Raw genomic sequence first — 57,485 nt, 5'->3', positions numbered from 1 at the left:
GCCGAGCAGGAGCAGGCTGACCCAGAGGCCGCGCACGTAGGCCCGCTCGTACTCGAAGCAGAGGATGAAGCTGAGCAGGTAGAGCGAGAGGGGGAGCATCCACAGGAACGGGATGACGGCGACCTCGAGCGAGATCTGGCTGGTGATCGCGAGCAGGAGCACCGAGGCGACCATGGCCAGGACGAACCACAGGAGCTGGCGCGCGGGGCTCGGGGGCGCGGCGGGTCGCCTGTCCGCGGGGACAGGTGATGGCGGCTCCGCGGGGACAGGTGATGTGCGGCTGTCCGCGAGGACAGGTGCGCGGCCGGCGAGGATGGCCGTGCCGGCGCAGCCGAGGGCGAACAGCAGGAAGCCGCCCGACCACAGCCAGCCCTGGCCGGCGACCGGGAGCAGGGGCTCGAGGGCGAAGGGGTAGCTGAGCAGGCCGAGCAGCGAGCCGAGGTTGGAGAGGGCGTAGAGGCGGTAGGGCGAGGCGCCGGGGAAGACGCGGGCGTACCAGCTCTGCAGCAGCGGGCCGGTGGCGGACAGGACCAGGTAGGGCGGGCCGATGGTGAACAGCAGGAGGCCGAGGATCGCCAGCGCGGGGGACTCGCCCTCGCCGGGCTTCCAGGCGTCGGAGGGGGTGATCGGTGAGGGCCAGAGGGCGACGCGGGCGAGCAGGAGGGCGAGGGCGAGGGCGAGGGCGGCGAGGTGGATGTTGCGCTGGCGGGTCGGCGAGGCGCCGGCGCTCAGGAGGTGGGCGTAGCCGTAGCCGAGCAGGAGGAGCAGCTGGAAGAACAGCATGCAGGTGGTCCACACGGCCGGGGCGCCGCCGAACCACGGGAGGACCTGCTTGCCGAGGATGAACTGGACCTGAAACAGGAGGCAGGCGCCGAGGCCGATCGTGGCGGCGAAGAGGAGCGCGGCGAGCGGGCGGGGCGGGGTCGGGGACGCCAAGGCGGCGCAGTGTAACGCGCGCCGGGGACCGGCAAAATTGTCGACGTGGACCGGGGTGCGCCCGAGGTGATGGCTCAGGCGATGCCGGGGCAGCGGGTCTTGAGCATGGGGGTGCGCCTGAAGGGGGGTCGGTCAGGCGATGCCGGGGCAGCGGGTCTTGAGCTTGCTGCAGACCGGGCCGGCGACCGGGGCGACCGGGTCCTCGCCGGCGGCGTCGCAGGAGGCGTCGCGGATCGCGGCGGCGGTGGCCTCGTTCTGCTCGCTGAGACAGGCCTCGATGTCGGCGACGCTGGCCTCGCAGGTGGCGAGGAAGGTGAGCGGGCAGCCGTCGTCGGTGCCGATGTCCTTCGCCGGGGCGTCGAGGCACATCGGCACGAACAGCTCGCAGCTGGCGACCGGGTCCTTGGCGGTGGCCGAGAAGGCGATGCCCTGGGCGACGCAGCTGGCGTGCTCGCGCTCGGCGTCGCTGTTGTGGGCGGCGAGGTTGTCGACGCGGGCCTGGCAGAGGGTGTCGGCCTCGCTGGCGGTCAATTCGCTGCCCAGCTTGTCGGCGGGGAGGCCGGAGTCGACCGCGCCAGGGCCGCTGTCGCCGCAGGCGAGGCAGGCGAGGCAGGTGACGAATGTACATGCGAGGGTGAAGCGGAGGGTCGGGCTGCGCATGGCGGGCGATCATGCGGAAGATCAGCGCGCGGGGCAAGATCGTGGCGGGGTGGGCCCGGGCGAGGGCGCGTGCCTGCTGCAAGGGACATGTCGGAAGGGACAGGCGAGGGTTGGACGCGGCGGCGGCGGACGTGTTAGCAATCTGCGCCGATGGACGCGGCGAGCGGCGGGTCTGAGGGCGGGTCCGGGGGCGGCTGGGCGGGCCGGCTGACGCGTGGGCCGGGGCTGCTGGTGGTGCTCGGGGTGGTGCTGCTGGTGGCGACGCGGGCGTGGCACCCGATCGCGGGGCTCGGCAACGCGGACATCGCGGGGATCCTGTACGAGGCGGACGTCATCTGCGACGGTGGGGTGCCGTACCTCGACACGCTCGACATGAAGTCGCCGGGGAGCTGGTTCTTGTTCGCGGCGATCTTCGCGGGGCTCGGGCGCTCGATGGCGGCGGTGCAGCTGGCGTACACGGGCTGGATGTTGCTGGCGGCGCCGGCGATCTGGCTGGCGGCGCGGGCCCTGTACGGGCGCGGGCTGGCGGCGGGGGCCGCCGTGCTGCTGTATCTCGGGGCGGTCGGGTGGTTCGACCTCAACTATTCGGCGTGGATGACGACGCCGTACGCGTGGGCCTTCGCGTGCCTGTTGCTGGGGCTGCGCGGGCGCTGGTGGTGGCACCTGCTCGGGGGGCTGTTCGCGGCGGTGGCGGTGGCGATCAAGACGCAGGCCTTCGTGCTGGCGCCGTGCTTCGCGCTGGTCTGGTGGTGGGCGCGGCGGCGCGGGCAGCCGGGGGCGACGCTGTCGGCGTGGCCGCTGTGGGCCGCGGGGGCGCTGCTGGGGCTCGCGCCGCTGCTGCTGTGGTACCAGCAGCAGGGCGGGCTGGGGCTCGTGATCGCGGGGCTGTTCCCCTTCGAGTCGGCCGGCCAATACACGGCGGTGGTGCGGCACGAGACGTGGTGGGGCTGGCGCGCGTGGAAGATCCCGCTGCAGCTGGTCGCCGTGTTTCCGCTGCACGCGGCGCTGTCGCTGGCGGCGCTGCTCGGGGCGTGGCGCGGGCGTGGAGAGGGCGGGGCGGGGGCGCTGCCGGTGCTCCCGCAGCTGGTGCTGCTGGCGATGAGCGTGGTCGGCTGCGGGGTCGGGGGGCTGCGATTCTATGTGCATTACCTGCCGCAGTACCTGCCGGCGCTGGCGCTGCTGGCCGCGCATCCGCGGGCCTGGGAGTATCTGCGGCGGGCGTGGGCGCCGGGGTCATGGCGGGTGCGCTGGCTGCCGGCCGGACTGGCGGCGCTGTGCGGGGTGGTGACGCTGGTGCTGGTGGTGCAGATCCCGCTGGGGATGGCGGCGCGGGTGGATCACCGCGGCAACCCGCGCGCGCGGGCGGTGGGCGAGTATATCGCGGCCCGCACGACGGCGAATGAGACCGTGCAGGTGTGGGGTTGGGCCGGGTGGTCGGTGTATTTCTGGGCTCACCGCCGCGCGCCATCGCCGGTGTTCAAGGTGCTGGGGCAGGCGACGGAGTACAACCAAAACGGGCTGTTCACCCGCTCGCTATCGACGGACTTTCGCCCGGGTCCGGCGGCAGACATGATGTTGGCGGCGTTCCGCGCGGCGCCGCCGGCGTTCTTCGTGCGCAGCGCGAGCTTCTTTCCCGGGGTGAAGGCAGATCCGCTCGAACAATGGCCGGAGATGCGCGAGATCGTGGCGGAGCAGTATGTGCTGCGCAAGCGCTTCGGGAAGCTGCGGGTGTATGAGCTGCGCTCGCGGGTGCCGGCGGATGAGCTGGCGGCGCTGGTGAAGGGGGCGCCGGCGCAAGCGAAGGTGAAGGCCAGGCCGCGGCCGAAGCAGCGGCGGCGCTGAGCGGGCCTGGCACGGACGGCGAGACCGCGCGTGTTTTGGCGATCGCGCTCGACCCTGCACAGGATGGGGTCGGCGTGGTGGTCGTGCTGCGGCCGCGTGGATGGTAGCTTCGTCGTAGCGAGGGGGTGGGGCCGATGGAGAAGCGTGGATTTCGTAGTGTTCGCTATGTCGCCGCGGAGCGGGATGTGGAGGAGCTGGGGGCGGTCGAGCCGATGCTGTCGTTTGCCACCTCGGACGGCGGCGACGAGGAGGTCGGCGACCTCGCGCGGCAATACCTCGACCGCGTGCTCGAGCTGGAGGGCGGGGCCGGGCTGAGCTTCGGCGTCGATGCCGAGCCGGCGCCCGAGCTGACGCGCAGCAGCGTGCAGGCCTCGCCGCTGAGCAATTCCAGCGTGGTCCGCTTCGCCCAGGCGAGCGGATCGATCCCGATCTTCGGCTCGCATATGCTGGTGGAGGTCGGCGCCGACGGGAAGCTGGTCGGCGTCGAGGCGGAGCTCGCCGCGGTGCAGGGGACCTCGCCGACGCCGACGCTGGCGGCCGACGAGGCCGCGGCCCGGATCGCCGCGCTGGCGGAGGTCGATCCGGCCGCGCTGCAGGGCGCCGGGGCGCCGAGCCTGACCTACTATCACGACGACGAGGTCGACCGCTGGCACCTCGTGTGGTTCTTTCACGACCTGGCGGTGGCGCCCGCGGGCGGGGCCAATCATGAGGGGCACGCGGAGCACGCGAGGCGCGGCCACGGCGGCTCACCGCGACATCGGGTGGTGCGCTTCAATTACCTCGTCGATGCCCACGACGGCGAGGTGGTGTTTCACTATAGCAGCGCCCCGCGAGCGCGGGGCAAGGCGCACGAGCAGGCGGCGATCCCGAGCAAATGTCAGGGCCTGGACGCGCTCGGCGAGCCGCAGGAGTTCTTCGGGCAGGCGGTGGCGGAGGGCTATGAGCTCAGCGATCCGATGCGACGGATGCGGACCTTCGACATCGCGGGTGGGGATATCAGCGCAAGCCCGATCCGCCTGCCGAAGCAGCCGATCCGCCACGCCGGGGCGGACTTTGGCGGCGATTACCAGGCGGCCGTGTCGGCGCACGTGAATGTGGGCCGGGTGCTGGATTTCTATCGATCGATCTTGATGCGCGACAGCGTCGACGACAAGGGGATGGAGATCATCTCGGTGGTCAACTGCATCTCGAGCGACGACGAGGATCCGCCCGACTGGAGTAACGCGACGTGGTGGGACGGCCGGATGTGGTACGGGCAGATGCACGACGCCGGGGGGCAGGTGCGCAGCTTCGCGGCGTTCCTCGACGTGATCGCCCACGAGCTGACGCACGGGGTCATCGAGCACACGGCCGACCTGATCTACAAGGGCGAGTCTGGCGCGCTCAACGAGTCGCTGTGCGATATCTTCGCCATGATCATCGGCAACTGGTACCGCGTCGGGGCGGACTCGGACCCGGCGCATTGGAGCTGGGAGTTCGGCCCGGGGCTGGGCGGGTCGGGCAAGCCGATCCGCGATCTGAGCGACCCCGGGCGGACCGGCGATCCCGATCACATGTCGCGTTATCTCAAGACTCGCGAGGACGAGGGCGGGGTCCACACGAACAGCAACATTCATAACAAGGCCGCATATTTCCTGATCACCGGGGTCGACGGCGCGGGCAAGGCGGTGATCAGCCCGCGCGAGGCGGCGATTCTCTATTACATGTGCCTGCTCCGCCTGCCGCAGCGGGCGACCTTCGCCCGGACCCTGCGCGGCCTGGTCGACGTGGCGCGCAGCTACTTCGCGGCGGCCGAGCGCGAGCGCAAGGTCGCGGCGATCGAGGCGGCCTACGGGCGGGTCGGGATCTCGCTGGTCGAGTGACGAGCCGGGAGAGCGAACAGGCGTAGGAACCAGTCCGCGCATTGGTGAGCGACGGGCTCCGCGGCGACCCGTATTCGCTCACCTGTCGTCGACCCGGATGCCGCCACGAGGCGGCCCGGGCCGCCAGTCAAATGTCGTTGATCTGTCCGTCGGGCGCGACCGCGGGCTTGGGAGCAGCCTTCGGGGCCTCGGAGCTCTCGGCTGGCTCCGAGGCCGCGGGGTCCTCGGCGGCGACCGGGTCTTTGGGGTCTTTGGGGTCTTTGGGGTCGACGGGGTTCGTCATGGCTTCACTCCTTTGGTTCACGGCGCGTCTCGACTTGCAGGATGCGGGAGCCGGCGTAGCTCCGTCAATTCGCGGATCAGCGCCCTTTGGCGCGCGCGCCGAGAGCCGTCGCGCGGTTGCGGAAGGCGCAGCGGACATTCGCGGATCGCTCGGCGCGGACGCTGCGCGGGGGCGTACAATGCCGGCGGAGGGCTTCCATGAGGCACGTGTGGTTTGTGCTGATGCTGGTGGCGGTCGGTGGCTGTCCCAAGGGACAGGAGAGCGCGGCGCCGACGGCGACGCCGGGGGCCAGCTATGTGGTCACCCGCGAGACGCCGTTCTATGACAGCGGCTGCAAGCAGGAGCGCGCCAACGACGGCAAGCTGGCCAAGGGGACCCGGTTTACGCTGGTCGGCGAGCGCGAGGGCTGCTGGAACGTGAAGCTCGCGGGGGAAGACGAGGTGTACATCGTGCCGGATCGGGTCGCGCCTGCGTCGTGATGCGGGCCGGGGCGGTCGTGCCGGACCGGGTCGCGCCGGTGCAGTGAGGCGGGGCCGCGTCGATGACCCCCGGGAGCACACAGGCGCGGGATCGGTGGGGTGGGCTTCACGTGTGGGCGTGGGACCCCTACAATAGATGACGGTGTTGGGAACTAAATTCGCGGGCGCGCGTGTCATGCAGGGTGGACCCGGGGGCCGAGGGACGAGCTGTCCTTCGGGGCAGGTGAGCCTGTACGAATGGACAGGGCCCCAGGGACAGGACCCGAAGGCCAGGTTCGAGGAGTGACGAGGATGGGGCGACGGACCAGCTCGCGGGCGATCGTGGGGGTGCTCGGGCTGCTCGGGGTGCTCGCGCTGCTGTGGTGGTGGCGTGGGCCAGGCGCGGAGGCGGAGGCGGAGCAGAGGCGGGGGCGGAGGCCACGGCGGCGGTGGCGGGGCCGCGGGACCGGCTGGAGCTGCCGGCGTTGCCGGTGGGGCTGGGGCTGGCGGCGGTGTCGGGGACGGTGCGCGACGAGCAGGGCCGGCCCGTGGCGGAGGCGAAGGTGTGCGCGCTGCTCGAGCTGCCGTGGCAGGCCGGGGGCGCGGAGGAGCTGCGCTGTGCCAGCAGCGGGCGCGACGGGCACTACCGGATCGGCGAGCTGCTGCCGGTGAGCCACCGGGTCAGCGGGATGGCGCGGGGCTTCGTGCCGATGTTTCACACGCGCGGCGAGGGCGAGGCGCAGCGCAGCACGGTCGCGCTGCGGGCGGGGCAGGAGACGCGGGGGATCGACATCACGCTGCAAGGCGGCGCGGTCGAGATCACGGGGGTGGTGCGCGACCTGAGCGGTGGGCCAGTCGAGGGGGCGCAGGTGTCGGGTGGTGGCCAGAGCGTGGGGACCGGGGTGGCGATCGCGGCGTCGGGGCCGGAGGGCGAGTTCTCGCTGTGGGTGCAGCCGGGGGAGACGCGGGTGTGGACCAAGGCGGAGGGCTACGTGCCGGCGCAGGAGGGCGGGGTGGCGCCCGGGCATCGCTTCGAGCTGAACCTGGTGCCGGAGTCGGTGCTGATCGGGAAGGTGGTGCGCGCGGGGGATGGCTCGCCGATCGCGGGGGCGATGGTGTGGGCGTCGGAGGGCGGGCAGCAGGTGATCAGCGACGCGAACGGGGCGTTTCGCATCGACGAGCTGCTGCCCGGGCCGTACAAGGCCCGCGCCGAGGCGGATGATGCATACGGACTTGCGAAGGAGCAGGTGATCCTCGGCTTCGGCGAGACCTCCGCGCCGGTGGTGATCGAGGCGCATCCGGCGTTCATGGTGGCTGGGACGGTGGTGGTGGCGGGTGGCGGCGGTTGCGATGCGGGCGGGTCGATCGGCGTGGTCGACCAGACGCAGGGGCGGCAGGACTACGCGGTGCTCGAGCCGGACGGGACGGTGCAGGTGCGCGGGCTGCTGCCGGGGGAGTACACGGTGTATGTGCGCTGCGACGGGATGCTGTCGGCCGAGAGCTATCCGCCGGTGCAAGTGCGCGGGGCGAGCGTGACGGGGCTGCGCTGGGAGGTGACGCGGGGGCAGGCGATCCGCGGGGTGGTGGTCGATGGTCGCGGGCAGCCGGCGTCGCGGGTCACTTTGTATGCGAGCGGGCAGGCCGACCCGACGCAGCCGCGGGCGCGGCTGATCAACAGGTCCTCGCTGGCGACGGACGAGCAGGGGGGCTTTGTGCTGCCCGGCCTGGTGCCGGGCAAGTATCTGGTGAGCGTGCTCGATTCGCATCCGTCGCGGGCCCTGCCGGCCAAGCCGATCGCGGTGGAGCTGCTGGCGGGGCGGGACCTCGAGGGAGTGCGCATCGAGTTGCCGGCGGGGGGCGAGCTGAGGGGTTGGGTGCGCGACGCGAGGGGGCAGGGGCTCGCGCGGGTGACGTTGTCGCTGACGGGCGGGCGCAGCCAGTGGCGCGGGGCGGGCGACGACGGGAGCTTCCACTTCCCGGAGGTGTCGGCGGGTGAGTATCGGCTGTCGGCGCGGCGCGGGGAGAACCTGCTGCGCGCGCCGGGGAGCGGCGACGACGACCTGCAGGGGGTGCCGGTGACGGTGCGCGCGGGGGCGGTGGAGATGGTGGAGATGGTGGTCGAGGTGGCGGACGGGAAGATCTCTGGCGTGGTGCGTGATGCGGACGGCGGGGCGGTGAGCGACGCGTTCATCGAGACCGGGCGCGAGTCGGAGAGCGCGGCGGCGGTGGCCGGGGAGGCGGGGCGGCAGCGCTGGCGCATGTACACGGATAGGCCGCTGCTGACCGACGCGGACGGGCGATTCACGATCGAGGGGCTGCTGCCGGGGAAGTACAGCGTGCGGGCGCAGCGGCGCGGCGGCGGGCAGGCGCTGCGCGAGCACGTGGCGATCGGTGAGGTGGTGACGCTGACGCTGGCGGAGACCGGGAGCATGGCGGGGACGGTGGTGCTGGCGGGCGGCGGGGCGCCGGAGGAGTTCACGCTGACGCTGCGCGACCCGTTGAGCGGGTACCACCGTACGGATCAGTTCTTTCGCACTGGCGGGGCGTGGCGGCTGAATGAGCTGGAGGACGGTGACTTCGAGATCGCGGTGACGGCGTCGGGCGGGACCGGGAAGGTGAAGGTCGCGCTGGCGCCGGGGGAGGACAAGACCGGGGTCACCGTGCAACTGGCGGGGCAGGTGACGGCGCGCGGGACGGTGGTGGACCTCGAGGGCGTACCGGTGGCTGGGGTGTCGGTGGTGATCACGACGGGCAACAGCTTCCGCTTCGGGACGCCGACGGGCGAGCACGTGAGCGACGCGGCGGGGCGCTACACGGTGAAGCAGGCGCCGGTCGGGGTGGTGCAGGTGATGGCGATGCCGCGCTCGACCACCGAGTATCAGTCGACGCGGACGACGGTGACGATCGCGGAGGGCGAGGCCGAGGTGGAGCTGCCGCCGATCCGGATGACGCGCAACTTGGTGGAGCGCGGCGACCCGGTGGGCAACCTCGGGTACACGCTCCGGCACGTGGAGCCGGGGGCCGACCCGCTGCAGCGGCGCCAGGTCGTGGCGGTGGTGCGGCCGGGTGGGCCGGCGGCGGCGGCGGGGCTGCAGGCCGGCGACGAGATCGTGATGGTCGAGGGACAGAGCGTGATCGGGGCCGACGCGTATCTACACAACAACCTCACGATCGTCCCCCCGGGCGCGGTGGTGCGGCTGGGGCTGGCGCGCGGGGTGACGGTCGCGGTCACGGCGGGGAAGCCACCGTGATGCGCGGCGTGGAATTTCTCAGGTGAGAGCGGAGGAGCGTGGCGATGCAACGAACGGAACAGTCACGGAGTCGATGGCCGGGCGTGCTCGCCCTGTTCGCGCTGGTCGGCGCGGGGGTGTGGTTGTGGCGCGGGCGCGAGGCGCCGGCGGAGGCGACCGAGGTGGACGACGCGGAGCTGCGGCGGGCGAGCGAGGCCTCGCGGGCGATCGATCTGGACGCGCTGGGCAAGTCGCGGCTGGTGATCGATCCGCGGCGGGCGGAGCGGGCGTCGATCGCGGGGACGGTGCGCGACCAGAAGGGGGCGGCGATCGCCGGGGCGATGGTGTGCGCGCGGGCCCACTCGGAGAAGCTGGCGAGCGCGGACACGCGGCGGGCGACCTGCACGAGCAGCGAGAAGGACGGGCACTACCAGCTCGACGGGCTGTTCGGGGTGAACCACGGGGTGACGGCCAGCGCGCGGGGGTTCATCGCCGACACCTATCACCGCGGCGAGGGGGTGGCGCGGCGCACCAGCGTGGAGCTGCGTCCGGGGGCGGCGGTGGCGGACATCGACATCGTGCTCGAGGGCGGCGGGGTCGAGCTGCGCGGGGTGGTGAAGGACCTGAGCGGCGGGCTGATCGAGGGGGCGCAGGTGATGTCGAACATGGCGCTCGGGTTCACCGGGGCGGACGGCAACTTCAGCCTGTGGGTGCGGCCGGGCGAGGGCTGGGTCTCGGCGGACGCGGATGGTTATGCGCCGGGCTGGGAGTCGGGGGCGGTGCCGGGGCACTTCTTCGAGGTGTATCTGACACCGGAGTCGGTGCTGGTCGGGAAGGTCGTGCGGGTGGCCGACGGGACGCCGGTGGAGGGCGCGCGGGTGACGGCGGAGAGCGGGGGCGACGGCTGGAACCAGGCCGCGGCGATCACGGACGCGGGCGGGAACTTCCGGCTCGATGGGCTGCGGCCGGGGCCGTACAAGCCGAAGGCGGAGGCGGACGACGCCTTCGGCCTGGCGGACGAGCAGGCGATCCTCGGGCTCGGGGAGACCTCGGAGTCGATCACGATCAAGGCGCACCCGGCGTTCTTCATCGAGGGCAAGGTGGTGATCACGGGCGAGGGCGGCGATCAGGCCTGCGACCAGGCGTGGGTGACCCTGGAGGACAAGGCCAACGCGCGCAAGGAGTGGGCCTCGCCGGAGAGCGACGGGACGGTGCGGGTGCGCGGGCTGCTGCCGGGCGAGTTCACGGTGGAGATCAATTGTCAGGGCTTCATCTCGCCCGAGCACGCGCCGAAGGTGAAGCTGGTGGACAAGAGCGTCGCGGGGCAGCGCTGGGAGGTGACGCGAGGTCTGGCGATCCGCGGGGTGGTGGTCGACGCGAGCGGGAAGCCGGTGCCGCGGGTGAGCGTGAGCGCGTCGCCGAAGCCGGACCCGAGCCAGCCGCGCGCGCACCAGACGGGCACCTGGGGCGGTGATACTGACGCGCAGGGGAAGTTCGAGATGGCTGGGCTGCTGCCCGGCGAGTACCAGATCAGCCTGAACGTGTGGGAGCCGCCGCGGGCGACCCCGGCCAAGCCGATCCCGGCGACGCTGACGAAGGGCAAGGACCTCGAGGGGCTGCGGCTCGAGCTGCCGGCGACCGGCGAGGTGAAGGGCAGCGTGCGCGACGCGAAGGGCAACCCGATCCCGCGGGCCAACGTGTCGATGCACGACGGGGTGCACTGGCAGAACACGGCGGCGGGCGACGACGGCAGCTTCAGCTTCCCGTTCGTGGCGGCGGGCGAGTACCGGCTGACGGCGCGGCGCGGCTGGGGCGACGAGATGCGGGCGCCGGGGACCAGCGACGACGACGTGCAGGGCGAGAAGGTGACGGTGCGCGAGGGCGGGGTGGAGGAGGTCAAGCTGGTGGTCGAGCGCAGCGACGGGCGCATCAGCGGGGTGGTGCGCGACGCCGACGGCGGGCCGCTGGCGGACGCGTTCATCGAGGCGACGCGGGAGTCGGACAGCGCGACGCAGGCGAGCGGGCAGGCGGTGCGCTCGGGGCGATGGGGCAGCTTCTGGCAGACGCCGGAGCTGACGGACCCGGACGGGCGCTTCGCGCTGGAGGACCTGCAGGAGGGCAAGCACACGCTGCGGGCGCATCGCAAGGGCGGCGGCGAGGCGATCCTCGAGCACGTCGAGCTCGGCGGTGATGTCGTGCTGACGATCGCCGAGGCGGGGCGGATGAGCGGGACGGTGACGCTGGTCGGCGGCGGGGCGCCCGAGGAGTTCACGGTGTCGCTGCGCGACGACGCGACCGGGTTCTCGCGCACCGACCACTTCTTCCGCACCAGCGGGGCGTGGACCCTGGCCGAGCTGCCGGCGGGCAAGTTCAAGGTGCGCGTCAACGCCGGGTCGGGGACGGCGGAGGTCGAGGCGGCGATGACGGCGGGGCAGGACACCAGCGGCGTGCGCGTCGAGCTGGCGCCGAAGGTGACGGTGCGCGGCAAGGTGGTGAACCTCGAGGGGCAGCCGGTGCCGGGGCTGCGGGTGTCGGTGAGCGCCGAGGGCGGGGGCGCGAGCTTCAGCTTCGGCGGCGGCGACGATGAGAAGCTGAACATCACGGACGCGGCCGGCCGCTACGAGGTGGAGCACGCGCCGACGGGCAAGGTGCGAGTGATGGTGATGCCGCGCAATTGGGACGACGAGGACTACGGCTGGACCTTCCTGCCGACCTTCGTCGCGGCGACCGGCGAGGCTGTCGAGATCCCGCCGATCAAGGTGAGCAAGAAGCGGGTGAAGCAGGACCAGGCGGCCGGCGACTTCGGTTACAGCCTCAAGCAGAGCGAGCCGGGCGCGGACCCGCTGGCGCGGCGATCGATCGTGGCGGTGGTCCGCCCGGGCAGCGCGGCGGCGGCGGGAGGGATGAAGATCGGGGACGAGATCGTGAGCGTCGACGGGCAGGACGTGACCGGCGGCAACAGCTACCTGCTCGGCTCGCTGACCGAGGTGCTCGAGGGGACGGTGGTGAACTTCGGGCTCGCGGGCGGGGGGACGCTGCAGATCGCGGCGGGCAAGCGGCCCTGAGCTGGTTGATGGGCATGTCCCTCGGGACATGTCGCGGGTTCTGGGCATGTCCCCCGGGACATGTCCTTATCTGGTTTACGGACATGTCCCTCGGGACATGTCCTGTGCCGCCGTCCCGAGGGCCTGTCGGAGCTATCAGGCGGCGACGGCGAGCGGGGGGTTGGCGCGGCGCCAGCCGCCGAAGGCCTGCTCGAGCGCGTGGGCGACGGCGATGGTGAGGCTGTCGTTGCCGCGGCGGGCGATCACCTGGATGCCGACCGGGAGGCCGCGGTGCCACAGGATCGGGAGGGTGGTGGAGGGGAACTCGAGCACGTTGAACAGGCCGGTGCAGACGAAATCGAAGGGGGTCAGCAGCGGCCAGCTGTGGCGCGGGGCGGGCCGGCTGTAAGGCGGGAACAGGAGGACGCCGCGCGGGCCGAGGGCCTCCTCCAGCTCGCTCTGGAGCAGCTTGCCGACGGCGACGAGCTCGTGCTTGCGGCCGGTGAAGTGGTTGGAGAGGTTCTCCAGGGCGACGACGATGAGGGCGGGGAGGGTGTGGCGGGAGCGGCCGAGGAGGAGGCGGGTGAGCTCGCGGACGACGGCGATCGGGCGGTCGCCGCCGAGGATCTCCGCGTAGGGCGGGCTGCCGGAGAGGGACATCATGGCGCTCCAGATCGGGAAGGCCTGGCGCATGCGCCGGCTCTCGAGGGTGCCGATGGTGGCGCCGCGGGCCGCGAGGGCCTCGGCGGCGCTGGCGATCGCGGCTCGCATCGGCGCTCGCACCCACACGCGGCCGTCGCCGGCCATCGGGTAGACCGTGACGCCGCGCAGGTCGATGCTCGCGGGGTCCGGGAGCTCCCACGGGCGGACGACGGCGTCGACGCCGTCGGGGCCGGCGAGGACGGAGAGGATCGGGTGCACGTCCTCGACGCGGCGGGTGAGCGGGCCGCAGACGAGGTAAGCGCTGAGTTCACCGCTGGCTGGCGGCCAGAAGCCGGTGTTGGGGACCATGCGCCCGGTGGGCTTGTGGCCGACGCAGCCGCAGAAGGCGGCGGGGATGCGGATCGATCCGCCGACGTCGGCGCCGAGGCCGAAGGCGACGCCGCCGCTGGCGACGATCGCCCCCTCGCCGCCGCTCGAACCGCCGGCGGTGCGGGTGAGATCCCACGGGTTGTGGGTGCGGCCGTAGACGTCGTTGTAGGTCTCCATCCACAGGCCGCCCTCGGGCACGTTGGTGATGCCGACGAGGATCGCCCCGGCGCGGCCGAGGCGGGCGACGGTCTCGGCGTCGTGCTCGGCGCGGACGTGGCGGCGCGACCAGATGCCGGCGCTGAGCGGCATGCCGCGGGCGCTGATGTACTCCTTGGCGGTGTAGGGCAGGCCGAGCAGCGGCGGCAGCGACTCCGGCGGCTCGTGCATGACGCGGTGTTCGGCGGCGCGGGCCTCGGCGCGGGCGGCCTCGTGGCGTTCGGCGATCACGGCGTTGATCGCCGGGTTCACGTCGGCGATGCGGTGGATGAGGGCGGAGAGCAGCTCGACGGGGGAGAGCTTGCGCTCGCGGATCCACCGGGCGAGGGTGACGGCGGAGCTGTCGAGCAGTTCGTGCACGCGCGGGAGTGTAGAGGAAAGCTCGCGGTGCGCCAGCGCTCGCCGAGACGACGCGGGCGCCGCGTCGGAGGCCAGAGATGCGGCCAGAGATGCGGTCAGTAGTGCGGCCAGTTGTACGGCCAGTCGCGCAGCCCGCTTCGTGTCGGTTTTCACATGTCCTAAGAGACATGTACTAACATTAGCGAGCGCGGCGCCACATGGTCACGCGCGGTAAAAACTGTTGCGGTCCGCGACGCGGTGCGGGTAGAGTGGCCCCCAGAGCGGTGGGCACGAGGCCTCCGCGGTCGGCGAGACGGTTGGGTGGTTGGAGTCTGGCGGCCCGCGGGGACGGAGCGGAGGCGCGAGTGGGTGGAGGCGAGGGCCTTGCGAATCATCGCACTTGGCAGGTGGTGGATAGAGCGTAGGTAGGTCCGCGTTATCGTTGGTTTGCAGCGCTGTCTGGGGAAGCCAGGCGGTCCCGAAGTGACAACGTCCGCGCCCCCGTGGTCGCCCAAACGGCTCCGGGGGCGCGGGCGTTCGGTTGACCCCGAGGGGCTTGTGGGGCGGATACGGTCTTGACGGGGGGGCGGCGAGCGTGGATCCTCGCCCGGCTTCGCGCACTGGCGCGTTCGCGCACTCTCACTCACCAAGCACGCACGCGCCGCGCACACGATCGCGCGCGACCACGAAGGAACCCACATGAAGATTCTCCTCGCTCTCCCCCTGATGCTGACCCTCGCTGCTTGCGGTGGCGCGACCAAGGGCGACGCCAAGAAGACCGACGCGAAGGCGGGCGACGCCAAGGCGGCGGACGCCGCCAAGGCGGCCGGCCCGCTCGACCTGCCGAAGCTGGGGCTCAAGGCCGACGCCGTCCCCGATGCCACCGTCGGCGAGATGATCCCCAAGGGCGACGGTCACATGATCCAGGGCCCCGGCCTGGTGGTCACGGCCCAGATCGCCTCGGACTCGCGCCCGAAGACGGTCGAGGACGCCAAGAAGGAGGCGGACATGTACACGCCGAAGAACCTCAAGGAGGAGAAGCTGGCCGACGGCTGGGCCATCACCTTCGACAACGAGGGCGGCATGGGCAAGAACTACTTCGTCAACGTCCGCCGCGAGATCGACGGCAAGTCGATCTGGTGCGAGACGACCGCGTCGCAGGAGGCGCAGCAGACCAACGCGCTCAACTTCTGCAAGAGCCTGAAGAAGTAGGCGTCGTCGCGGCCCCTCGGGGCACGAAGCAGGGCCTGGCCGCGTTTGCGGTCAGGCCCTCGTTGTTTTTGGACCTGTCCCTCGGGTCAGGCGCCGCTGAACTGGACGTCGGAGAACACCAGGGTCGGGGCGCGCAGGCTGGAGTACGGGTAGGGGTCGTTGCCGACGGCGCTCAGGCTGCGGTAGAGCGCGGGCAGGTTGCCGGTGACGTTCATCTCGCCGATCGGCGCGCCGATCTTGCCGTTCTCGATGAGGTGGCCGCGTAGGCCGAGCGAGAAGTCGCCGGTGGTGCTGTCGGAGTTGCCGCCGAGCCAGGAGGTGACGTAGATGCCGCTGCCGGCCTGGGCGAGCAGGGCGGCGAGGTCGTGCTCGCCGAGGGCGACGACGCGGTTGGAGGCGGAGCCGGTGGTCGGGGCCATGCCGAGCTTGCGGCCGTAGTAGGTGTCGACGTAGAGGTTCTTGACGACGCCGCGCTCGAGCACGGGCATGCGTTTGGCGGAGATTCCCTCGCCGTCGAAGTGGCGCGAGGCGAGGCCGCGGGGGATCAGCGGATCGTCGGTGATCGTGAGCTTGTCGCCGAACAGCGGCTGGCCGAGCTTGCCGGCCCAGTACGAGCGGCCCTGCTGGATCGCGGCGGCGCTGGCGGGGCCGAGGGCGCGGGAGATCAGCGAGACGGCGGCCTCGGGGTCGACGACCATGGTGGCGCGCAGGGTCGGGCCCTTCTTGCTGCCGAGGCGCTCGAGGGCGCGGCCGAGGGCCTTGTCGGCGATCTTGCCGGGCTCGGGCAGGCCGGCGAGGAAGCGACCGACGGCGGAGGCGGAGCCCTCGGGGCGCTTGTCCTCGCCCTCGCGCACGGTGACGTTGGCGGAGTAGCCGACGTAGGCGCCGTCCCAGGTGCCAGAGAAGCCGTTGGAGCTGGCGGAGGCGCCCTGCGACTCGCCGCTGAACAGGCTGCTCTCGGCCGAGATGACGCGCTTGTCGGCGTGGGCGCGGGTGTCCATCTCGGCGCACCAGGCCTCGCGTTGCTCGCGGGTGATGCGGGCGACGGCGGGGTCGTTGCGCTCGAGGTCGGTGGTGGGGCGATCCTTGAAGAGGGCGGGGTCGGGGATCTTGCGGTGGGGGTCGGGCTGGAGGGCGCGGGTGAGGGCGACGGCCTCGGCGATGAAGGCCTGGAGGCGGTCGGGGCGGAGGTCGGTGGTGCTGTGGGTGGAGTAGCGGTCGTCGACGTAGAGGCTGATGCCGAGGCCGCGGGAGGTGCTCTCCTCGACCTTCTCGATCTTGCCGTCGCGGAAGGTGTAGCTGACCGATCGGTCGCGCGAGAGCGAGGCCCAGGCGTCCTGGGCACCGGCCTTGCGGGCCATCTCGACGGCTGCGGTGGCGCTGTGGAGGAGCTCAGACATTTTCGCCTCCGACGGTCATCTTGGAGACGAGGGTGGTGGGCATGCCCTGCGAGACGGGGACGGACTGGCCGTCCTTGCCGCAGGTCCAGCCGCCGAAGTCGAGCTTGGTGTCGTTGGCGACCATGGTGACGTTGCGCAGCGCCTCGGGGCCGTTGCCGATGATGTTGATGTCCTTGATCGGGGCGGTGATCTTGCCGTCCTCGATGAGCCAGCCGTTCTTGATGTAGAAGGTGAAGTCGCCGGCGCCGATCTGGACCTGACCGTTGGTGAAGGTCTCGGCGATGATGCCCTTCTTGACCGAGGCGATGATCTCGTCGCGGGTGTGCGGGCCGTTCTCCATGTATGTGCTGCGCATGCGCGGCAGGGGGGCGTGGCGGAATGACTCGCGCCGGCCCGAGCCGGTGCCGCGGTGCTTGTAGTGGCGGGCGCTGATGCTGTCGTGCAGGTAGGAGGCCATGACGCCGTGGTCGACGAGGATGGTCTTTTCGGTGGGGTTGCCCTCGTCGTCGATGTTGAGGGCGCCGCGTTCGCCGGGCTGGGTGGCGTCGTCGACGATGGTGACGAAGTCGGGGGCGACTTTTTTGCCGATCATGCTGGCGTAGATGCTGGTGCCCTTGCGGTTGAAGTCGGCCTCCATGCCGTGGCCGATGGCCTCGTGCAGGAGGATGCCGGAGGCGCCGGCGGCCAGGACGACGGGCAGCTCGCCGGCGGGCGGACGCTTGGCCTCGAACAGGATCATGGTGCGCTTGACGGCCTCGGCGGCGACGAACTGGAGGCGCTCGTCGGTGTACCAGTCGAAGCCCTGGCGGGCGGCGAGGTTGGCCGAGTTGGCCTGGGTGACGCCGTTCTTCTTGGCGGTGACCATGCACCACAGGCGGGTCATCGGCCGCAGGTCGGTGTGGATCTTGCCGTGCATGTCGACGATCAGGACGGCCTCCTCGCCGTCGGCCCAGCTGACGGTGACCTTCTCGACGGCGGGGTCGGCCGCGCGGGCGAGGGCGTTGAGCCTGGCGATGCGCGGGAGCTTCTGGGTGACGCCGACCTCGGCCCACGGCTGGGTGAGCGGGTAGTAGCTGGCGGCCTGGCCGTGGCTGTAGGCGACGGGCGGGACGACCTTGCCGCCGTGGGCGATGCTGGCGGCGGTGCGGGCCGCGGCGAGCATGGCGGCGAGCGAGAGGTCCTCGGTGAAGGCGTAGCCGGTCTGGTCGCCGACGACGACGCGGAGGCCGACGCCCTGGTCGACCGAGGAGGAGGCGCGGCTGATGATGCCGTCCTCCATGGTGATGCTGTTGTCGCGGCTGTGCTGGAAGTAGAGGTCGGCCGCGTCGGCGCCGCGGGCGGTGAGCTCGGCCATCACGCGGGCGATGGTGGGCTCGTCGACCGAGAAGAAGCCGAGGTGATCGGAGAGGGAGGAGTGTTCGCCTGGGATCATCGGAATTCCGGGGGCGGCGGTGCGACGGCAACCCGTCAGACCGGAGGCGCCGAGCAGGACGGCGCCAGTGGCCGTGCCGCGGACGAAGCCGCGGCGGGTGGTGAGGAGGGGCTGCATGGTTGTAAGGCTCCCGGGATCGAGGATCTGCGCTCGGAGGGCCGAGTCGACGCTTGGAGCACAGCGATCAGCCGTGAGGTTTCACTTGTCGGACCAGCTGCTGGCGATCAGGGCCTCGGCGACGATCGGGACGTCGGGCACGACGGTGGCCATCGCGGCCTCCATGGTGCGCTGAACCAGCTCGCGGGCGGCCTCGGCGGCGGCCTCGGGGACCTCGGCGAGGTACTCGTCGTGGACACACAGGACGCCGCGGCCGCCGATCGCGGCGAGGGCGACGTGGAGGTCGATCATGGCCCGCTTGAAGCCCTCGGCGGCGGTGCCCTGGACGGGGATGTTGAGCGCGGCGTTGAAGCTGAAGTGGCCGGCGGGGAAGCGCTTGCGCCGGCCGAGGGCGGTGTGGACGGTGATGTCCTCGCGCTGGCTGCGGTGCTCGAGCGCGCCGATCCGGCGGTGCCAGGCGGCGATGCCGGGGAAGGTGGCGAAGAAGGCGTCGCGGGCGGCCTGGGCGGCCTGGGCGTCGAGCTCGAGGCCGTAGCTGCCGAGGGCGTACTCCTGGAAGCGACGGGCGCCCATGCCGAAGAGGAAGCCGAAGTTGACGGCCTTGGCGAGCTTGCGCTCGTGGCTCGAGATGGCGGACTCGGGCTTGCCGGCGAGGGTGGCCGCGGTGGCGCGGTGGGGGTCGCGGCCGTCGCGGAAGACCTGACGCATGGCGGAGCAGGGGGCGAGCTGGGCGGCGACGCGGAGCTCGATCTGGGCGTAGTCGGCGATGATGAGGCGGTTGCCGGGGGCCGGGATGAAGCAGGCGCGCAGGCCGGGTGCGGTGTGCTCGGCGGGGACTTGCTGGAGGTTCGGGCGGGTGCAGGCGAAGCGGCCGGAGTCGGTGGCGAGCGGGTGCAGGTGCGGGCGCATGCGGCCGTCGTCGTCGACGAAGTCGACGGGCCAGCGGGTGTAGTTCGAGATCAATTTGTCGAGCTGGGCGAGGCGCTCGGGGGTGGGCGCGGTGGTGTCCTTCTCGTGCTGCCAGCTGGCGGCGATGCGCTGGAAGCCGGGGACGTCGAGGCCGACGCCGGCGGCCTCCATGGCGAGGACGCTGGGGAGGAGGCGGCACTCGAGCTCGTAGACGCGGGACAGGCCGCGCTCGCGGAGGGCGGGGGTGAGGGCGCGCAGGAGCGGGACCAGGGCGGCGGCGGCGGCGGCGGCGACGGGATAGCGGGCGATCGCGGGGCTGACCTGACCCTGCTGGACCTGGCCGGGGAGGCCGTGATGGAGCTGCTCGGCGACCAGGGTTGCGAGCTCGCTGGCGTCATGGCGGAGGCTGGCGCCCTCGGCGAGCAGGGTGGCGGCGGTGAGAGTGCAGCCGTAGCGGGGCGGGCTGATGCCGAGCGAGGCGAGGGCGGCGAGGCTGAAGTGGGCGTCGTGGAAGACGACGTAGGGGGGGGTGCTGGCGGCGCCGGTGAGGAGGTCTTGGAGCGGGCGCAGGTCGGCGAGGCAGGCGAGGTGGAGGATGAAGACGCGGCCCTCGCCGGCGAGGGCGAGCAGCTCGGTGCGCAGCTTGCGGGGGTCGTGGGCGGCTTCGCGGGGCAGGTCGGGGTGGGGCGCGGCGAGCAGGACGACGAGGCCGAGGGTGGCGGGGTGCTGGGCGGCGAGCTCGGCGAGGGCGCGGGCGAGGGCGAGGTCGTCGCGCAGGTGCTCGGTGGGCGCGGTGGGCCAGGGCGTGAGGGCGGGCGCGGACGGTGCGGGTGGGCGCGGGTCGGCGGGCGCGGGTCGGCGCGGTGGGCCTTGCGGGGGCACGGGGCGGGCAGTGTAGCGCGGCGGGCGAGGGTGCCGACGAAGGTGGGCGACGCGCGATCAACGAGGCCCAGGGCGACGGCGCCTGCCGGGACGAGGGTGCCGATCGTCAGGGCGACGCGGCGAGGGGCCGGCCGGGGCGTGAGGGGTAACACGCGCGTGCGCGCCGGGGTCGGGATTGCTGTGAAGTTCACGCCTGTGCTGTTGCGGACGGGGTTTCGACCGCATCATCCGGCCATGGAAAAGGTGCACATCCTCGGACGTGACGATCACTTGCGGAAGGCGCCGGTCGACCCGGCGACGCTGGTGCACCGGCAGCTGCTGGGCGGGGACTTCTGGCGGAAGATCCCGGCGTATCGGGATGTCGACGAGGCGACCTTCCTCGATCACAAGTGGCAGAGCAAGCACACGATCACGCGGCCCGACAAGCTGCTCGATGTGGTCCAGGAGCTGGTGACGCCGGGCTTCATCAGCGACGCGCGCGAGGGATTTCATCGGGCGCCGATGGCCGTGCGGGTCTCGCCGTACCTGCTGAGTTTGATCGACTGGTCGCGGCCCTACGAAGATCCGCTGCGGCGGCAGTTCATCACGCTGGGTTCGCTGCTGCGGCCCGACCATCCCAAGCTCGACCTGGACTCGTTGCATGAGCAGGCCGACGCGCCGGTGCCGGGGCTGACGCACCGTTACCCGGACAAGGCGCTGTTCCTCGCGCTCGACACCTGCCCGGTGTACTGCCGGTTCTGCACGCGCAGCTACGCGGTCGGCACCGACACGGACCAGGTGGAGAAGGTGCACATGAGCCCGACGATGGACCGCTGGGAGCGGGCCTTCGCGTACATCGCGTCGCGGCCGGAGCTCGAGGACATCGTCATCAGCGGGGGCGACTCGTACAACCTGCGGGCGGAGCACATCACGTTGATCGGCAACCGCCTGCTCGACATGCCGAACGTCCGGCGCATGCGCTTCGCGACCAAGGGTCCGGCCGTCATGCCGCAGAAGATCCTCACGGACGACGCGTGGTTCTCGGCGCTGGTCGGCGTCGTCGAGCGCGGGCGGACGATGGCCAAGGAGGTCGTGTTGCACACGCACTTCAACCATCCGACCGAGCTCACCGAGATCACCAAGCGGGCGATGGATCGGCTGTTCTCGGCCGGGGTGACGGTGCGCAACCAGTCGGTGCTGCAGCGCGGCGTCAACGACGATCCGGAGACCATGCGCATGCTCATCAAGCGGATGAGCTACCTGAACGTGCACGCCTACTACGTGTACGTGCACGACCTGGTCAAGGGGGTCGAGGATCTGCGGACCACCGTGGGCACCGCGATCGAGCTCGAGAAGCAGGTGCGCGGGCTGACGGCGGGCTTCAACACGCCGACCTTCGTGGTCGACGCGCCGGGCGGAGGCGGCAAGCGGGACGTGCACTCGTTCGAGCACTACAACCCGGTGACGGGGGTCAGCGTGTATCGCAGCCCCAATGTCAATCCAGAGGCGTTCTACTGCTACTTTGACCCGATCGAGCTGTTGCCGGAGGAGGGTCAGCGGCGCTGGGCCGAGCCAGCGCAGCATGATGTGATGCTCACGGAGGCGATCGCGGCGGCGCGGGCCCGGGTGCGTTGATCGCAGGTTCCTGCGAGGGGTGCGCAGTTGACGCTGGAGCGAGCCCAGGGGCGAGCGGGGCAGGAGCCGTGGGGATGCGGCGCCTGCCCCGTGGCCCTCAGAGCTCGTTCTTCTCGGCGAAGAGGCGGGTGCGCAGGCCAGCCTTCATGTGATGGGTCTGGGCGCTGTTGAGGTGATTGGCGTGGCGGTGGAAGAGCTGGCGGAAGGGGTCGCCATCACGGGGGGTATCGGCTTCGTGGTCGGCCAGACCGGTCGGATCAGTTGTCTCGGAGGGGGATCCGGACCGCGATAGGGGAGCGTGGACGATCATGGGGCGGCCTTTCAGGATGGGGAGATGCCTCAGGCTGTTGCGGGTAGTGTCTCGAGACCGGCAACGGATCACGAAAATTTTCGTGGCATCGTGTGAGCCTGCGAATCCGCGAGTGGAGAGCTGCGCGAACGCGGACAGGCGATCTGAGGGCCTGTGCAGGGGTAGACCCGGTGGTTACGGGCTGTCCTTTTGGCCAGGTAGGTCCGATCGAGGTCCGATCGGCAGGTCGTGCCGCCGGAACGGCTCGACGACGACGACGACCCCAGGCTGGCGGGTGAGCGGCCTCTCGGGCGTCACTTCACGGTGCTGTGTCGGCTTTTCGTCGGCAAGACGAACGACATCGATGACATGACTCGACAGGCCCTCCTGGCGTCGGGCCTTCGTCGGGGACGGGTGGGCCCCGGTTTCCCGTCGTTCGGGGACCTCGCTGCGTCGCCGTGGGTGGGCCCTGGCTCGACGTGTCGGAGGTTTCGTTCGGGGACCTCGCTCCGTCGCAGGCGAGGGCGTGGGCGGGCCTCGCGTTGACGCCTGGCGGCGAGTCAGGTTGCGTCGAGGATGGCGGTGAGGCGGGTGATGAACGCCTCCTCTTTCGCGGTGATTTTGCCGTCGGCGCGGGCGAGCTCGATGAGGTTGACGAGCACGGCCTGGCGCTGCTTGTCGCTCATCTCCTTGCGCATGAGGTGGGCGTACTGCTCGGCCTGGGCGAGGCGGGCGTCGTCGTCGGCGATGCTGTTGAGCCAGGCGGCGGACTCGTGGAGGACGCGCTGGATGGCGCCGGCGGGGGCGTCGGGCACCCAGCCTTGCAGCACACGGCTGATGGTGTCGAGCTCCTCACGGGCCAGCTCGCCGTCGGTGACGTGGCTGAAGGTGAGGTAGACGAAGCAGAGGATGTGCAGGGCGGATGGGTTCTCGGGGCGGGACATCGCCGCCGATGATACGCGGATCGCGGGGCGCAGGAGGGTCCGGCGATGGCGCGCGAGTGCGCCCGAGATCAGTGGTGGTGCTCGCCGCCGGTGAAGGCGTCGATCCCATCACCGTGGGCGCCGTGGGTGCCGGGGGCGAGCTCCATCGGGCGGTTGGTGTGGCGGGCGAGTTGGACCGCGTCGCGCAGGCGCTCGAAGAGCTGGCGGTGGTCGGGCATGCCGTAGAGGATGAGCTCCGGGTCCGACTGGTCGGTGCCGACGAGGATGATCTTCGCGTTGTCGAAGATCTGGTCGATGAGGTTGCGCTCGTAGCGGACGTCGAGCACGCGCCACAGCTCGAGGGTGTCGAGGCGGGTGGTCAGCACGCCGCGCTCGGTCTCGACGCGGCGGCGCGTGACCTTGTAGCGGTACTTGATGTGGACCAGGTAGCTCCACAGGAGCATCGGCACGCCGATGAGGCTGAGGACCCACAGCGGGTAGCCGGACAGCGCGGGGATCTGCAGGAGGCCGTAGCCGATCAGGCCGCCGAGGATGCAGACGCCGACCCACATGAGGTACACGCCGATGTTGGCGCTGTGCTTGGCGATGCCCTGGTAGAGCACTTCGTCGGTGACGGGCTGCGGGGTCGAGCCGGCGGGGGGCTGCGCCTGCGGCGGGGCTGCGGGCGCGTCGGCGGGCTGAGTCTGCATGGCGGCAAGGTTGGCACGGGGGGGCGCGTCCTGGCAACCGCGGGGCGGCGGAGCGCGGGCGCTCGCCTGGGGCACCGCGGTGCCGTTCGCCTGGGGCACCGCGGCACCGCGGCGCCGTTCGTCTGGGGTACCGCGGCGCCGTTCGCCGGGGGTATTCGGCTCGAGTTCAGGGCCGGAGCGACCTGTCTGAAGAGACAGCCTCGGGGTCGAAGCGGGTGCCGTCGGCGAGCTGCACGGGGGTCGCGTGGTGGTCGATGCCGTGGGCGCGCAGGACCTCGTCGACGATCTCGGCGACCTGGCCGACGAGGGCGGTGCAGAAGTGGTGGCGGGCGGGGCCGGTGAAGTCGCCGTGGGGGGCGGTGAGGTTGTTGCAGACGAGGTCGGGGCTCAGGCCGCGGGCGAGCTCGGCGGCGATGCGGGCGTCGTACTCGAGCATGGCGGCGCGCAGGTCGGGGGTGACCTTGCCGGTGGGGTCGGGGTCGCCGAGGAACTCGCCGAGGAGGAGCTGGCCGGCGACGACGGCCCCGCAGGTGCCGCGGCCGGTGATGCCGCCGCGGCGCAGGCTCTGATAGGCGGCGGTGGGGCGGTCGAAGGTCTCGGCGAGGGCGATGCCACACGAGCGGTGGGGGGTGCGGGTGCCGTCGTAGAGGACGAGGGCCTTGCTGCGGAGGGGGCCGTGGATGGGGCCACGGAGGGGGCCGCTGGTCATGGGGCGAGTGTGCCACGCTCGCGCTGGCGGGGGACATGGTCTACGGTGCGGGCATGAGTTGGAGCGACCCGCGAGGCGAGATCGAGGCTCTGGTGCCGCAGCTACGCCAGCTGCGGCGGGACATCCACCGCCATCCGGAGCTCGGCTTCGAGGAGACGCGGACGCAGGCGCTGTGCCGCGCGTGGCTCGAGGACCGCGGCTATGCGCCGCGGGTGTGCGCCGAGACGGGGCTGGTCGCGGATCTGCGGCCGGGGGCGCCGGGGCCGGTGATCGCGTTGCGGGCCGATCTCGACTGCTTGCCGATGCACGAGACCACGGACATCGAGCACCGGTCGATCCACGCCGGCAAGGCGCACAAGTGCGGGCACGACGGGCACACGGCGATCTTGCTCGGGGTCGCGGAGCTGCTGGCGCGTCATCGCGAGGCGGTGCCGGGCAACGTGCGTCTGCTGTTTCAGCCGGCTGAGGAGGGCGTGCGTGGCGGCGGGGCGAAGGTGATGCTGGCCGAGGGTGCGCTCGACGGGGTGGCCGAGCTATACGGCCTGCACAATTGGCCAGGCTTCCCCAAAGGACAGGTCCACGTGCGCAGCGGGGCGATGTTGGCGCAGGTGCACGAGCTGACGCTGACGATCACGGGGAAGGGCGGGCACGCGAGTCAACCGCAGCTGTGTCGCGACCCGATCGTCGCGGGGGCGCACCTGGTCGCGGCGCTGCAGACGGTGGTGGCGCGCGGGCTCGGGTATCAGGGCGGTGCGGTGCTGTCGATCACGCAGTTCACGGCCGGGACGACGCACAACGTGATCGCCGAGACGGCGCGGCTGCGGGGGACGGTGCGGACCTTCGACCCGGCGGTGAGCGAGCGGGTGATGGCGCGGCTGCACGAGGTGGACGGGACGGCGGCGACCTTCGGCGTGAAGATCGAGCTCGAGGTCGATGAAGGGTATCCGGTGCTGCTCAACGATCCTCGCTGTGCGGCGGCGGTGGCCCGGGTGGCGGCGGCGCAGCTCGGCGCGGCGCGGGTGAGCGAGCAGGACCTGCCGTGCGCGGGCGGCGAGGACTTCGCTTACTTCGCGCAGGCGGTGCCATCGGCGTACTTCTTCGTCGGGGCGCAGCGGGCCGGCGAGGACACGCCGGTGTGTCACCACCCGGACTTCGACTTCGACGACGACCTGATCCCGACGGGGATGGGGCTGTTCCTCGGCATCGTGCGCGACCGGCTCGGCGAGTTGGCGGGGCGTCGCGGTCCATCGTGAATTCGTGGCGGCGGCGAGATCTGGCAGCCGCCGTTGCGGGGCGCGGCTGCGGTGCCCGGAGACGCTCGGTCTGAACGTCCGCACAGGCGCGCTGCTGCTGCGAGGATCTGGGCTGCGGTGGTGGAGTCACGAGCTCGGGCGCGGGGCGAACCCGAGGGCTCGCGGTGGTGCGTCTGGTGAGCCGCGCGAGCCAACACCGGTCGATCTCCAGCGAGTCACGCAAGGCCAGGGCTAGGGCCACCGGTGTCGCGCTGGGCCGCGTGCTGGTGCGCCTGGCGGGGCGACGCCGCCAGCGTCGCGCCTGCGCACAGGGCCTGTGTGCTCGGGAGCGGCGAGAGTCCGGATGAGGGCGCACACGCGGGCCCGTCTGGCCCCAGGGACTGGCTTCTGCGAGACATTGCCAGCCCGCCCTGGCCGTGCAAAAAAGGCTTCCCCGCCGTCGTCATGTCCTCCCTGCCGCTCGATGCGATCGCCACGCTCCTCGACCAGGGAGCCGCCGACTCGGCGGTCCGACTGCTGCGCAGCTCGTGGGAGCCGGAGCTGCCGCCGGACGACCTGGTCCGCATGTACTGCATGTGGATCCGCGGGCTGTGTGAGACCGACGAGCTGGACAACGCGCTGACGCTGGCCAAGCGGGCCGCGAGCGAGTTCCCGCGGGAGATCGACATTCTCATCGCGCTGGGCAACGTGCACGACCTGTTCGGCGACCTCGAGCAGGCGCGAGCGGCCTTTGAGATGGCGATCGACGTCGAGGCCGGCGGGGCGCTGCAGCACTACAACCTCGGGGCGGTGCTCGAGCGCCTGGGCCGCGAGCCCGAGGCCGAGGTCTGCTACCGCCACGCGAACGAGGCGGACCGGGGCGGCGGGGCGATGTTCGAGGCGACCTCGGCGCTGGGGGCGATGCTGCGGCGGCAGGGGCGGCTCGATGAGGCGGAGCAGGTCTACGACGCGTACCTCGGGTACGACCCGATCCACGTCGAGATCCTGGTCGAGCACGGCATCTGCCTGTCGGACCTCGAGCGCTTCGAGGAGGCGATCGAGCGCTTCAACTTCGCCTTGAGCGTCGAGCCGGAGCACGCGGGGGCGCAGTACAACAAGGCGATCACGCTGTACCGCGTGGGCAAGCACGAGCAGGCCCAGGGGGCGCTCGAGCAGGCGCGGCGGCTCGATCCGGAGAACGCGCTGACGCTGGCGGTGCTCGGCGGGTGGCGCCTGAGCGCGGTCGACTGCGACCTCGACGAGGCGCTGAGCCTGCTGTACGGCGCGCTGGACCTGCTCGAGCGGCGCTACGCGGGCGACGCGGCCAACGCGGGCTATTGCAGCCTGGTGGTCGAGGAGGTGTTCGAGGCGCTGTGGCAGACGGGGCGGCAGGCCGAGGCCCGCGACGTGGCCCGCATCGCGGGCCAACGCGAGTGGATCACGCCGCACATCCTCGACAGCCTCAACGAGGCCGACCACGGGCGCTCGCCGCAGGTCACGATCTTCACGGTGGTGGCCCGCGCCGAGGCCGGCGAGCGGCCCGAGTACTGGCCCGAGAATTCGGACGGCTACACGACTGGACTCACGGTGCTGGCCTGCGATGAGGACGAGGCCCGCGAGTTCTCGCTGGAGTATTTGCGCCGCATCGACCCGTCGCCGACGGTGCGCTTCCACCTCGACGTGGTCCCGCCGAAGCAGCCCGAGAGTCAATCGAACGCTGTTCCGTCGATTTCTATCGACGCGGCTGGGCCGCTGCAGCTGCGGGCCCGGGGCGTGTTTCGCGTCCACGCGCACCGGGCCTACAGCTTTCGCTCCTGAGAGCCTGAGCGCCGCGAGCCTACTGGCGGCCGCCAGTAGGCCGGCGGCCTGCTGGCGGCGGACCGGCGGCGGACGCGAGCGCTCGTGGCCGCAGGACTTGCGAAGCGCAGGTCCTGGTCAGATGGCCCGGGCTGTGGGACTGTGGTGCGCTTCTTTGATTACCGGAGAGATTACGATGCGACGATCGAGCAATCAGTGGATGCGTGCGGTGAGTGGGCTTGCGGTGCTGTCGGCGGCGTGTATGGCGATGACGCCGAACGCGGCGGAGGCGTGCGGCGGGACCTTCTGCGACGGTGGGATCCCCGGGCCGATGCCGGTGGACCAGACCGGTGAGAACGTGATCTTCGTGATCGGTGACACCGAGAGCGAGGTGCACATCCAGATCTCGATCGACCCGGAGACGAACGCGGAGAACTTTGGTTGGCTGGTTCCGCTGACGGCGGTGCCGGAATTCTCGGTGGGTTCGCAGCCGTTGTTCGATGCGATCCGGGCGGCGTCGGTGCCGCTCTATGACATCACGACGACGGTCGAGGACTGCGGCGGCGGGTTCGGCACCTCGGACGGGGGCAGCAACAGCGACAGCGCCAGCGCCAGCGACCCGTCGGGCGCCGGCACGAGTGGGGCCGAGAGCGGCGACACGGCCCGACGGTGCTGCTGGAGGAGGCGGTGGGCGCGTTTCAGGTGGCGGTGCTGCAGGACACCGAGGTGGGGCCGATCAAGACGTGGCTGGAGGACAACGGCTACCTGTGGGACGCGAAGGCGGAGCCGATCCTGATGCAGTACCTGGCGGAGGGGAACGTGATCGCGGCGCTGAAGCTGCGGACGAGCGCGACGGTGGCGGACGTGCACCCGATCACGTTGCGGTATCCGTCGAACGAGACCTGCTTCCCGCTGCGGCTGACGCGGATCGCGGCGGTGGAGGACATGGACATCCGGGTGTTCGTGCTGGCGGACGGGCGGGCGGCGCCGACGAATTATCGGCACGTGCTGGTGAACCCGCTGAAGATCGACTGGCTGAACCGGGCGACCAACTACAAGGAGGTGATCACCAACGCGGTGGATGCCTTCATGGCCGACGGTCGGGCGTTCGTGACGGAGTTCGCGGGCAAGAGCAGCGTGGTGAGCACCGGGGGGATCTACAACCCGAGCTGGGACGAGAACGACTTCATCGGGCTCGACCCGGTGCAGGCGGTGACCGTGTTGAACGCGCAGACCCTGGGGGCCTGCTATGACAGCTTCGACTGCGCGTGGAACCATCCGCTGGTGTACGGGATGCTGCTCGAGTTCCTGCCGCCGCCGAACGGGGTCGATCCGGTGGACTTCTATACGAACCTGAGCACGTACTCGGCCGACATCGACCTCGTGAAGTGGGACATGGGCAACGGCTTCGCGGCGGCGTTGCTGGAGCGGGTGATCGAGCCGGGCATCCACGGCGAGCAGCTGATCCAGACCTGGCCGTACCTGACGCGGATGTACACGACGATCTCGCCGAGCGAGATGATGGAGGACCCGATCTTCCACGTGAACGCGGGCCTGGCGGACGTGGAGGCGCTGCGGACGGCCAAGAACTACATCCTGTGCAACAACGACAGCGTGGTGACCCTGCCGGACGGGCGCGACTTCTACATCCCGGGGGGCGGGCCGTGGCCGGCGATCCCGGGCGAGGAGTGGTGGGCCGAGGAGGTCCAGACGGTGGCGATCAAGGGTGCGCCGATGACGATCGTGAACAACAGCGTGGCGATCGAGACGAAGCGGGTCGAGTGGAACCTGGCGCACGGCTGGCCGCACACGCCCGGTGAGACGGAGAGCGTGCCCACGGAGGGCGGCGGCACGAACAGCGACACCGGGAGCAGCGGCTCGGAGTCCAGCGGGCAGGAGGGCGAGGGCGGCTGCGGTTGTCGCAGCGACGGCACGGGCGGGGCGCTGGGTCTCGGTCTGGCCGGGCTCGGGTTGATGGGGCTGCGTCGGCGTCGGCGCTGAGAGGGGCCAGGTAGCCGGCGTGCTGGATGACCTGGCCCATGGGCCAGGTCGTTTTAATCGACGACAGCGTCGTTCCTGGAGTTCGAGGCGGGCCGACGATCGGTGCTGTTCAGGCGATCGGGGGTGTGGGACCCTGAGGCACGATTGTGGAGATCTTATGATGCGACGAACGAATCGGGTGTGGATGCGTGCGGTGAGCGGGCTGGCGGTGCTGTCGGCGGCGTGTGTGGCGATGACGCCGAGCAGGGCCGAGGCGTGCGGCGGGACGTTTTGTGACGGTGGGATCCCCGGGCCGATGCCGGTGGACCAGACGGGTGAGAACGTGATCTTCGTGATCGGTGACACCGAGAGCGAGGTGCACATCCAGATCTCGATCGACCCGAACACGAACGCGGAGAACTTCGGTTGGCTGGTGCCGCTGACGGCGGTGCCGGAGTTTTCGGTGGGGTCGCAGCCGCTGTTCGACGCGATCCGGGCGGCGTCGGTGCCGCAGTACGACCTCACGACGACCTCCGAGGACTGCGGCGGGCCTCAGACCAGCACTGATGCCCCCACGACCACTGCGTCCCCCAGTGATACCGAAGGTGGGGGGGATAGTGGAGGAGGGACAACCGGCGACGGGCCGACCGTGCTGCTGGAGCAGGGGGTGGGGGCGTTTCAGGTGGCGGTGCTGGCGGACAAGGAGGTCGGGCCGATCAAGATGTGGCTGGAGGACAACGGGTACCTGTGGGACGCGAAGGCGGAGCCGATCCTGATGCAGTACCTGGCGGAGGGGAACGTGATCGCGGCGCTGAAGCTGCGGACGAGCGCGACGGTGGCGGACGTGCACCCGATCACGTTGCGGTATCCGTCGAACGAGACCTGCTTCCCGCTGCGGCTGACGCGGATCGCGGCGGTGGAGAACATGGACATCCGGGTGTTCGTGCTGGCGGAGGGGCGGGCAGCGCCGACGAACTATCGGCACGTGCTGGTGAACCCGCTGAAGATCAATTGGCTGAGCCGGGGGACCAACTACAAGGAGGTGATCACGAACGCAGTGGACGCGTTCATGGCGGACGGCCGGGCGTTCGTGACGGAGTTCGCGGGCAAGAGCAGCGTGGTGAACACGGCTGCGGTGTACAGCCCGAGCTGGGACGAGAGCGACTTCATCGGGCTCGACCCGGTGCAGGCGGTGAGCACACTGAACGCGCAGGGCCTGGGGGCTTGCTTCGCGAACTTCGACTGCGCATGGAACCACCCGGTGGTGTACGGGATGCTGCTCGAGTTCTTGCCGCCGCCGAACGGGGTCGAGCCGGCGGAGTTCTACGCGGACCTGGGCACCTACGCGGCGGACATCGACCTCGTGAAGTGGGACATGGGCAACGGCTTCGCGGCGGCACTGCTGGAGCGGGTGATCGAGCCGGGCATCCACGGTGAGCAGCTGATCCAGACCTGGCCGTACCTGACCCGGATGTACACGACGATCTCGCCGAGCGAGATGATGGAGGACCCGATCTTCCACGTGAATTCTAGCCTCGGGGACGTGGAGGCGCTGCGGACGGCGAAGAACTACAGACTGTGCAACAGCGACAGCGTGGTGACGCTGCCGGACGGGCGCGACTTCTACATCCCGGGGGGCGGGCCGTGGCCGGCGATCCCGGGCGAGGAGTGGTGGGCCGAGGAGGTCCAGACGGTGGCGATCAAGGGTGCGCCGATGACGATCGTGAACAACAGCGTGGCGATCGAGACGAAGCGGGTCGAGTGGAACCTGGCGCACGGCTGGCCGCACACGCCCGGCGACACGGAGAGCGTGCCCACCGAGGGCGGCGGCACGAACAGCGACGCCGGGAGCAGCGGCTCGGACTCGAGCGGGCAGGAGGGCGAGGGCGGCTGCGGTTGTCGCAGCGACGGTAGTGATGGCAGTGGCGGGGCGCTGGGCCTCGGGCTGGCCGGGCTCGGGCTGCTCGGGCTGCGTCGGCGTCGGCGCTGAGTGGGAGCGACCTGGTCTTTGGGCCAGGTCGCCTGTCCCGCTCACATGTTGGCGACGCGGTGGACGAGCCACCAGAGGTTGGCGGCGTGTTGCTCGGGGAGCTCGCGGCGGACGGCGCGGAGGCCGTTGCACAGGGTCTCGATGCTGCGCTCGAGGGCGATGGCCTTGTGCTGCTCGACCTGCACGGCGTAGCCGATCGGCTGCCATGAGGTGCCCCAGGGGATCTGCCAGCACATCAGACGTTCGCCCGGCTTGATCAGCGTGGAGGCGTTGCGGTCGAAGGCGGTGACGGGCTCGTCACGCAGGAGGTCGCGGCCGCGCATGCGGTGCTTGCCGACGTGCACGTCGTCGATGCTCATCACGACCAGGCGGGCCTGCAGGCAGGCGTCGAGGGCGGCGCGCTGGCGGCCCTCGAGCGGGAGGCCAGACTCGGCGAAGAGGTCGACGGGGCGGATGCCCTTGGGGTCGCGGTAGCCGTAGAGGAAGAAGCTGTAGAAGGCGGTGCGGATGCCGGGGTTCTGCTTCTCCTCGTCGGTGGCGGCGCCGTAGTAGCCCTTGGCGACGAGGTTCACGAGCGGGCCGAGGCGACGGTTGGCGAAGGCGGCGAGCATGGTCTCGACGCGTTCGAAGTCGGGGCGCTCGTAGCGGCCGAAGCGGGGCGTGGCCGGGGTGGGTCCCTTGGCGGGGGCGACGGCCTTGACCGGTCTGGCGGTGGCGAGGAGGCGGGCCTCCTCGGTGGAGATCGGGCCGGTGCCGCGTCGCTTGCGGCGGGACGGGGTCTTGTCGTCGGCTCGCTCGTCGGTCTCGTCGGGCTTGTCGGGGGTGTCGGTCATCGGAGCCTCTGGACCTCTAGCTCTTGCACACGCCGTCCTCGCACACGCTGCAATCCTTGTTGCTGCTGCAGTCGGCGCAGCTGTCGTCGCTGCGGGTGCGCGGGACGATGATCGAGGGGCTGATGCCGGGCGCGAGGCGGGCCGGCGCGGCGGCGTTGGAGAAGCAGGGCTCGGCGATCATCGGGTCGTCGCCGGCGGCCCAGGTCTCGATCTGCAGGGTGTAGTCGCGCTGGCCGGGCGTGTCGCTCCACGTCAAGGGGCTGGTGTTGCGCGGGCGGTCGAAGTCGACGCAGAGGCCGTCGATCGGGAAGTCGGCGTCGGCGCCCATCGGCGCGTCGACGAGGGTGACGGTCGCGACCGACTGGCCCGACTCGTCGAGCAGGGTGACGACGGTGGCGCCGAGCAGGAGGACGCCGAGCTCTGGTTCGCAGGGGCGGTTGAGCGGGGCGTCCGGGTAGGGCTGGTACTCGGCGGAGAAGCGCAGGGGCGCGTTGAAGGGGGCGAGGAAGCTGGCGAGGTCGAGGTCGACGGCGATCTCGACGAAGGCGTAGCCGAGCTCGCTGACGGTGAACTTGGCGTCGGCGCCGGTGATCTCGCTGGTGACGGCCGTGCCCTTGCTGTCGAGGCCGGCGACCGACCAGCTGTGCTCGCCCGCGGGCAGGTAGGCGCTGAAGGACTGCAGCAGGGTGGTGCAGGGGATGTTCTGGGCGCCGGCGGTGTCGCCGTCGAGGGTGACGCGCAGCTGGCTGACGCCGAGGCCGGCGCAGGTGGCCGCAGGGTTGTCGCCGAGCAGGGTGGCCTGGAAGGTGAAGATCGTGGCGTTGTTGTCGAGGCTCTCGCGCGGCTGGCCCTGACGGCAGGCGAGGTCGCCGAGGTCGACGCCGCCGTCGCGGTCGTTGTCGATGCCGTCGTCGCACTCGCCGACGCTGACGAGGCGGTGGCTGGTGACGAGCTGGCCCTCGCCGGTGTCGTGGACGGTGACGCGCTGCTTGCTGGGGTACGGGCGCTCGACGTGGCGGCGGGTGAGGGCGATGAGCGTGACGTCGTAGTCGCCGGGGCCGACCTCGGGTCCGCCGACGGCGCCCATGGGCTCGGCGAACTCGTCCGGGAAGCAGGGGTACTCGCGGGTGTCGACGACGTCGTCGGTGCCCTGGGTGGCGGTGATGATGCGGATGTGGCTGATGCCGAGCTCGCTGCACTGGCGCACGGAGAGCAGGTCGTGTTCGGCGTCGGCGGCGTCGCGGCCGACTTGCCAGCGCAGCACGAAGCTCGGGTCCTCGGCGCAAGCCGTGGCGAGCGCGAGCGCGGCGACGGAGGCGAGGTGGAGGCGCGGCATCCGTGCGTGTCTAGCCGGCGCAGCCGGGCTTGGCAAGATCGACGGAGAGGGGCGGCGCGGCGGCGTCGACGAGGAAGCCGAGCTCACAGTCCTGGCCGTCGACGTTGAGGCGGAGGCGGTAGGCGCCGCGGTCGAGGTCGCGGAAGCGCTGGGGGCCGTCGACGAGCTCGGCGCAGGCGATCGGCGGATCGGTGAGGCGCAGACCAGCGTCGCTGACGAGCTCGCTGCGATAGCGGCCGTCGGCGGTCTCGGGGAGCTCGTGGAGGTCGAGGGTGGGGTCGTCGTAGAAGATCTCCAGGCTGAGCTCGCTGCAGGCGGCGGTGCCGCGCAGATCGAGGGTCCACGGGAGGAGCGGGCTCACGAGCGCGAGGTCGAGGGGGACGAGGGTGTCGGGCTCGACCTGGACGGTCTCCTGCAGCTGGCCGAGCTCGTGGCCGGCGTCGTCGTGCCAGCGGAGGTCGAGGTCGTAGTTGCCCGGGCGGAGGTCGATGAAGATCGCGGCGGGCTCGCGGACGCGGTCCGCGGGTGAGGCGTCGCCGGCGTCGCAGTCGTAGTCGAAGCTGCGCCGGCGCTCGGGGGCGTCGTGGTCTTGCAGCTCGGCGCGTACGCGGGCGACGCGGGCGCCGCTGCAGGTGCGCAGGCGGTCGCCGGCGGCCACGGCGGGGGCGTCGGCGAGGTTGGCCTCAGGCAAGCGCCAGCGCAGCTCGATGCCGGTGGCGGGGTCGCGCGGCAGGATGCACGCGACCTGGCCGAACAGACAGGTCCCGAGGGCCAGGAGAAAATAAGGACTCAGGCGCAGCTCGGGTCCGGGGTGCAGCATGTGGCGAGGTCGAGGCGGGTGCGGCCGCTGGTGCTGGCGGCGGCGATGTTGTCGAGGCCGAGGACCAGCAGGTAGACCTGCAGGTCGGTGACGAGGCCGGGCTCGACGGTGCGGGTGCGGGGGCCGGGGACGAGGGCGCAGGGGGGGCTGAGGGTGCAGCCGCAGGCGCCGCTGTCGGGGCTGGCGACGAGGTCGACGTGGAAGTCGTAGGGGACCTCGGTGCGGGCGTCGACGCTGGAGAAGCCGCGGGCGGCGTCGCAGGCGTAGGTGATGCGCTCGAGCTGGCAGCTGGGGTCGTCGCAGCCGGCGGGGCAGTCGGGCTCGCACAGGCGCATCTGGACGGCGAGGGCGTAGGGGGTGGGCGCCGTGTCACCGTCGGCGAGCAGGCCGGTGAACTCGCAGAGGTCGGCGAGTTCGCCGGAGGGGAATACCTGGGTGCCCGAGCGATCGACGATGGTCCAGTTGATCTCGACCTCACCGCGGGTGTGCTCGCAGGCGGCGAGCAGGCACAGCGCCGCCGCGGTCGGCAGGGCGCGGGTGAAAGCGAGCCAGGGGCGCGAGGTCGCCACGGGGCGAGGATATCAGGCCGGCGGCGGCCCGGGTGGTGGGTGGCCCAGGCGTTGGCCCATTGTGTTGGCCCGAGCGGTGGTCCGAGGTGTGGCGGCCCGAGCGGTGGTCCGAGCGGTGGCCCAAGCGGCGAGGTGGTGGCCGGCGCGGGTTTGACGGGGGGCTGGCGGGCCGTGTAGCCTGCCGACGTGCTGCTGCCCTCTTCCCTGTCATTGCTCGCCGAGATCGATGTTCTCCACCTGATGTTCGGTGGCAGTGGCGCCGTGTTGGTGGTCGCGTACATCCTGACGGCGTCGTCGGTGCTGTCGCTGTTCGTGATCTTCTACAAGCTGGTGGCGATCAGCCAGGCGCAGTCGCAGTCGATCACCTTCCTCGACAAGTTCTGGGAGAGCAAGCGCCTCGACGAGATCTTCCGCCAGGCCGAGGCGCTCAAGTACAGCCCGCTCGCGGCGATGTTCCGGGCCGGTTACATCGAGCTGTCCAAGGTCAAGAAGGGGCAGACGCCCGAGACCGGGGCGATGCACGAGAAGATGGACGGCATGGAGAACATCGAGCGGGCGCTGGCGCGGGCCAAGGTCAGCGAGACGACCAAGCTCGAGAACCTGCTGCCGTTCCTCGCCACCGTCGGCTCGGCGGCGCCCTTCGTCGGGCTGTTCGGCACGGTGTGGGGCATCATGACGGCCTTCGCCAAGATCTCGGAGGAGGGCAAGGCCGACCTGGCGACGGTCGCCGGACCGATCGGCGAGGCGCTGATCGCCACCGCGATCGCCCTGGCGGCGGCCATCCCGGCCGTCGTGGCCTACAACTACTTCAACCGGCGCGTGAAGGTGCTGGGCTCCGAGATGACGACCTTCGGCAGCGACTACCTCAACATCCTCAAGCGGCACTTCTTCTAAGATGTCGGGCCTCCTCGAAGACGGGTTCCACGGCGACGGTCCGGTCGCCGGCATCAACGTCACGCCGCTGGTCGACGTGATGTTGTGTCTGCTCGTCATCTTCATGGTGTCGACGCCGCTGATGGCTCCGGAGGCGCCGATGCAGATCAGCATCCCCAAGGCGGTCGGCAGCCCGGTGGCGGAGGAGCAGTTCCTGCTGTCGACGATCTCGATCGACGCCAAGGGCGGCGTGTTCCTCGGCACCGTCGGCCTGTCGAGCGACCCGAACACCCTCGGCGCGGAGCTCGGCAGCAACGCCAAGCTCAAGGAGGCCGGGATGGTGTTCATCCAGGGCGACGAGAATTTGGCCTTCGACCGCGTGGTCGACGTGCTGGTCGCGCTGCGCACGGCCGGGGTGTCCAAGGTCGGCTTTCTCACCGACCCGCGCGGCGAGAAGAAGAAGACCTGAGCGTGTAAGCCGGAGCTGGGTGGCCCGCGTTCGGGGCCCGGGGAGAATCACTAGCCATGTCCGACCCGATCAAGGTTCGCACCACGCCCGCGCTGCTCTCGCCCTTCGTCTCGATCGGGCGCGAGTTCGGCGATCTGTTCCGCAACCCGACCGCGTTCGTCGGCGGGGTGGTGGGCTCGGCCTCGTTCATCGGCGCGGTCGTGGCCTTCGCGCTGTTCGGACCGAAGCTGGAGGCCAGCGCGGCGGCGCCGGAGGACGAGGAGCTCCAGATGGAGTTCATGCCCGGCGAGCTGATGCGCAAGGGCGAGAAGCTCGACCCGGAGGACATCCCCGAGAAGATCATCATCGAGGAGACGGTCGCGGCGGAGGTCAAGACGGAGGCCAAGGTCACCACCGACGAGAAGGCCGTGCCGAACCCGGAGCCGAAGAAGAACGACAAGCCCAAGGAGAACATCAAGGCGACGGAGAAGCCGGACCCGAACAAGAAGAACGCCAAGGAGTCTGACAAGAACCGCGACTCCAACACGCCGTACAAGGACATCCCGACGGTCAAGGACCCGCCGGGCAACCCCTTCGGCGACGCCAACGGCTGGTCCGACATGGCGAAGGACGGCGACCCGTGGGCCACGGCGGTGATGGGCGCGCTGAACGGCATGAAGGTCGGCGCGTACGCTGGCCAGGGCTCGCCGGCCGACTTCAAGTTCCAGCTGGTGATCTGTGCGGATGGCTCGATCGACGATGTACGGGCGAAGGGCGGCTCGGCCGACAAGCAGCTGCAGGACGCGATCAAGAATGCCCTGCAGATGCTCAAGATCCCCAAGGCGCCGCCGGACATCGCCAAGCAGCTCGCGGGCAAGTGCAAGAAGATCCCCTACGAGTTCACCTGGTCGGGCAAGGGGCAGTCCGGCAAGGTCAAGTAGGCGGGGGTGCTCGCGGCGGCGCTTCGTCCCCACGTAACCGGGGACGTCAGTCGGGCAAGGTCAAGCAGGCGGGGGTGCTCGCGGCGGCGCTTCGTCCCCATGTAACCGGGGACGTCAGTTGGGCAAGGCCAAGTAGGCGGGCGCTCGCGGCGGCGGCGCTCCGTGTCATGCACGTGGCCGGAGATGTTGTCGGGCACGGTCAAGTAGGCGGGAGCTTCGCGGACCGTTGGGAGCTGCGCCGCTGGGTCACGGCCGGGAGATCGCGCGTGGACGGGCGTCTATCGGCTCAAGGCGGGCCCAATCGGCCTGAATCGGTCGGAAAGCGCGGGGGTCGGCCAAAATTTGCGCCGCAGGGGGGTTCCTTTGCTTGCGGGGCGCATGTATGGTTCTGGTCGCTCACGCTCAGAGGTGTTTGTAGCCCATGATGCGCACGCTGTTCGGTACGTCCTTCCTCGCCACCCTCCTGCTCGCCGGCTCGTTCTTTGCCGGCCAAGACCCCGCGATCGCCAATGCTGCCCCTGACAGCAGTGTCGAGCTCGGGGGTACGGGCTTCCGCCTCTTGCGCCTCGCGGTGCCAGCCGACGGCCGCATCGGTGACATCCTTCGCAAGAACGCCACTATCTCCGGTGGCTTCGAGGTCATGGACCGTCGAAGCATCCCGGCGGCGCTGATCAAGGCGACGGATTTTAATAAGAAGGGCTGGCAGGACATCGGCTCCGAGTCGGTGATCCTCGCGGACGAGGCGGGCGGACAGTTCAAGTTTCGCCTCTACGACCTCGGCGCGGGCGACAAGCCGGTGCTGTCGCGTGGCTACGCGGCCACCGACCCGTTGAAGGCGGCCAACCGCTTCATGAACGACGTGATCGAGCACTACACCAAGACCCCGGGTGTGTTCGGCTCGCGCATCGCCTTCGTCCGCACCAACCGCACCCCGACCGTCACGAAGAACGTGTACGAGGTCGAGATGAACGGTGAGGCGCCGAGCGCGATCACCAACAACCGCTCGCTCAACGTGCTGCCGTCGATCGGCCCGGGCGGCCAGGTGCTGTTCACCAGCTACGCCAAGCGCAACCCCGATCTGTGGATCTCCAGCGGCGGCGCGCCGGCGCGGGTCTCGAGCCAGCCGGGCCTGAACCTCGGCGGCGTGATGAGCCCCGACGGCTCGACGATCGCGCTGACGCTGTCGAAGGACGGCAACTCCGAGATCTACACGATCGACACCAGCGGCGGCATCAAGGCCCGGCTCACCAACAACGCGGCGATCGACGGCTCGCCGACCTGGAACCCCGGCGGCAACCAGCTCGCCTTCGTGTCCAGCCGCAACGGCGGTCCGCAGGTGTTTCGCATGGGCTCCAACGGCTCGGGCGCGACCCGCCTCAGCAAGCAGGGCAACTACAACCAGACCCCGGACTGGAACCCCGGCCAGGGCACGCGCGGCAGCCTGGTCGCCTACGCCGGTCGCGACAACAGCAACCGCTACGACATCTTCGCGGTCGACGCCGGCGGCGGCAAGCTGACCCGCCTGACCCAGAACCCGGGCCGCAACCTCGACCCGTCCTGGTCGCCCGACGGCCGCATGATCGCGTTCCAGTCGACCGTCGGCGGGCTCGTCGTCGCCAACGAGCAGGGCAATAACCAGCAGCAGATCGCCAAGGCCGGCACCACGCCGGACTGGGGCCCGCGGGCGAACTGATTCCACGGCCCCTCCGGGGCCTGGGTGGCCGCGGACGCGGCCATCGGGTCTTTGGCCCTGCGTTGTGAGAAGGGACCGCCGCTTTGCGGCGGTTTCTGCTTTCGGGTTGGGTGACGATGGACCTGGTCCTTGGGATAGGCTGGTCGGTATGCGGGCTGTCATCGATATCGGGACCAACAGCGTGTTGTTGCTGCTGGCGGAGCGCGGGGCCGATGGGGCGCTGACGGTGCTGCGGGACCAGAGCACGATCACCCGGCTCGGGCAGGGGGCCGGGGCGACGGGGGTGCTGGCGGGGGAGGCGATCGAGCGCACGCTGGTGTGCCTCGCGGAGTACCGGCGGACGGCCGAGAGCGTCGGCGCGGCGATCACGGCGGTCACGACCGAGGGCGTGCGCATGGCGAGCAACCAGGGCGATTTCCTGGCGCCGGCGGAGGCGGTGCTCGGGGTGCCGGTGCGGGTGCTGAGCGGGGATGAGGAGGCGCGGCTCAGCTACCTCTCGGTCGCGCGCGAGACCCCGGAGGGCGGGCCCTTGCGGGTGCTCGACATCGGCGGCGGGTCGACGGAGCTGGTGCTTGGTGAGGGCGAGGTGATGCTCTCGGCCGTGTCTCACCCGGTCGGGGCGGTGCGGCTGACGGAGCGGCTGGTCAGCGCGGACCCGCCGACGCCGGCGATGCTGGCGGCGGTGCGCGAGGCGGCGCTGGCGGCCTTCCGTGGTCAGCCGGTCACGCCGCACCCGGTGCTGCACGCGCTGGCGGGCACGGCGACGACGACCGCGGCGCTGCTGCTCGGGTTGCCGGTCTACGACCGTCTGCGGGTCGATGGCAGCCGTTTCACGACGGCGCAGGTGGAGGCGCTGCGCGACGCTCTGGCCGGCGAGACGCTGGCGCAGCGGTGCCAGCGGCCCTGTCTCGAGCGCGGGCGGGCGGACGTGGTGGTGGCCGGGGTCACGATCTTGCTGGCGGCGCTCGAGCACTGCGGGGCGGGGACGCTGGTGGTGCGGGACCGCGGGCTGCGTTTCGCGCTGGTGTGAGTTGTGGGTCCGGCCGCGCGGCGAGGCGCGGGGATCGGTTAGGCTGCCGGGGATGCGCATCGACCTGCATTGCCATTCGACCCACTCGGACGGCAGCCTGGCCGCGGCCGAGGTGGCGGCGCGGGCGGGCAAGCAGGGGGTCGAGCTGTTCTGCCTGACCGACCACGACTCGCTCGACGGTTACCCGGCGACGGCGGCGGCGCTGCCGGGGGTGACGGTGCTGCGAGGGCTCGAGCTGAGCTGCAAGCACGACGGCAAGACGATCCACCTGCTGATGTATGGGGTGAAGCAGGGGCCCGGGGCTGACGCGCTCGCACAGCGGCTGGTGGGCGTGCTCGACGACCGTCGGAGCCGGTTGCGGGCGATCGTCGATCGTCTGGCCGAGCTGGGGATCCATCTCGATGGCGACCAGATCTTGCGCGAGACGGCGGGGCGCACGGCGGGTCGACCCGATGTCGCCCGCGCGCTGGTGGCCGCGAAGGCGGTCCGCAGCATGCGCGAGGCCTTCGAGCGCTACCTCCACGACAACGGGCCCGCCGACGTCGCCTTCGCCCGCATCAGCCTGGCCGAGGGGCTCGAGCTCGGGCGCGCGGCCGGGGCTCGCATGTCGCTCGCCCACCCGCACACACTGCGCTCGGCGGCCCTGGTCGCCGACCTGTACCGCCGCCACCGCAGCGAGGGGCTCGAGGGCATCGAGGCGCTGTACGGCCGCTACGCCCACGCGGAGCGCGAGGTGTGGCTGCGCATGGCCAAGCAGATGGCGCTGGTGGTCACCGGCGGCTCGGACTTCCACGGCGACGCGATGCCCGAGGTGACCCAGCCGGGCATCGAGATGCATGAGCCGCACGCGACTCGCCTGCGCGCGTGGCTCGAGGTCGGCGCCGCAGCGAGTGCGTGAGGCTGGCCGGAGGGACATGGTCGAGGGGACAGGTCCCGCGGGACAGGTGAAAGCGGGGCCTCTGCTGGCGGTGCGCGGGTTGTGCGTGGATCGTCCGGACGGGGCGCCGTTGCTGGTGGATGTAGCGCTGGAGCTGCGGGCGGGTGAGGTGGTGGCGGTGTTCGGGGCGAGCGGTGCGGGCAAGTCGACGCTGACGACGGCGCTGCACGAGCCGGACAGCCTGCGGGCGCGGGGCTTCGCGGTGCGGGCGGGTGAGCGGCGGGTGGCGACGGCGGTGGGGATCGTTCCGCAGCGGGGGGCGCTGTTCGATCACTTGAGCGCGGCCGACAACATCGCGCTGGCGCTGCGCAACGCGGAGCCGCCGGTGAGCGCGGACGCGGCGGCGGTGGCGGCGTGGATCGCCCGCGTCGATCTGCCGGTGGCGTGGAGCGAGCGGGGCGGGGCGGCGCAGGTCAGCGGCGGCGAGGCGCAGCGATTGGCGGTGGCGCGGACGCTGGCCGGCGGGCGCAAGATCTTGCTGCTCGACGAGCCGTCGGTCGGGCTCGACCCGCACCGCGTCACGCTGCTGGCGGCGACGCTGCGCCAGCAGATCGCGGCGGGAGAGGCGACGGCGCTGGTGGTCACCCATGACCTCGGCTTCGCGGCGGCGCTGGCGGATCGCTTCCTGTACATGGATCCGCAGCTGCGCCGGCCGGTCGAGCTGGCGGTGGCGCCGGCCCGATCGCCGGCGGAGGTGCCGGCGGTCGAGCAGGCGCTGGCGGCCGCGGTGCGGGAGCGCCTGTCCCGAGAGACAGCTGTGCACGGCGGGCATGTTCGGCCGGGCTGGGGAGCGCGGCTGCGCGGGCTGGTGAGTTCGTGGTCGGCGCCGTTCGGGGCGGCGACGCGGGTGTTGCTGGCGATCCCGGCGGCGTTGCGGCGGCCGCGGGACTTCGCGGAGGTGGCGAGGGTGACGCTGTCGCAGGCGCTGTGGCGGCCGGCGCCGTTCTTCGCGATCGTGTCGCTGCTGGTCGGCTGCACGCTGCTGTACATCTTTCATCGGGCGCTCGGCGGCGGCGGACTGCCGGTGCGACCGGACCGGGTGTTCTCGCTGATCGGGTCGATGCACGTGCTGGCCCTGGCGCCGCCGCTGTCGGCGATCCTGTTCGCGGCGACCTCGGCGAGCGCGATCACGGCGTGGCTCGGCGGGATGTCGCTGACGCGGCAGACCGCGGCGCTGCGCGGGCTCGGGATCGCGGAGGCGCGCTACCTGTGGCTGCCCGCCTGGCTGGCGCTGGCGCTCAGCTACGTCGTGCTCGCGGCGCTGTTCACCGCGGGGATGGTGGCGGGCGGGGTCGCGTACTTGCAGCTGTATGCGCCCGAGGCCGGCGACGCGCTGGCGCTGGTGACCGCGGACCTGTTCGACCCGCCGGCGGAGCGGGCGGTGTTTCGCACGCGGGCGGCGGTGCTGGTGGTGATCTACGCGGTGGGGATAGCGAGTGATGCCGTGGCGAAGGGGTCGCAGGAGAAGACCAGCGCCGAGTCGGTGACGGCGGCGATGGTGCGCAGCGTGATGGCCTGTACGCTGTGGGTGGTGGCGATCGAGCTGGTCTCTCTGGTGGTGGTGTACGGTGCGCGCTAGGCGAGCGGCGCTGGCGGGGCTCGGGCTGGCGGGGCTCTGCTTCGCCGGCGGGCGCGAGCTGCTGCGGGAGGCGGCGCAGGTGGTGCCGCTGCGTGTCGAGGTCGCGACGCCGGGCGCGAGCGCGGCGTCGGCGTCGGGTCTGCGCTGGCGCGGGACGGTGTCACCGGCGGCGCTGGCAGAGCGGCTGGTGGCGAGGATCGACGGGTTGCCAGTGCCTGTGGTGCGGGACGGCGGGGCGCTGACGCTGGGGCTGGATGGCGCGGGGCCGGGGCACCACCTGATCGAGCTGGCGCTGACGCAGCAGGGCGGGCGCACGCAGACGATCACCGACACGCTGCTGGTGGGGCCGTTTGCCGAGCTGTCTGAAGGGACAGCTGATGAGGATCGGCCGTGCGGGCTGGCGCTGACGATCGCCGAGGGGGCGATTCAGCGGCTGCTGGTGCCGCCCCTGCGTGAGAAGCTGCTGGCGGCGGCGCAGGCGAGCCCGCTGCTCGGGCCGGCGACGACGCTCGAGCGGGCGGAGCTGATCTTGCTGAAGGACTCGTTGCGCGTGCGGGTGGCGCTGGCGGGGGTCAATCGCGTGGCCGTGGATGCGTATCTGCAGGTCGCGCCGAGCGGGCCGCGGGGGCTGGCGCTGGGGCTCGTGTGGCTCGGGCCGGTCGAGTTTGGCGGGGAGATCCGCACCCAGGCGACGGTCGGCGGGGCGGCGGTCGGGGCGGCGCTGACGGGGCCGCTGGCGCCGCTGGGGGCGATCGGTGGATATGTCCTCGCGGACAGGTACGTGAGCAAGCGGGCGCACGAGGAGGTGCGCACGCAGCTGCGACGCGGGCTGGAGCAGGTCGGCGCGCTGGCGCTGCTTCCGGAGCGGGCGGAGCTGCTGGTCGCTGAGCCACGCTCGGCGGTGGCGCTCGGATTTTGCGGGCCGGTGACGATCGCGGCGGGCACGGGGATCGCGGCCCAGCTGTGGCTGCGGTCGCTGGAGCCCGGGTCGGCGGTCCCGGGCCCGGTGCGGCGCGGGGTGGCGCTGCCGCAGCGAGCTGTCCCGGAGGACATGTCTGGGGCGCCGGCCGACGTGCAGCTCGACCTGTCGATCGACGTCGTGAACGCGCTGCTGCACGCGTGGACCGGCAATGGTTTGCTGGCCGAGCAGGTGTCCGCCGCGGGCTGGACGGCGCAGGTGGATCATGAGCTGCGGGCGTGGACCCTGCTCACGCTGGCGGGGCTGCGGGTGGAGCGGCCGCCGGTGCTGATGGCGGCGGACCAGGGCGCGCCAGGGCCGGAGGGGGACGCGTGGGCGTTGAGTTTCGGCGGCTTGCGGCTCGACCTGCGCGGTGGCGAGGCTGCGGGGGCCGTGGTGGCTGCGGGGCGCGGATGGGTGATGCCGCGCTTCGACGCGGACAGCGGGCGGATCGAGCTCGGCGGGCGGGTCGATCGCCTGCGCATCACCTGCGTCGAGGGCGGCACGCTGGCGCCGTGCTTCGGCGCGTTGCTCGAGCTCGGCGAGGTCGAGGCGCGGCTCGACGCGCTCCTGGCCCCAGGGACAGGTCGCCTGCCAGGCCTCGACCTGCGCGGGCTGCTGCGCGCGCGCACGCGGGCGCTGCGGGCCGAGGGTCTCGACGTCGAGGCGCTGGCGCTCGCGGTGCCGCCGGAGCACCCGGGGGTGTTGCGGGTGACGGCGCGGCTGCGCTAGCGGTCAAGCGCGTCTCGCCGACCTCGCGGTGCTCCGGGTGGCGGCGCGGCGGCGTCAGGCGCTGGTGCGCGGGGGGTGGCCGCCACGGGCCATCAGGCTGGCATATCCTGGGCCATGGCCCGCTTACACCCTTCGTTGTTGCCCGTCTCGTTGCTGCTCGCCTGCGCCGGCGGTGAGGACCCGACCACCGGCTTCGTGACGGTGACGACGCCGATGACCTCGTCGACGGGGATGGAGTCGACGAGCGGGATGCCGGCGCCGACGACGAGCGGGCCGGAGTCGACGTCGGGCGGGCCGGGCGGGACAGGCGAGAGCGGCACGGGGCCCGACACGGACTCCGGGGCGAGCAACGCGACGACCGAGCCGGCGCCGATCTGCGGCGACGGCAAGGTCGAGGGCGGCGAGGCCTGCGACGACGGCAACGCGGTCAACACCGACGAGTGCCTCGACATCTGCAAGAAGGCGGCGTGTGGCGACGGCTTCGTCCAGGTCGGGGTCGAGGAGTGCGACGACGCCAACGTCGACAACGACGACGAGTGCCTGGACACCTGCGTGGCGGCGAAGTGCGGCGACGGCTTCGTGCAGGGCGCCGAGGGCTGCGACGACGGCAACGCGGAGAACACGGACGGCTGCCTCGACACCTGCGTCGCGGCGGTGTGCGGCGACGGGCTGGTGTGGGAGGGGGTCGAGGGCTGCGACGACGGCAACCAGGTCGACGACGACGCGTGCAGCAACATGTGCGCGGCGGCCAGCTGCGGCGACGGCGTGAAGCAGATGGGCGAGGGCTGCGACGACGGCAACCAGGTGAACACGGACGGCTGCCTCGACACCTGCCAGCCGGCGAAGTGCGGGGACGGCTTCGTGCAGGCGGGCGTGGAGGAGTGCGACGCGGGCGGGATGAACAACGACAACACCGGGCCGTGCCGCACGGACTGCACCGAGTGCGACTGTCAGGGCAACGACCTCAAGGGCAAGACCTGCAAGGACATCCCGGGCTTCAACTGCGGGACGCTGGCGTGCGGCGGCTGCGGCTTCAACACTTCGATGTGCGTGAGCGCGATGGCGCCGAACTTCATGGGGCAGGTCGGGCCGGACTTCTCGGCGGACGGCTGCTGGCAGCAGTGCGAGGGCTACCTCGACCAGCCCGGCGGCGACGAGGTGCCGAAGGAGTGGGGCAACGACTGTGTGGGGACGCAGTTCAAGAAGCTGCGCATCGCCTGCGGGGCGAGCACCAACCAGTACCGCTTCATCACGGTCAACAAGAACGTCTTCAAGGACGGGCTCAACGCCTACCCGGAGATGGGGCTGATCACCGAGGCGAAGGATCAGAACAAGAACGACTTCGTGACCCAGAACCAGATCTACGCGACCGGTAATCACCCGCACACCGGGGTGAGCTGGTGGGGCAACGGCAACGGCTGCAACGAGGCCAGCCTCAGCGTCACGATCAACAACGGGTGCTCGTGGGAGGCGGCGAACTGCTTCGGGCAGAACCTGGGCGGGCCGCGCTACCTGTGGGTGTACGTGTCGCCCTAGGTGGGGTGGGCGGGACGACCTGGCTCACTCGTCGCGTAGGCGGGTGAGCAGGGCGTCGACGTTCTTCTTGGCGTCGCCGTAGAGCATGCGGGTGCAGTCCTTGTAGAAGAGCGGGTTGTCGACGCCGGCGTAGCCGACGCCCTTGCCGCGCTTCATGACGACGACCAGGCGGCTCTTCCACACCTCGAGCACGGGCATGCCGGCGATCGGGGAGCTGGGGTCGTCCTGGGCGCCGGGGTTGACGATGTCGTTGGCGCCGATGACGAGGACGACGTCCGTGGTGGGGAAGTCGCTGTTGATCTCGTCCATCTCCATGACGATGTCGTAGGGGACGTTGGCCTCGGCGAGCAGGACGTTCATGTGGCCTGGCAGGCGGCCCGCGACTGGGTGGATGGCGAAGTGGAAGTCGCAGCCGCGGGCGCGCAGGAGCTTGGTGATCTCGGCGACGGGGTGCTGGGCCTGGGCGACGGCCATGCCGTAGCCGGGGACGACGATGACGCTGCGGGCGTCGCGGAGGGCCTGGACGACCTCGTCGAGCGAGTACTCCTTGCACTCGCCGACCGGGGCGTCGCCCTTGGGGGCCGCCACGGCGCCGCTGTCGCTGCCGAAGCCGCCGGCGATGACGCTGAGGAAGGAGCGGGCCATCGCCTTGCACATGATGTACGAGAGGATCGCGCCGCTGCTGCCGACCAGGGCGCCGGTGACGATGAGCAGGTCGTTGGAGAGCATGAAGCCGGCGGCGGCGGCGGCCCAGCCGGAGTAGCTGTTGAGCATCGAGACGACGACGGGCATGTCGGCGCCGCCGATCGCCATGACCATGTGCACGCCGAGGACGCAGGCGATGCCGGTCATGATGAGCAGGGGCTGGAGGCCGTGGTGGTTGTCGGCGAGGAACTGGTAGCCGAGGAAGGCGCAGCCGAGCAGCATCGCCAGGTTCATCAGGTGGCGGCCGGGCAGGGCCAGGGGTTTGCCGCCGATGCTGCCGCGCAGCTTGAGGAAGGCGATGACCGAGCCGGTGAAGGTGATCGCGCCGATGAACACGCCGATGAAGATCTCGACGCTGTGGATCGTGCCCTCGGTGCCGGTGGGGTGGGCGCCGGGGTCGAGGAAGGAGGCGAGGCCGACGAGCACCGCGGCGGCGCCGACGAAGCTGTGGAGCACGGCGACGAGCTCGGGCATCGAGGTCATGGCGACGCGGGCGGCCAGGGTGGCGCCGATGATCGCGCCCGGGACGATCGCCACGGCCAGCATGGCGAAGCCGCTGCTGCCGACGTTCATCGCCCCGGCGAGGTTCTGGCCGAACGCGGTGGCGAGCACGGCGAGCAGCATGCCGATGATGCCGTAGAGGTTGCCGCGGCGGGCGGTCTCCTGCCGGGAGAGGCCGCCCAGGCTCATGATGAAGAGGGCGCTGGCGGCGATATACGTGACAGTGAGGAGGCTGTACGACACGTTGCGAGGACCTTACTTGCGGAACATCTTGAGCATGCGCTGGGTGACGAGGAAGCCGCCGGCGACGTTGATGGTCGCCAGCAGGATCGCCGCCGCGCCGAGGATCGTGGCGGCCGAGGTGGGCGCCCCCGAGACCTGCAGCATGCCGCCGAGGATGATGATGCCGCTGATCGCGTTGGTGACGCTCATCAGCGGGGTGTGCAGCGCAGGCGCCACGTTCCACACGACCTGGTAGCCGATGAAGCAGGCCAGCACGAACACGGTGAAGTGGCTGAGGAAGGCCGGCGGGGCGCCGACGCCGATGCCGACCAGCGCGGCGCCAGCGAGCAGCAGCGGCAGCGGACTGCCGGGCTCGCCCGCGGGTGGGCCGTGGTGGCCGCCGCCGTGCCCCCGAGGCTTGCTTGCGGGCTTGCTCGCGGGCTTGCTGGTGGCCACGGGGGTCGCGGCGGGCTTGGGCTCGGCGGGCTTCGCTGCGGGTGTTGGTGCGGCGGCGGGCTTGGGGGGCGGCCACTTGAGCTCGCCGTGGCGGAGGACGAGGGCGCCGCGGACGACCTCGTCGTTCTCGTCGACGCGGTAGTTGGCGGCCTTGCCCATGTCGTCGAGGAGGTGGCACAGGTTGCTGCCGTAGAGCTGGCTCGACTGGCTGGCCATGCGGCTGGGGAGGTCGGTGTAGCCGACGACGGTGACGCCGGCGTACTGGACCTTCTCGCCGGGGACGGTGGCCTCGCAGTTGCCGCCGGCCTCGGCGGCGAGGTCGACGAGCACGGAGCCCGGGCGCATGAGGTCGAGCATGTCGCGGGTGATCAGCTTCGGCGCGGGGCGGCCGGGGATCAGCGCGGTGGTGATGATGATGTCGACCTCTTTGGCCTGACGGCGGAACAGGTCCATCTCGGCGGCGATGAACTCCTCGCTCATCGGCTTGGCGTAGCCGCCCTCGCCGGTGCCGTCCTCCTTGAAGTCGAGGAGCAGGAACTCGGCGCCCATGCTCTCGATCTGCTCCTTGACGACCGGGCGGGTGTCGAAGGAGCGGACGATCGCGCCGAGGCCCTTGGCGACGCCGATCGCGGCGAGGCCGGCCACGCCGGCGCCGATCACCAGCACCTTGGCCGGCGGGACCTTGCCGGCGGCGGTGATCTGGCCGGTGAAGAAGCGGCCGAAGTTGTTGGCGGCCTCGACGATCGCGCGGTAGCCGGAGATGTTGGCCATCGACGACAGCGCGTCGAGCTTCTGCGCGCGGGAGATCCGCGGGACGGCGTCCATCGCGATGACGGTGGCCTTGCGCGCGGCGAGCTGCTCGAGCAGCTGCTTGTTCTGCGCGGGGTAAATGAAGCTGATCAGGGTGCCGCCCTCGCGCAGCAGCAGGACCTCATCGGCGGTCGGCGGTCGCACCTTGAGCACGACGTCCGCCGCGGCCCACAGGCTGCGCGCGTCGGGCACGATCTCGCAGCCGACGTCGGTGTACGCGAGGTTGACGAACTCCGCGGCGGCGCCGGCTCCGGACTCGACGATGACGTCGAATCCGAAGCTCTTGAGGCGCTTGGCGGTGTCCGGGGTGGCAGCCACCCGGCGTTCGCCCGGGTGGATCTCCTTCGGGATGCCGATCTTCATGTGCGTGAGCCTGCGGGGGCCCCTGGCAGTCCTAGGGCCGGGCCCATGGATATCACGCCAGCGCGGAGGCTGGGTGCTCCACGCCAGGGCCCGCAACGGGCGTGGACGTGACGTTTGAGGCCGCGTACGGTTGGGGCGATGAGCGACCCACTGAGTCACTTCGACCCTGGCGGCGCGGCGCGGATGGTGGCGGTGACGGACAAGCCGGAGACGCCGCGTGGGGCGGTCGCGCGGGCCCGGATCCGCATGGCCGGCGCCACGCTTGCGCGCATCGTCAGCGGCGCGGTGGGCAAGGGCGACGTGCTCGGGGTGGCCCGGCTGGCGGCGATCTCGGGGGCCAAGCGGACGCCGGATCTGATCCCGCTGTGTCATCCGGTGCGGCTGACCGGGATCTCCGTCGACTTCACGGTGCGGGAAGATCTACCGGGCGTCGACGTGGTCGTGCAGGTCGCGGCGGTCGACCGCACTGGTCCCGAGATGGAGGCGATGACGGCGGCGGCGGCGGCGGTCCTGACGATCTACGACATGTGCAAGGCGATGGACCGCGGCATGGTGATCGAGGTGATCGAGCTGGTCGAAAAGTCAGGTGGCAAGTCGGGCCAGTGGTCGCGTGAGGCCGGCTGAGGCGGCCGCGATCGATGCTGTGCCAAGGAGTGGGACGTCGTGCGCGCGGGGCCGAACGGCGCGGCGGCGACTCGCTGCGGGCACGGGGGCGTCTGCGGGCTGCGATTGGCGCGGTCGACCGGGTCCGCCCATGGTGTCGCGCGAGGACATGGCGCCCACATTTTGGTGCGTCCTCCGGTCGACCGGGTCCGCTCGTGATGCGACGCGATGAGCCCGGAGTGGCGATCGAAGCGGTGGCGCGGCGAGCCGGCGAGGGTCTATGCTCGCGGCCATGGCGGCGGGCGACTCGAGTGCTGCGTCGGCGCACGAGGCCGTGGGTCCGGCGCGGGCGGGGTTGCCGAAGCGCTGTCCCAAGTGTGGCGAGCGCTACCCGGCGGACTTTCGCGTGTGCCCGCGCGACGCCTTCGAGCTGGAGGCGCCGGCGGGTGAGGTCGACGACCCCTACGTCGGGACGACGCTGGGGGGCAGCTACCGCATCGACGCGGTGATCGCCGACGGCGGGATGGGCCGGGTGTACGAGGCCCGGCACGTGCGGCTGCCGGATCGCAGCCTGGCGGTGAAGATCTTGCACCGCACGCTGGCGGGGGATGTCGAGGTCGTGTCCCGGTTTCGCCGCGAGGCGGAGATCGCGGACGCGATCGATCACCCGAACGTGATCCGCGTGTTCGACGTGCAGAGCACGCTCGACGGGGTGCCCTTCATCGTCACCGAGTTTCTCCGCGGCGAGGACCTGGGCCAGCGGCTCGAGCGCGAGGGTCGACTCAGCATCGCCGACACGGTGCACATCCTCGGGCAGGTGTGCGACGTGCTGGCGGCGGTGCACGCCCGCGGCGTGATCCACCGCGACCTCAAGCCGAACAACCTGTTCCTCGTCGGCGACCCGGCGCGGCCGACGGTGAAGCTGATCGACTTCGGCATCGCCCGCCTGCGCGGGCCCGACGACGCCAAGGCGACCCAGACCGGCGTGGTGATGGGTACCCCGGCCTTCATGGCGCCGGAGCAGGCGCGGGGCGAGCGGGTCGACGCGCGGGCCGATATCTATGCGGTCGGGGCGATCGCCTACTGCTGCGTCACGGGCCGCGGGCCCTACGACCTCAACGACGCGGCGGCGGCCCTGCACGCGGTCCTGATGTCGGAGCCGCCGCGGCCGCGCAGCGTGGCGCCCGACGTGCCGGAGGACTTCGAGATGGTGCTGCAGCGGGCGATGGCCCGCGACCGTGAGGAGCGCTACCCGACCCTGGAGGCGCTCGGTGAGGCGTTCGCGGGCTTTCACGCGGGCGGCAGCGACGGCCCGACGGTCCCGGGTAGCTCGGCGATCGTGGCGACGCGGGCGCTCGGTCGCGGCGACGGCGAGCTCGCGGCGGTAGCGAGGCGGGCGCGACCGGAGCTGGCGGCGATGTCGGCGGTGGCCTTCGTGATCCTGGTCGGCGGGCTGGCCGAGGCGCTGACGGCCGCGTTCACGGCGTCGTCGCTGCCGGGCGCGGCGGGTCGGCTGGCGGTGCTCGCCGCGGTGGCGACGCTGGCGACGCCCGCGTATTTGTACATCCGCTTCCTGCGCATGCGGGTGTGGCCCAACAGCCCGCAGGCGCTGACGTGGTCGCGCAACGTGGCGATGGTGGTCAGCGTGGGCGTGTGCGCGTACGCGTCGAGCTACTTGCTCGGTCGCCTCTTCGACCTCGCGCTCGGCGAGGGCGACGGCCCGGACGGCTGGGGCCGGGTCGCGCCGTGGGTGATCGGTCTGGGCGCGGGCGGGGCGGCGTGGTTCACCCGGGCCCGTCGCCGCTACGCACGGGCGGCCGACACTGGTGAGGTGCTGGCCGGGACGAGCCTGCACGCGGGCAGCAACGCCGCGACGATGTTGAGCGGCGTGACGCGGCGCTAGTCGGGGCGAATTTTCGGGCTCCACGGGCGCGCCGCGAGGGGTACCGTCGGACAGGACTACGTGGGGCGGAGCGAGCAGGCGAGCTGCGGGGTCCGCCGGTCGTTTGGGGTCAAGCGCGGTGTGGCCGGGCCGCGACGCCCGTGGAGCTCGGTGAGGCTAGCGGTGGCGGTTTGTCCGCGGGAGATCATGCGTCGGCGCGCGCGGTCTTGCGCCCGGCGGCGGGGCCCGGCAGTCTCCGGGGATGCCCCGACGTGCCCATGTCCTCCTCTGTCTCGCGCTCATGAGCGCCTGCGGCGACGACACGCGCCGCGAGGCCAGCGACGGCTCGGCGTCGACGCCCACCTCGGCCTCGGTGTCCGGCATCACGCTCGGCGGCGAGGGGAGCTCGGTAGGGATGTCCGAAGGGACAGGTGGCATCAGCGGCGGCTCGGGGTCGACCGGTGTGAGCGGCCCGGGCGACACGGGCGACAGCTTCCCGGCGACCAGCATCGAGTCGGGCTTCACGACCGGCTTCGGCAACGAGGTGGGCGGCGACACGCCGGGCGACGAGTGCGACCACGTGCTGCACGCGACGGTCCGCGACTTCAAGGAGTCGCACCCGGACTTCGAGTACAAGATCAAGAGCGAGAAGGGCATCGTGCTGCCTGACCTCGGCGACGACGACAAGCCGGTGTACGCCAGCCCCGACGTGACGGTGTCGACCACGGGCAAGGCGAACTTCGACCAGTGGTACCGCGACGTGGCCGGCGTCAACGCGCCGTTCTCGGTCGACATCGCCCTCGCGGACGCGGGCGGCGGCCTGTACAGCTACGACAACCCGGCGTTCTTCGTGCTCGACGGCAAGGGCTTCGGCGCCGAGGGTCACGAGCACAACTATCACTTCACGCTCGAGCTGCACACGGAGTTCGTCTACCGCGGCGGCGAGGTGTTCAAGTTCCGCGGGGACGACGACCTGTTCGTGTTCATCAACAGGAAGCTGGCGATGGACCTCGGGGGCGTGCACGGGCCCGAGGAGGCCGAGGCGGTGCTCGACGATCTGGCCGGCGACCTGGGGATCTCACCGGGCGGGACCTACCAGCTCGACTTCTTCTTCGCGGAGCGGCACACGAAGGAGTCGAACTTTCGCATCGAGACGACGATCGAGTGCCTGACGCCGCCGATCGGGTAGGCGCGTCAGGATCTCGCGCCAGCGTCACTCCACGGTGACGGACTTGGCGAGGTTGCGGGGCTGGTCGACGTCGGTGCCCTTGAGGTCGGCGAAGTGGTAGGCGAGCAGCTGGAGCGGCACGCTGGCGAGGATCGGCTGCAGCTCCTCGGCGATGTCGGGGACCAGGATGATGTCGTCGGCGAGGTCGCCTAAGGCCTGGTCGCCCATGGTGGCGAGGGCGATGATCTTGCCCCCGCGGGCGCGCACCTCCTCGAGGTTGGAGAGCACCTTGCTGTAGCCGGGCCCGCGCAGGGCGATGACCACGACCGGCATCTGCTCGTCGACCAGCGCGATCGGGCCGTGCTTCATCTCGCCGCTGGCGTGGCCCTCGGCGTGGATGTAGCTGATCTCCTTGAGCTTGAGCGCGCCCTCGAGGGCCACCGGGTAGCACAGGCCGCGGCCGAGGAAGAGGCAGTCGCGGGCGCCCATGTAGCGGCGGGCGATGATCTTGATCGCGGCGCTCTGGGCCAGGAGGTTGTCGACGTAGAGCGGCAGGCTCTGCAGGCCCTCGATGAGCCTGGCGGCGCGCTCCGGGGCGAGGGTGCCGGTGCGGCGGCCGAGGTGGATCGCCAGCATCGTCATCAGGGTCAGCTGGGTGGTGAAGGCCTTGGTGGAGGCGACCGAGATCTCGGGGCCCGCGTGGGTGTAGAGGGTCTGTTCGGCGACGCGGCTGAGGCTCGCGCCCTGGACGTTGCAGATCGCGAGGGTTCGGGCGCCGCGCTGGCCGGCCTCCTTGAGCGCGGCGAGGGTGTCGGCGGTCTCGCCGGACTGCGAGATGGCGAGGGCGATGTCACCGGGGCGGACGATCGGGTCGCGGTAGCGGAACTCGCTGGCGATGTCGACCTCGACGGGGATCCGCGCGAGGCTCTCGATCAGGTAGCGGCCGGTGAGCGCCGCGTGCCACGAGGTGCCGCAGGCGAGCATGATGATGCGGCTGCGCTCGCCGAGCTCGAGCTGGAGGCCGCCCATGCGAGCGTCGTCGGCGAGCAGGCCGTTGCCCAGCATGGTCTGGTGGATCGCGCGGGCCTGCTCGTGGATCTCCTTGAGCATGAAGTGGCGAAAGCCCTGCTTCTCGGCGGCCTGCGGGCTCCAGTCGACGCGGCGACGCGGGCGCTGGACGGCCCTGCCACTGGCGTCGACGATCTCGTGGCTGGTGGGGGTGACGCGGGCGACGTCGCCGTCCTCGAGGTCGATGACGTGGCGGGTGTAGGCCAGCACGGCGGCGACGTCGGAGGCGACGAAGTTCTCCGGGCCGGGGCTGTCCTCGCCGAGTCCGGGGCCGCCGAGGGCGAGCAGCAGCGGCGAGCTGTGGCGCGCCGCGACGATCGCGTCGGGCTCGCCGTCGTGGACGACGGCGAGGCCCCAGGTGCCGTGCAGCAGCGGTACGACGCGGAGGACGGCGCGCAGGAGGTCGGGCTCGCGCTCCAGCTCGCGCTCGATGAGGTGGGCGATGACCTCGGTGTCGGTCTCGCTGGCGAAGGCGCGGCCGGCCGCGACCAGCTGGCTGCGCAGCTCGGCGTGGTTCTCGATGATGCCGTTGTGCACGACGGCGACGCGGCCGACGCGGTGCGGGTGGGCGTTTAGCTCGGAGGGTCGGCCGTGGGTGGCCCAGCGGGTGTGGCCGACGCCGCAGTGGCCGGGCAGCGGGGTCTGGCCCAGCTGGTCGGCGAGGGCGGCGATCTTGCCCTTGCAGCGGACCACGTCGAGGACGGGTCGCTCACCACTGTCGGTGGTGCCGGTGGCGCGGGTGGTGTGGACCGCGACGCCGGCGCTGTCATAGCCGCGGTACTCGAGCTTGCGCAGGCCGTCGAGGAGGATCGGGACGGCCTGGCGAGGGCCGGTGTAGCCGATGATGCCGCACATGGGTACCCCTGACGCGAGAGGGTCCCGCATGCTTCCGACGCGGAAGCGAATGCGGGACCCGGTTCGGTTACCACGACCGCGGGGGTCGGGTCACTTCTTGGCTGCGGGAGCGGCCGCGGGGGCCGGAGCGGCTGCCACGGGAGCAGCGGCCGGAGCGGGGGCCGAAGCGGGGGCCAGTGCGGCCTTGGGCTGGTTGGCGGCGCACAGGGGGTTGCCCTTGTCGGTGCACTCGAGGTCCGTGTTGTAGTGCACGATCGTGGCGCCCGGCAGGACCTCCTTGATCTGCGGCTCGACCTTGTCGGCGCGGCCGACGACGACGACCACGGGGATCTCGTGCATGTACTTGCGGGCCATCGTCTTGATGTCCGTGATCTGGACCTTGCGGACCTCGTCGCGGTAGGTCTTCCAGTAGTCCTGCGGGAGGCCGAAGGTGAGGATCGTGCGGACGCGGCCGGCGATCTGGTCGGCGGTCTCGATGCCGAGGGGGAAGCTGCCGACGGCCTGGGTGAGGACCTCGTCGTACTCCTTCTGGGTCGGCTCCTCGTCGCGCATCTTCTTGATGTGGCCGAACAGGGCGGTGAGCATCTCGCCGGTGGTCTTGGTCTTGGTCTTGGTCCAGATGGTCCAGGTGCCGGGGGCCTGGCCGGGCTCCATCTGCGAGTAGACGCCGTAGGTGAGGCCCTTCTCCTCGCGGACGTCGAGGAAGAGGCGACCGGTCGAGCCGCCGCCCAAGATCCGCGAGGCCATGTCGAAGCGGATCCAGTCGGGGTGCTTGCGGGCGAGGGCGAGGTTGCCGATGCGGACCTCGGACTGGGCCGAGCCGGGGCGGTCGACCAGGTGGATGACCAGCTTGGTCGGCAGCTTGTAGTCCTTGAAGCCGTTGAGCGGGTTGACCGGGGCCTGGCCCTCGATCGGCTTCCACTTGCCGAAGATGCTCTCGATCAGCGGCTGCGCCTCGCCGGGGTGATGTCGCCGGAGAGGATCAGGTAGGCGTTGTTCGACCGGTAGAAGCTGCTGTGGAACTTCTTGAGCGCGTCGATGTTGACGCCGTCGATCTGGGCATCGGTCGGCATGGGCCGGCCGTAGGGGTGACCCGCGGGGTAGGCGGCCATGCCGAACAGGGTGTCGGCGAGGCCGTCGGCGTCGGCCTTCATCGCCTTGAGGGCGGTCTTGGCCTTGTCCTTGAGCTTGGTCAGCGCGGCCTCGGGGAAGGCCGGGTTGATCACCTCGTCGGCCATCAGCGTGAGGGCCAGCTTGGTGTCCTTCTTCATGACCTGGGCGAAGACGTTGGTGTCGTGGGCGCCGGCGCCGGCCCCGAGGCTGCCGCCGACGAACTCGATCTCCTCGTCGATCTTGGCCTTGGTCCGCGACTTGGTGCCCTCGCCGAGCATCTGCGCGGTCATCTCGGCCAGCTGCTCGTCGTCCATGGTGCCGGCGCGGATGACCAGCTGGGCGGTGATGAGCGGGACCTCATGGTTCTCGACGACGTAGACGTCGATGCCGTTCTTGGTCGTGAACTTCTGCAGGTCGGGGAACTGCACCGGGCGCGGCTCGGCGGCGGCGGGCGGGTCCTGGTAGACGCGCTTGGGCGCCTCGACGACGGGCGGCGGGACGACGACGGGGGTCGGCTCGGGCGGCTTGGGGGGCGGCTCCTTCTTGCAGGCGACCAGGGCGAACGAGGTGGCGAGCAGGACGGCGACGCGATGGGTGGTGTGATGACGGGTCAACATGTTCGTTTGCGTGTCCTTGGCTCTCAGCCGGGGCCCATCATGTTCGCCTTGCCGGCGGCGGGCTTGATCTCGAGGGTGAGCCAGTTGGCGCCCAGGTACTCGTTGGCGACCCGCTTGATGTCGGCGGGCGTGACCTCCTGATACTTCTGGAGGTCGGTGAGGACGCGCTTGGGGTCGTTGTAGAACAGCGCGCCGGTGGCGATGGAGGAGGCCCGGCCCTGGTTGGTGGCGAGGGTGCTGACGGTGCCCATGACCTCGCTGTTGATCGCCTTCTGCAGCTCGCGGGCGCTGATGCCCGACTTCTGCATCTTGGTGACCTCGTCGCGGATGACCTGCTTGATGGCGTCGAAGTTGCTGGTCGGCAGCGGCATGGCCTGGACGAACACGAGGCCGGCGTCGCGCTGCGAGAAGTGGGCGCCGCCGGCGAAGGCGACCAGCTTCTTCTCGTCCTGAAGGATCTTCGGGATGCGGGCCGACTCGCCGACCAGCAGGATGTTGCCGAGCAGGTCGAGGGCGTAGCGGTCCGGGTGGGTCTGGCCGACGGTGTGCCAGCCGAGCAGGTAGAGCGCCTGCTGGGCCAGCGGGTCCTCGACGCTGCGCTCGAAGGGCTTGCTCTTGTCGACGGCGCCGGTCGGGGTGGGCGGGCGCTCCGGGCCGCGCTTGATGTCGCCGAAGTACTTCTCGACCTTGGCCTTGAGGTCGGCGAAGTCGATGTCGCCGACGAACACCAGGACCGCGTTGTTGGGGCTGTAGTACTTGTCGAAGAAGGCCTGGACGTCGGGGGTCTGGGCGGCCTCGAGGTCCTCGAGGCTGCCGATCACGGTGTGGCCGTAGCCGGTGCCCTTCCACGCGTCGGACAGCCAGTTCTGGATCGCGCCCGAGTAGGGCACGTTATCCATGCGCATGGCCTTCTCTTCTTTGACGGCCTTGCGCTGGTTCTCGAAGTTGGCGTCGGTGATCTCCAGCGAGCGGAGCCGGTCCGACTCGAGCCAGAGGCCGAGCTCGAGGTACTGGCTCGGCAGGTTGTTGTAGTACATCGTCATGTCGTACGAGGTGCCGGCGTTGTTGTTGCCGCCGACGCGCTGCACGAAGGTGAGGTGGCCCATCGGCGGCACGTTCTTGCTGCCCTCGAACATCATGTGTTCGAAGAGGTGGGCGAAGCCGGTGCGGCCCTGGACCTCGTCGCGCGAGCCGACGTCGTACAGGAGGGTCATGTTGAAGGACGGCGTCGAGTGGTCCTCGACCACGAACACGCGCAGGCCGTTGGCGAGCTCGAAGTTCTGGATCGGCAGGTCGAAGCCGGGGCCGGACTGGGCCTTGCCCTTCTTCACAACCTTGGCGGTCGCGGGCGCGGCGGTTGTCGCGGGAGCAGGAGCGGCGTCGGCGAGGGCCGGAGCCGCGAGCAGGCAGAGGGCGACGGCGACGGCGCGGCGGCGCGTTCGTCCGTGAGAGGGATGCAGCGACATCGAATGGTCTCCTCGAGGGTGTGGCGGCGGGCAGCGAGGCGTCGCGCCGGCCGCGGCGCCGCGACCCTAGCACAAGGTGCCCCTCGCGCGTGACAGGTGTCCGGGACGCCAGATCTCTCACAAGGGCCAGGGGACAGGCTGGTCCCGGGGTGCCCCGCCTTGGTTGACAGGGCATGCACCCAAACCCTATAAATCCGCGCGCTTGGCGGGGGCCTTCGGCCGCCGCTTGTGCATTGGGGCGTCGGCAAGTGGTAAGCCAGCGGGTTTTGATTC

The 57,485-nt window shown here is 71.2% G+C and carries 46 protein-coding genes (1 of these 46 running past the window's edge); 23 read left to right on the top strand and 23 right to left on the bottom strand.

Annotated elements, in window-relative coordinates; translation table 11 throughout:
• Positions 1–936, bottom strand: partial view of a spermidine synthase gene (locus IPJ59_RS22365; RefSeq protein ID WP_293273228.1) — the beginning only. Its footprint begins 1,227 nt before the window's first position; only the first 936 of its 2,163 coding nucleotides appear in the window; the start codon lies at positions 934–936; the stop codon falls past the left edge of the window.
• 132 nt (positions 937–1,068) lie between these two features.
• Positions 1,069–1,596: a hypothetical protein gene (locus IPJ59_RS22360; RefSeq protein WP_293273227.1), complete on the bottom strand. Its 528-nt coding sequence runs from the start codon at positions 1,594–1,596 to the stop codon at positions 1,069–1,071.
• A 150-nt stretch (positions 1,597–1,746) separates the two neighbouring features.
• Between IPJ59_RS22360 and IPJ59_RS22355 the strand changes: the two genes are divergently transcribed.
• Both IPJ59_RS22355 and IPJ59_RS22350 read left to right on the top strand, forming a co-directional pair.
• Complete coding sequence (locus tag IPJ59_RS22355; protein WP_293273226.1) at positions 1,747–3,438, top strand: ArnT family glycosyltransferase; 1,692 nt, start codon at positions 1,747–1,749, stop codon at positions 3,436–3,438.
• 134 nt (positions 3,439–3,572) lie between these two features.
• On the top strand, positions 3,573–5,300 hold the full coding sequence (locus IPJ59_RS22350) for a M4 family metallopeptidase (protein WP_293273225.1): 1,728 nt from the start codon (positions 3,573–3,575) through the stop codon (positions 5,298–5,300).
• A gap of 127 nt (positions 5,301–5,427) precedes the next feature.
• Here the strand turns inward: IPJ59_RS22350 and IPJ59_RS22345 are convergent, their stop codons facing one another.
• Positions 5,428–5,583 carry a hypothetical protein gene (locus IPJ59_RS22345; RefSeq protein ID WP_293247931.1) on the bottom strand — a complete coding sequence of 52 codons (156 nt, stop codon included), beginning with the start codon at positions 5,581–5,583 and terminating at the stop codon, positions 5,428–5,430.
• 197 nt (positions 5,584–5,780) lie between these two features.
• Here IPJ59_RS22345 and IPJ59_RS22340 point away from each other — a divergent pair, with 197 nt between their 5' ends.
• The 3 genes from IPJ59_RS22340 to IPJ59_RS22330 all read left to right on the top strand — a co-directional run bounded on the left by IPJ59_RS22340 (position 5,781) and on the right by IPJ59_RS22330 (position 12,336).
• The gene (locus IPJ59_RS22340; RefSeq protein ID WP_293273224.1) at positions 5,781–6,062 is read left to right on the top strand and encodes a hypothetical protein; all 282 of its coding nucleotides are present in this window, start codon (positions 5,781–5,783) and stop codon (positions 6,060–6,062) included.
• A gap of 470 nt (positions 6,063–6,532) precedes the next feature.
• Positions 6,533–9,292 carry a carboxypeptidase regulatory-like domain-containing protein gene (locus tag IPJ59_RS22335; RefSeq protein WP_293273349.1) on the top strand — a complete coding sequence of 920 codons (2,760 nt, stop codon included), beginning with the start codon at positions 6,533–6,535 and terminating at the stop codon, positions 9,290–9,292.
• 44 nt (positions 9,293–9,336) lie between these two features.
• The gene (locus IPJ59_RS22330; RefSeq protein WP_293273223.1) at positions 9,337–12,336 is read left to right on the top strand and encodes a carboxypeptidase regulatory-like domain-containing protein; all 3,000 of its coding nucleotides are present in this window, start codon (positions 9,337–9,339) and stop codon (positions 12,334–12,336) included.
• A 135-nt stretch (positions 12,337–12,471) separates the two neighbouring features.
• Here the strand turns inward: IPJ59_RS22330 and IPJ59_RS22325 are convergent, their stop codons facing one another.
• The gene (locus tag IPJ59_RS22325) at positions 12,472–13,923 is read right to left on the bottom strand and encodes an amidase (protein WP_293273222.1); all 1,452 of its coding nucleotides are present in this window, start codon (positions 13,921–13,923) and stop codon (positions 12,472–12,474) included.
• A 678-nt stretch (positions 13,924–14,601) separates the two neighbouring features.
• Between IPJ59_RS22325 and IPJ59_RS22320 the strand changes: the two genes are divergently transcribed.
• Positions 14,602–15,114, top strand: a complete 513-nt coding sequence (locus IPJ59_RS22320) for a hypothetical protein (protein ID WP_293247943.1) — start codon at positions 14,602–14,604, stop codon at positions 15,112–15,114.
• 86 nt (positions 15,115–15,200) lie between these two features.
• Here IPJ59_RS22320 and IPJ59_RS22315 read toward each other — a convergent pair whose 3' ends face one another.
• The 3 genes from IPJ59_RS22315 to IPJ59_RS22305 form a co-directional block, all read right to left on the bottom strand.
• Positions 15,201–16,514, bottom strand: coding sequence for a TldD/PmbA family protein (locus IPJ59_RS22315; protein ID WP_293273221.1), 1,314 nt, complete (start codon positions 16,512–16,514; stop codon positions 15,201–15,203).
• Complete coding sequence (locus tag IPJ59_RS22310; protein WP_293273220.1) at positions 16,507–18,063, bottom strand: TldD/PmbA family protein; 1,557 nt, start codon at positions 18,061–18,063, stop codon at positions 16,507–16,509. Before IPJ59_RS22310 ends, IPJ59_RS22315 begins: the two co-directional genes overlap by 8 nt.
• An 81-nt stretch (positions 18,064–18,144) precedes the next feature.
• Entirely contained in the window at positions 18,145–19,854 is a 1,710-nt protein-coding gene (locus IPJ59_RS22305; RefSeq protein ID WP_293247950.1) for a DNA polymerase, read from the bottom strand.
• 234 nt (positions 19,855–20,088) lie between these two features.
• Here IPJ59_RS22305 and IPJ59_RS22300 point away from each other — a divergent pair, with 234 nt between their 5' ends.
• Positions 20,089–21,468, top strand: a complete 1,380-nt coding sequence (locus IPJ59_RS22300) for a KamA family radical SAM protein (protein WP_293273219.1) — start codon at positions 20,089–20,091, stop codon at positions 21,466–21,468.
• Between the two features lie 97 nt (positions 21,469–21,565).
• On the opposite strand, the gene IPJ59_RS22295 is transcribed toward IPJ59_RS22300, so the two are convergent.
• The 4 genes from IPJ59_RS22295 to IPJ59_RS22280 all read right to left on the bottom strand — a co-directional run bounded on the left by IPJ59_RS22295 (position 21,566) and on the right by IPJ59_RS22280 (position 24,099).
• Entirely contained in the window at positions 21,566–21,778 is a 213-nt protein-coding gene (locus IPJ59_RS22295; RefSeq protein WP_293247954.1) for a hypothetical protein, read from the bottom strand.
• Positions 21,779–22,317: 539 nt separating this feature from the next.
• Entirely contained in the window at positions 22,318–22,701 is a 384-nt protein-coding gene (locus IPJ59_RS22290; RefSeq protein WP_293247956.1) for a TerB family tellurite resistance protein, read from the bottom strand.
• 68 nt (positions 22,702–22,769) lie between these two features.
• A complete protein-coding gene (locus IPJ59_RS22285; RefSeq protein ID WP_293247958.1) occupies positions 22,770–23,390 on the bottom strand; it encodes a PH domain-containing protein in 621 nt (206 codons plus the stop codon).
• Positions 23,391–23,556: 166 nt separating this feature from the next.
• Positions 23,557–24,099, bottom strand: a complete 543-nt coding sequence (locus tag IPJ59_RS22280) for a C-GCAxxG-C-C family protein (RefSeq protein ID WP_293247960.1) — start codon at positions 24,097–24,099, stop codon at positions 23,557–23,559.
• A gap of 53 nt (positions 24,100–24,152) precedes the next feature.
• On the opposite strand from IPJ59_RS22280, the gene IPJ59_RS22275 reads away from it, so the two are divergent.
• Together IPJ59_RS22275 and IPJ59_RS22270 are read left to right on the top strand one after the other, a co-directional pair.
• Positions 24,153–25,352 (top strand): M20 metallopeptidase family protein, encoded by a 1,200-nt coding sequence (locus IPJ59_RS22275; protein WP_293273218.1) that lies wholly within the window; start codon positions 24,153–24,155, stop codon positions 25,350–25,352.
• 444 nt (positions 25,353–25,796) lie between these two features.
• Complete coding sequence (locus IPJ59_RS22270) at positions 25,797–27,149, top strand: tetratricopeptide repeat protein (protein ID WP_293273217.1); 1,353 nt, start codon at positions 25,797–25,799, stop codon at positions 27,147–27,149.
• Between the two features lie 192 nt (positions 27,150–27,341).
• On the opposite strand, the gene IPJ59_RS22265 is transcribed toward IPJ59_RS22270, so the two are convergent.
• A complete protein-coding gene (locus IPJ59_RS22265; protein WP_293273216.1) occupies positions 27,342–27,509 on the bottom strand; it encodes a hypothetical protein in 168 nt (55 codons plus the stop codon).
• 147 nt (positions 27,510–27,656) lie between these two features.
• Positions 27,657–27,788 (bottom strand): hypothetical protein, encoded by a 132-nt coding sequence (locus IPJ59_RS22260; protein ID WP_293273215.1) that lies wholly within the window; start codon positions 27,786–27,788, stop codon positions 27,657–27,659.
• 27 nt (positions 27,789–27,815) lie between these two features.
• Here IPJ59_RS22260 and IPJ59_RS22255 point away from each other — a divergent pair, with 27 nt between their 5' ends.
• Together IPJ59_RS22255 and IPJ59_RS22250 are read left to right on the top strand one after the other, a co-directional pair.
• On the top strand, positions 27,816–29,129 hold the full coding sequence (locus IPJ59_RS22255) for a DUF2330 domain-containing protein (RefSeq protein WP_293273214.1): 1,314 nt from the start codon (positions 27,816–27,818) through the stop codon (positions 29,127–29,129).
• 160 nt (positions 29,130–29,289) lie between these two features.
• Positions 29,290–31,098, top strand: coding sequence for a DUF2330 domain-containing protein (locus IPJ59_RS22250; protein ID WP_293273213.1), 1,809 nt, complete (start codon positions 29,290–29,292; stop codon positions 31,096–31,098).
• A gap of 41 nt (positions 31,099–31,139) precedes the next feature.
• On the opposite strand, the gene IPJ59_RS22245 is transcribed toward IPJ59_RS22250, so the two are convergent.
• Genes IPJ59_RS22245 through IPJ59_RS22230 form a run of 4 tightly spaced genes read right to left on the bottom strand, consistent with a single transcriptional unit; the run spans position 31,140 to position 34,656 of the window.
• Positions 31,140–31,931 (bottom strand): hypothetical protein, encoded by a 792-nt coding sequence (locus IPJ59_RS22245; protein WP_293247971.1) that lies wholly within the window; start codon positions 31,929–31,931, stop codon positions 31,140–31,142.
• A gap of 16 nt (positions 31,932–31,947) precedes the next feature.
• The gene (locus tag IPJ59_RS22240; RefSeq protein ID WP_293273212.1) at positions 31,948–33,267 is read right to left on the bottom strand and encodes a hypothetical protein; all 1,320 of its coding nucleotides are present in this window, start codon (positions 33,265–33,267) and stop codon (positions 31,948–31,950) included.
• A gap of 10 nt (positions 33,268–33,277) precedes the next feature.
• The gene (locus IPJ59_RS22235; protein ID WP_293273211.1) at positions 33,278–34,087 is read right to left on the bottom strand and encodes a hypothetical protein; all 810 of its coding nucleotides are present in this window, start codon (positions 34,085–34,087) and stop codon (positions 33,278–33,280) included.
• The gene (locus tag IPJ59_RS22230; protein ID WP_293273210.1) at positions 34,057–34,656 is read right to left on the bottom strand and encodes a hypothetical protein; all 600 of its coding nucleotides are present in this window, start codon (positions 34,654–34,656) and stop codon (positions 34,057–34,059) included. The genes IPJ59_RS22235 and IPJ59_RS22230 overlap by 31 nt, the downstream gene beginning before the upstream one ends.
• A 186-nt stretch (positions 34,657–34,842) precedes the next feature.
• Here IPJ59_RS22230 and IPJ59_RS22225 point away from each other — a divergent pair, with 186 nt between their 5' ends.
• The 9 genes from IPJ59_RS22225 (at position 34,843) to IPJ59_RS22185 (ending at position 45,383) form a co-directional block, all read left to right on the top strand.
• Complete coding sequence (locus tag IPJ59_RS22225) at positions 34,843–35,550, top strand: MotA/TolQ/ExbB proton channel family protein (protein ID WP_293247981.1); 708 nt, start codon at positions 34,843–34,845, stop codon at positions 35,548–35,550.
• 1 nt (position 35,551) lies between these two features.
• A complete protein-coding gene (locus tag IPJ59_RS22220) occupies positions 35,552–35,998 on the top strand; it encodes an ExbD/TolR family protein (RefSeq protein WP_293273209.1) in 447 nt (148 codons plus the stop codon).
• 56 nt (positions 35,999–36,054) lie between these two features.
• Entirely contained in the window at positions 36,055–36,918 is an 864-nt protein-coding gene (locus tag IPJ59_RS22215; protein WP_293273208.1) for a hypothetical protein, read from the top strand.
• 421 nt (positions 36,919–37,339) lie between these two features.
• Positions 37,340–38,611 (top strand): hypothetical protein, encoded by a 1,272-nt coding sequence (locus IPJ59_RS22210; protein ID WP_293273207.1) that lies wholly within the window; start codon positions 37,340–37,342, stop codon positions 38,609–38,611.
• A 148-nt stretch (positions 38,612–38,759) separates the two neighbouring features.
• Positions 38,760–39,641, top strand: coding sequence for a Ppx/GppA phosphatase family protein (locus IPJ59_RS22205; RefSeq protein ID WP_293273206.1), 882 nt, complete (start codon positions 38,760–38,762; stop codon positions 39,639–39,641).
• A gap of 52 nt (positions 39,642–39,693) precedes the next feature.
• A complete protein-coding gene (locus IPJ59_RS22200; RefSeq protein ID WP_293247990.1) occupies positions 39,694–40,539 on the top strand; it encodes a PHP domain-containing protein in 846 nt (281 codons plus the stop codon).
• 46 nt (positions 40,540–40,585) lie between these two features.
• Positions 40,586–42,157, top strand: a complete 1,572-nt coding sequence (locus IPJ59_RS22195; protein ID WP_293273205.1) for an ATP-binding cassette domain-containing protein — start codon at positions 40,586–40,588, stop codon at positions 42,155–42,157.
• Positions 42,147–43,847: a hypothetical protein gene (locus IPJ59_RS22190; protein ID WP_293273204.1), complete on the top strand. Its 1,701-nt coding sequence runs from the start codon at positions 42,147–42,149 to the stop codon at positions 43,845–43,847. The genes IPJ59_RS22195 and IPJ59_RS22190 overlap by 11 nt, the downstream gene beginning before the upstream one ends.
• 114 nt (positions 43,848–43,961) lie before the next feature.
• Complete coding sequence (locus IPJ59_RS22185) at positions 43,962–45,383, top strand: DUF4215 domain-containing protein (RefSeq protein WP_293273203.1); 1,422 nt, start codon at positions 43,962–43,964, stop codon at positions 45,381–45,383.
• A gap of 24 nt (positions 45,384–45,407) precedes the next feature.
• Here IPJ59_RS22185 and IPJ59_RS22180 read toward each other — a convergent pair whose 3' ends face one another.
• Complete coding sequence (locus IPJ59_RS22180) at positions 45,408–46,832, bottom strand: NAD(P)(+) transhydrogenase (Re/Si-specific) subunit beta (RefSeq protein WP_293273202.1); 1,425 nt, start codon at positions 46,830–46,832, stop codon at positions 45,408–45,410.
• Positions 46,833–46,844: 12 nt separating this feature from the next.
• Positions 46,845–48,440 (bottom strand): Re/Si-specific NAD(P)(+) transhydrogenase subunit alpha, encoded by a 1,596-nt coding sequence (pntA, locus tag IPJ59_RS22175; protein ID WP_293273201.1) that lies wholly within the window; start codon positions 48,438–48,440, stop codon positions 46,845–46,847.
• A gap of 138 nt (positions 48,441–48,578) precedes the next feature.
• Between pntA and moaC the strand changes: the two genes are divergently transcribed.
• The 3 genes from moaC (at position 48,579) to IPJ59_RS22160 (ending at position 52,114) form a co-directional block, all read left to right on the top strand.
• Positions 48,579–49,064 carry a cyclic pyranopterin monophosphate synthase MoaC gene (moaC, locus tag IPJ59_RS22170; RefSeq protein WP_293273200.1) on the top strand — a complete coding sequence of 162 codons (486 nt, stop codon included), beginning with the start codon at positions 48,579–48,581 and terminating at the stop codon, positions 49,062–49,064.
• 271 nt (positions 49,065–49,335) lie between these two features.
• Positions 49,336–50,946 carry a serine/threonine-protein kinase gene (locus IPJ59_RS22165; protein ID WP_293273199.1) on the top strand — a complete coding sequence of 537 codons (1,611 nt, stop codon included), beginning with the start codon at positions 49,336–49,338 and terminating at the stop codon, positions 50,944–50,946.
• Between the two features lie 241 nt (positions 50,947–51,187).
• Entirely contained in the window at positions 51,188–52,114 is a 927-nt protein-coding gene (locus IPJ59_RS22160) for a fibro-slime domain-containing protein (protein WP_293273198.1), read from the top strand.
• A 24-nt stretch (positions 52,115–52,138) separates the two neighbouring features.
• On the opposite strand, the gene glmS is transcribed toward IPJ59_RS22160, so the two are convergent.
• The 4 genes from glmS to IPJ59_RS22140 form a co-directional block, all read right to left on the bottom strand.
• Positions 52,139–54,016: a glutamine--fructose-6-phosphate transaminase (isomerizing) gene (gene glmS, locus IPJ59_RS22155; protein WP_293273197.1), complete on the bottom strand. Its 1,878-nt coding sequence runs from the start codon at positions 54,014–54,016 to the stop codon at positions 52,139–52,141.
• Between the two features lie 90 nt (positions 54,017–54,106).
• Complete coding sequence (locus tag IPJ59_RS22150) at positions 54,107–54,928, bottom strand: M16 family metallopeptidase (protein ID WP_293273348.1); 822 nt, start codon at positions 54,926–54,928, stop codon at positions 54,107–54,109.
• 29 nt (positions 54,929–54,957) lie between these two features.
• Positions 54,958–55,746 carry a M16 family metallopeptidase gene (locus IPJ59_RS22145; protein WP_293273196.1) on the bottom strand — a complete coding sequence of 263 codons (789 nt, stop codon included), beginning with the start codon at positions 55,744–55,746 and terminating at the stop codon, positions 54,958–54,960.
• 23 nt (positions 55,747–55,769) lie between these two features.
• Positions 55,770–57,212, bottom strand: coding sequence for a M16 family metallopeptidase (locus tag IPJ59_RS22140; RefSeq protein ID WP_293248008.1), 1,443 nt, complete (start codon positions 57,210–57,212; stop codon positions 55,770–55,772).
• Positions 57,213–57,485: the final 273 nt, after the last annotated feature.

The sequence above is a fragment of the Nannocystis sp. genome (assembly GCF_016714285.1).
Classification (GTDB): domain Bacteria; phylum Myxococcota_A; class Polyangia; order Nannocystales; family Nannocystaceae; genus Nannocystis.
This window is presented reverse-complemented; position numbering and strand designations above follow the sequence as displayed.

Excerpts from the sequence above, each read along its gene's own strand:
- IPJ59_RS22360 (WP_293273227.1), bottom strand. The coding sequence starts at position 1,596 with ATGCGCAGCCCGACCCTCCGCTTCACCCTCGCATGTACATTCGTCACC.
- IPJ59_RS22355 (WP_293273226.1), top strand. The coding sequence starts at position 1,747 with ATGGACGCGGCGAGCGGCGGGTCTGAGGGCGGGTCCGGGGGCGGCTGG.
- IPJ59_RS22350 (WP_293273225.1), top strand. The coding sequence starts at position 3,573 with ATGGAGAAGCGTGGATTTCGTAGTGTTCGCTATGTCGCCGCGGAGCGG.
- IPJ59_RS22345 (WP_293247931.1), bottom strand. The coding sequence starts at position 5,583 with ATGACGAACCCCGTCGACCCCAAAGACCCCAAAGACCCCAAAGACCCG.
- IPJ59_RS22340 (WP_293273224.1), top strand. The coding sequence starts at position 5,781 with ATGAGGCACGTGTGGTTTGTGCTGATGCTGGTGGCGGTCGGTGGCTGT.
- IPJ59_RS22330 (WP_293273223.1), top strand. The coding sequence starts at position 9,337 with ATGCAACGAACGGAACAGTCACGGAGTCGATGGCCGGGCGTGCTCGCC.
- IPJ59_RS22320 (WP_293247943.1), top strand. The coding sequence starts at position 14,602 with ATGAAGATTCTCCTCGCTCTCCCCCTGATGCTGACCCTCGCTGCTTGC.
- IPJ59_RS22315 (WP_293273221.1), bottom strand. The coding sequence starts at position 16,514 with ATGTCTGAGCTCCTCCACAGCGCCACCGCAGCCGTCGAGATGGCCCGC.
- IPJ59_RS22310 (WP_293273220.1), bottom strand. The coding sequence starts at position 18,063 with ATGCAGCCCCTCCTCACCACCCGCCGCGGCTTCGTCCGCGGCACGGCC.
- IPJ59_RS22300 (WP_293273219.1), top strand. The coding sequence starts at position 20,089 with ATGGAAAAGGTGCACATCCTCGGACGTGACGATCACTTGCGGAAGGCG.
- IPJ59_RS22295 (WP_293247954.1), bottom strand. The coding sequence starts at position 21,778 with ATGATCGTCCACGCTCCCCTATCGCGGTCCGGATCCCCCTCCGAGACA.
- IPJ59_RS22290 (WP_293247956.1), bottom strand. The coding sequence starts at position 22,701 with ATGTCCCGCCCCGAGAACCCATCCGCCCTGCACATCCTCTGCTTCGTC.
- IPJ59_RS22285 (WP_293247958.1), bottom strand. The coding sequence starts at position 23,390 with ATGCAGACTCAGCCCGCCGACGCGCCCGCAGCCCCGCCGCAGGCGCAG.
- IPJ59_RS22280 (WP_293247960.1), bottom strand. The coding sequence starts at position 24,099 with ATGACCAGCGGCCCCCTCCGTGGCCCCATCCACGGCCCCCTCCGCAGC.
- IPJ59_RS22275 (WP_293273218.1), top strand. The coding sequence starts at position 24,153 with ATGAGTTGGAGCGACCCGCGAGGCGAGATCGAGGCTCTGGTGCCGCAG.
- IPJ59_RS22270 (WP_293273217.1), top strand. The coding sequence starts at position 25,797 with ATGTCCTCCCTGCCGCTCGATGCGATCGCCACGCTCCTCGACCAGGGA.
- IPJ59_RS22250 (WP_293273213.1), top strand. The coding sequence starts at position 29,290 with ATGCGACGAACGAATCGGGTGTGGATGCGTGCGGTGAGCGGGCTGGCG.
- IPJ59_RS22245 (WP_293247971.1), bottom strand. The coding sequence starts at position 31,931 with ATGACCGACACCCCCGACAAGCCCGACGAGACCGACGAGCGAGCCGAC.
- IPJ59_RS22240 (WP_293273212.1), bottom strand. The coding sequence starts at position 33,267 with ATGCCGCGCCTCCACCTCGCCTCCGTCGCCGCGCTCGCGCTCGCCACG.
- IPJ59_RS22235 (WP_293273211.1), bottom strand. The coding sequence starts at position 34,087 with ATGCTGCACCCCGGACCCGAGCTGCGCCTGAGTCCTTATTTTCTCCTG.
- IPJ59_RS22220 (WP_293273209.1), top strand. The coding sequence starts at position 35,552 with ATGTCGGGCCTCCTCGAAGACGGGTTCCACGGCGACGGTCCGGTCGCC.
- IPJ59_RS22215 (WP_293273208.1), top strand. The coding sequence starts at position 36,055 with ATGTCCGACCCGATCAAGGTTCGCACCACGCCCGCGCTGCTCTCGCCC.
- IPJ59_RS22210 (WP_293273207.1), top strand. The coding sequence starts at position 37,340 with ATGATGCGCACGCTGTTCGGTACGTCCTTCCTCGCCACCCTCCTGCTC.
- IPJ59_RS22205 (WP_293273206.1), top strand. The coding sequence starts at position 38,760 with ATGCGGGCTGTCATCGATATCGGGACCAACAGCGTGTTGTTGCTGCTG.
- IPJ59_RS22200 (WP_293247990.1), top strand. The coding sequence starts at position 39,694 with ATGCGCATCGACCTGCATTGCCATTCGACCCACTCGGACGGCAGCCTG.
- IPJ59_RS22185 (WP_293273203.1), top strand. The coding sequence starts at position 43,962 with ATGGCCCGCTTACACCCTTCGTTGTTGCCCGTCTCGTTGCTGCTCGCC.
- pntA (WP_293273201.1), bottom strand. The coding sequence starts at position 48,440 with ATGAAGATCGGCATCCCGAAGGAGATCCACCCGGGCGAACGCCGGGTG.
- moaC (WP_293273200.1), top strand. The coding sequence starts at position 48,579 with ATGAGCGACCCACTGAGTCACTTCGACCCTGGCGGCGCGGCGCGGATG.
- IPJ59_RS22165 (WP_293273199.1), top strand. The coding sequence starts at position 49,336 with ATGGCGGCGGGCGACTCGAGTGCTGCGTCGGCGCACGAGGCCGTGGGT.
- IPJ59_RS22160 (WP_293273198.1), top strand. The coding sequence starts at position 51,188 with ATGCCCCGACGTGCCCATGTCCTCCTCTGTCTCGCGCTCATGAGCGCC.
- glmS (WP_293273197.1), bottom strand. The coding sequence starts at position 54,016 with ATGTGCGGCATCATCGGCTACACCGGCCCTCGCCAGGCCGTCCCGATC.
- IPJ59_RS22145 (WP_293273196.1), bottom strand. The coding sequence starts at position 55,746 with ATGTTGACCCGTCATCACACCACCCATCGCGTCGCCGTCCTGCTCGCC.
- IPJ59_RS22140 (WP_293248008.1), bottom strand. The coding sequence starts at position 57,212 with ATGTCGCTGCATCCCTCTCACGGACGAACGCGCCGCCGCGCCGTCGCC.